This window comes from Geitlerinema sp. PCC 9228 (genome assembly GCF_001870905.1).
Lineage (GTDB): Bacteria > Cyanobacteriota > Cyanobacteriia > Cyanobacteriales > PCC-9228 > PCC-9228.
Genome location: NZ_LNDC01000132.1, coordinates 1 through 57671, shown reverse-complemented (window position 1 = coordinate 57671; position 57671 = coordinate 1). Strand labels below are relative to the sequence as shown.

40 protein-coding genes (1 of these 40 running past the window's edge) are annotated in these 57671 nt (G+C 48.9%); 25 read left to right on the top strand and 15 right to left on the bottom strand.

Features of this window, described 5'->3' with window-relative positions; genetic code table 11:
* From AS151_RS14105 to AS151_RS14095, 3 genes are all read left to right on the top strand, one after another.
* A protein-coding gene (locus AS151_RS14105) for a BCCT family transporter (protein ID WP_275527995.1) crosses the window boundary here: on the top strand, positions 1-352 show its 3' portion. 638 nt of this gene lie to the left of the window's left edge; the window shows 352 of its 990 coding nt (coding positions 639-990); its start codon lies off the left edge, out of view; the stop codon is at positions 350-352.
* 245 nt (positions 353-597) lie between these two features.
* On the top strand, positions 598-1092 hold the full coding sequence (locus tag AS151_RS14100) for a DUF393 domain-containing protein (protein ID WP_071517694.1): 495 nt from the start codon (positions 598-600) through the stop codon (positions 1090-1092).
* A 273-nt stretch (positions 1093-1365) separates the two neighbouring features.
* Positions 1366-1800 (top strand): hypothetical protein, encoded by a 435-nt coding sequence (locus AS151_RS14095; RefSeq protein ID WP_071517701.1) that lies wholly within the window; start codon positions 1366-1368, stop codon positions 1798-1800.
* 1 nt (position 1801) lies between these two features.
* On the opposite strand, the gene AS151_RS14090 is transcribed toward AS151_RS14095, so the two are convergent.
* Both AS151_RS14090 and AS151_RS14085 read right to left on the bottom strand, forming a co-directional pair.
* Positions 1802-2215 carry a nuclear transport factor 2 family protein gene (locus AS151_RS14090; protein WP_071517693.1) on the bottom strand — a complete coding sequence of 138 codons (414 nt, stop codon included), beginning with the start codon at positions 2213-2215 and terminating at the stop codon, positions 1802-1804.
* A gap of 147 nt (positions 2216-2362) precedes the next feature.
* Positions 2363-2866 carry an orange carotenoid protein N-terminal domain-containing protein gene (locus tag AS151_RS14085; RefSeq protein ID WP_071517692.1) on the bottom strand — a complete coding sequence of 168 codons (504 nt, stop codon included), beginning with the start codon at positions 2864-2866 and terminating at the stop codon, positions 2363-2365.
* 145 nt (positions 2867-3011) lie between these two features.
* Here AS151_RS14085 and queG point away from each other — a divergent pair, with 145 nt between their 5' ends.
* Complete coding sequence (gene queG / locus AS151_RS14080; protein ID WP_071517691.1) at positions 3012-3944, top strand: tRNA epoxyqueuosine(34) reductase QueG; 933 nt, start codon at positions 3012-3014, stop codon at positions 3942-3944.
* Here queG and AS151_RS14075 read toward each other — a convergent pair.
* Entirely contained in the window at positions 3941-4459 is a 519-nt protein-coding gene (locus AS151_RS14075) for a GNAT family N-acetyltransferase (protein ID WP_071517690.1), read from the bottom strand. The genes queG and AS151_RS14075 overlap by 4 nt on opposite strands.
* A gap of 24 nt (positions 4460-4483) precedes the next feature.
* On the opposite strand from AS151_RS14075, the gene priA reads away from it, so the two are divergent.
* Positions 4484-7075, top strand: a complete 2592-nt coding sequence (priA, locus tag AS151_RS14070) for a primosomal protein N' (protein WP_071517689.1) — start codon at positions 4484-4486, stop codon at positions 7073-7075.
* A 55-nt stretch (positions 7076-7130) separates the two neighbouring features.
* On the opposite strand, the gene purH is transcribed toward priA, so the two are convergent.
* Positions 7131-8696, bottom strand: a complete 1566-nt coding sequence (gene purH, locus AS151_RS14065) for a bifunctional phosphoribosylaminoimidazolecarboxamide formyltransferase/IMP cyclohydrolase (protein ID WP_071517688.1) — start codon at positions 8694-8696, stop codon at positions 7131-7133.
* A gap of 635 nt (positions 8697-9331) precedes the next feature.
* Here purH and AS151_RS14050 point away from each other — a divergent pair.
* The 3 genes from AS151_RS14050 (at position 9332) to argS (ending at position 11821) form a co-directional block, all read left to right on the top strand.
* Entirely contained in the window at positions 9332-9667 is a 336-nt protein-coding gene (locus AS151_RS14050) for a helix-turn-helix transcriptional regulator (RefSeq protein WP_275527994.1), read from the top strand.
* Between the two features lie 18 nt (positions 9668-9685).
* Complete coding sequence (locus AS151_RS14045) at positions 9686-9979, top strand: hypothetical protein (RefSeq protein ID WP_071517684.1); 294 nt, start codon at positions 9686-9688, stop codon at positions 9977-9979.
* A 69-nt stretch (positions 9980-10048) separates the two neighbouring features.
* Positions 10049-11821: an arginine--tRNA ligase gene (gene argS / locus AS151_RS14040; RefSeq protein WP_071517683.1), complete on the top strand. Its 1773-nt coding sequence runs from the start codon at positions 10049-10051 to the stop codon at positions 11819-11821.
* 78 nt (positions 11822-11899) lie between these two features.
* On the opposite strand, the gene AS151_RS14035 is transcribed toward argS, so the two are convergent.
* Positions 11900-12382: a response regulator gene (locus AS151_RS14035; protein ID WP_071517682.1), complete on the bottom strand. Its 483-nt coding sequence runs from the start codon at positions 12380-12382 to the stop codon at positions 11900-11902.
* 569 nt (positions 12383-12951) lie between these two features.
* Between AS151_RS14035 and AS151_RS14030 the strand changes: the two genes are divergently transcribed.
* From AS151_RS14030 to AS151_RS14020, 3 genes are all read left to right on the top strand, one after another.
* On the top strand, positions 12952-13863 hold the full coding sequence (locus AS151_RS14030) for a choice-of-anchor L domain-containing protein (protein ID WP_071517681.1): 912 nt from the start codon (positions 12952-12954) through the stop codon (positions 13861-13863).
* Positions 13864-14049: 186 nt separating this feature from the next.
* Entirely contained in the window at positions 14050-14388 is a 339-nt protein-coding gene (locus tag AS151_RS14025) for a hypothetical protein (protein WP_071517680.1), read from the top strand.
* Between the two features lie 167 nt (positions 14389-14555).
* A complete protein-coding gene (locus tag AS151_RS14020; protein WP_071517679.1) occupies positions 14556-15293 on the top strand; it encodes a DUF429 domain-containing protein in 738 nt (245 codons plus the stop codon).
* On the opposite strand, the gene AS151_RS23120 is transcribed toward AS151_RS14020, so the two are convergent.
* Entirely contained in the window at positions 15290-16384 is a 1095-nt protein-coding gene (locus tag AS151_RS23120; RefSeq protein ID WP_139240668.1) for an energy transducer TonB, read from the bottom strand. The genes AS151_RS14020 and AS151_RS23120 overlap by 4 nt on opposite strands.
* 272 nt (positions 16385-16656) lie before the next feature.
* Here AS151_RS23120 and AS151_RS14010 point away from each other — a divergent pair, with 272 nt between their 5' ends.
* The 5 genes from AS151_RS14010 to AS151_RS13990 all read left to right on the top strand — a co-directional run bounded on the left by AS151_RS14010 (position 16657) and on the right by AS151_RS13990 (position 20692).
* Positions 16657-17334, top strand: a complete 678-nt coding sequence (locus AS151_RS14010) for a MotA/TolQ/ExbB proton channel family protein (RefSeq protein WP_071517677.1) — start codon at positions 16657-16659, stop codon at positions 17332-17334.
* A complete protein-coding gene (locus tag AS151_RS14005) occupies positions 17321-17731 on the top strand; it encodes a biopolymer transporter ExbD (RefSeq protein WP_071517676.1) in 411 nt (136 codons plus the stop codon). Before AS151_RS14010 ends, AS151_RS14005 begins: the two co-directional genes overlap by 14 nt.
* Positions 17732-17794: 63 nt before the next feature.
* Entirely contained in the window at positions 17795-18763 is a 969-nt protein-coding gene (locus AS151_RS14000) for an iron ABC transporter permease (RefSeq protein WP_071517700.1), read from the top strand.
* 9 nt (positions 18764-18772) lie between these two features.
* Positions 18773-19858 carry an iron ABC transporter permease gene (locus tag AS151_RS13995; protein ID WP_071517699.1) on the top strand — a complete coding sequence of 362 codons (1086 nt, stop codon included), beginning with the start codon at positions 18773-18775 and terminating at the stop codon, positions 19856-19858.
* A 12-nt stretch (positions 19859-19870) separates the two neighbouring features.
* Positions 19871-20692, top strand: coding sequence for an ABC transporter ATP-binding protein (locus AS151_RS13990; RefSeq protein ID WP_071517675.1), 822 nt, complete (start codon positions 19871-19873; stop codon positions 20690-20692).
* A gap of 10 nt (positions 20693-20702) precedes the next feature.
* Here AS151_RS13990 and AS151_RS13985 read toward each other — a convergent pair whose 3' ends face one another.
* Entirely contained in the window at positions 20703-21500 is a 798-nt protein-coding gene (locus AS151_RS13985; RefSeq protein ID WP_071517674.1) for an alpha/beta fold hydrolase, read from the bottom strand.
* A 569-nt stretch (positions 21501-22069) separates the two neighbouring features.
* Between AS151_RS13985 and AS151_RS21625 the strand changes: the two genes are divergently transcribed.
* Positions 22070-24151 carry a hypothetical protein gene (locus tag AS151_RS21625; protein ID WP_071517673.1) on the top strand — a complete coding sequence of 694 codons (2082 nt, stop codon included), beginning with the start codon at positions 22070-22072 and terminating at the stop codon, positions 24149-24151.
* A gap of 191 nt (positions 24152-24342) precedes the next feature.
* On the top strand, positions 24343-25011 hold the full coding sequence (locus AS151_RS13975) for a Fe2+-dependent dioxygenase (RefSeq protein WP_244533016.1): 669 nt from the start codon (positions 24343-24345) through the stop codon (positions 25009-25011).
* 303 nt (positions 25012-25314) lie between these two features.
* Here the strand turns inward: AS151_RS13975 and AS151_RS13970 are convergent, their stop codons facing one another.
* From AS151_RS13970 to AS151_RS13955, 4 genes are all read right to left on the bottom strand, one after another.
* Positions 25315-30408: a type I polyketide synthase gene (locus AS151_RS13970; protein ID WP_071517671.1), complete on the bottom strand. Its 5094-nt coding sequence runs from the start codon at positions 30406-30408 to the stop codon at positions 25315-25317.
* 148 nt (positions 30409-30556) lie between these two features.
* Positions 30557-34174 carry a non-ribosomal peptide synthetase gene (locus AS151_RS13965; protein ID WP_071517670.1) on the bottom strand — a complete coding sequence of 1206 codons (3618 nt, stop codon included), beginning with the start codon at positions 34172-34174 and terminating at the stop codon, positions 30557-30559.
* Positions 34175-34335: 161 nt separating this feature from the next.
* Positions 34336-37563 carry a non-ribosomal peptide synthetase gene (locus AS151_RS13960; protein ID WP_071517669.1) on the bottom strand — a complete coding sequence of 1076 codons (3228 nt, stop codon included), beginning with the start codon at positions 37561-37563 and terminating at the stop codon, positions 34336-34338.
* Between the two features lie 84 nt (positions 37564-37647).
* Entirely contained in the window at positions 37648-42249 is a 4602-nt protein-coding gene (locus AS151_RS13955; RefSeq protein WP_071517668.1) for a TauD/TfdA family dioxygenase, read from the bottom strand.
* 675 nt (positions 42250-42924) lie between these two features.
* Between AS151_RS13955 and AS151_RS13950 the strand changes: the two genes are divergently transcribed.
* The 5 genes from AS151_RS13950 (at position 42925) to AS151_RS13930 (ending at position 49584) form a co-directional block, all read left to right on the top strand.
* On the top strand, positions 42925-45522 hold the full coding sequence (locus AS151_RS13950) for a TonB-dependent receptor (RefSeq protein ID WP_084639598.1): 2598 nt from the start codon (positions 42925-42927) through the stop codon (positions 45520-45522).
* 92 nt (positions 45523-45614) lie between these two features.
* The gene (locus AS151_RS13945; RefSeq protein WP_170861407.1) at positions 45615-46697 is read left to right on the top strand and encodes an iron-siderophore ABC transporter substrate-binding protein; all 1083 of its coding nucleotides are present in this window, start codon (positions 45615-45617) and stop codon (positions 46695-46697) included.
* Positions 46694-48049, top strand: a complete 1356-nt coding sequence (locus tag AS151_RS13940; RefSeq protein WP_071517667.1) for an MFS transporter — start codon at positions 46694-46696, stop codon at positions 48047-48049. Before AS151_RS13945 ends, AS151_RS13940 begins: the two co-directional genes overlap by 4 nt.
* Positions 48046-49047: a sucrase ferredoxin gene (locus tag AS151_RS13935; RefSeq protein WP_071517666.1), complete on the top strand. Its 1002-nt coding sequence runs from the start codon at positions 48046-48048 to the stop codon at positions 49045-49047. Before AS151_RS13940 ends, AS151_RS13935 begins: the two co-directional genes overlap by 4 nt.
* Before the next feature lie 108 nt (positions 49048-49155).
* Positions 49156-49584 carry a hypothetical protein gene (locus tag AS151_RS13930; protein ID WP_139240666.1) on the top strand — a complete coding sequence of 143 codons (429 nt, stop codon included), beginning with the start codon at positions 49156-49158 and terminating at the stop codon, positions 49582-49584.
* A 19-nt stretch (positions 49585-49603) separates the two neighbouring features.
* On the opposite strand, the gene AS151_RS13925 is transcribed toward AS151_RS13930, so the two are convergent.
* The 3 genes from AS151_RS13925 to AS151_RS13915 form a co-directional block, all read right to left on the bottom strand.
* Positions 49604-50131 carry a CAP domain-containing protein gene (locus tag AS151_RS13925; protein WP_071517664.1) on the bottom strand — a complete coding sequence of 176 codons (528 nt, stop codon included), beginning with the start codon at positions 50129-50131 and terminating at the stop codon, positions 49604-49606.
* A 398-nt stretch (positions 50132-50529) separates the two neighbouring features.
* Positions 50530-51405: a LysR family transcriptional regulator gene (locus AS151_RS13920; protein ID WP_211517605.1), complete on the bottom strand. Its 876-nt coding sequence runs from the start codon at positions 51403-51405 to the stop codon at positions 50530-50532.
* Positions 51406-52595: 1190 nt separating this feature from the next.
* On the bottom strand, positions 52596-52976 hold the full coding sequence (locus AS151_RS13915; protein WP_071517663.1) for a nuclear transport factor 2 family protein: 381 nt from the start codon (positions 52974-52976) through the stop codon (positions 52596-52598).
* Between the two features lie 94 nt (positions 52977-53070).
* Here AS151_RS13915 and AS151_RS13910 point away from each other — a divergent pair, with 94 nt between their 5' ends.
* Both AS151_RS13910 and AS151_RS13905 read left to right on the top strand, forming a co-directional pair.
* On the top strand, positions 53071-54237 hold the full coding sequence (locus AS151_RS13910) for a glycosyltransferase family 4 protein (protein WP_071517662.1): 1167 nt from the start codon (positions 53071-53073) through the stop codon (positions 54235-54237).
* Positions 54238-54443: 206 nt separating this feature from the next.
* A complete protein-coding gene (locus AS151_RS13905; RefSeq protein WP_071517661.1) occupies positions 54444-56375 on the top strand; it encodes a hypothetical protein in 1932 nt (643 codons plus the stop codon).
* Here the strand turns inward: AS151_RS13905 and AS151_RS13900 are convergent.
* Positions 56357-57532, bottom strand: a complete 1176-nt coding sequence (locus AS151_RS13900; RefSeq protein ID WP_071517660.1) for a glycosyltransferase family 4 protein — start codon at positions 57530-57532, stop codon at positions 56357-56359. The genes AS151_RS13905 and AS151_RS13900 overlap by 19 nt on opposite strands.
* Positions 57533-57671: the final 139 nt, after the last annotated feature.

The following is a 57671-nucleotide window of genomic DNA, read 5'->3' as shown; positions in this document are numbered from 1 at the left end:
TGTCACCGAGCAAATTCAGCAAAACCAAGCCTTGGCTATGTTTGCTGTCTTGGAAAATCTTCCTTGGCACCTGTTAACTTGGGGATTGTCTACAATTCTGACGATTGTGTTTTTCGTTACTTCCTCTGATTCTGGTTCGCTGGTAGACGATATGGTAACTTCGGGAGGGCATCCCAATCCTCCTAAGGTTCAACGCCTGTTTTGGGCTTTGGCTGAAGGTACGGTAGCCGGGACTTTGTTGTATTTTGGCGGTTTGCAAGCTTTACGTACGGCCTCGCTAACTACACCGATTGCCGATGTCGATTTTCTTGTTGGTGGCAGCCTATGGCTTGTGGCGTTCTTTACGGGTTGATTACGCGACTGAAGGCATTCCGGAAAAAGAGAAATTGCAGGAAACGGTAGACGATTCCAAAAAAGATACCAAGAGCAAACCAAATTGATAAGCGTGCGTTTCTACAATGCTCGTATCTAGCGGCCTTCAACTGTCAAATTAATTACGTTACCATGGATACTGCAGAAAAAATACAAGCAGTTCTGCATTTTTGTTTGCCAACCTAATACTTTTAGGGGCGGATTTGCTGGCTGCTGGAAACGATCGTGACTCACTATCCTCGTCCAAACCAAGACCAAATCAAACAGGTGACAGCATCCCCATCGTGGCGCATTAAGTTGCTGTACGATGGCGAGTGTCCTTTCTGTATGCGAGAAGTCAACTTTTTGCAAAAGAAGGACAGAGGTCGAGGTTTGGTTGCTTTTGTCGATATTTCTCAAGATAGCTACGACCCAAGCGAACACGGTGGCGTTGATTTTGAAGCGGCTATGGGGCGTATCCATGCCATTTTGGCGGATGGCACGGTGGTTCGTGATTTGGAAGTTTTTCGCCAGGTTTACAAAACGTTAGGCATGGGTTGGATTTACGCACCTACCAAATGGCCGCTGGTCGCTCCCATTGCTAATAAGTTGTACCAGATATGGGCAAATTGGCGCTTGCCACTCACGGGAAGACCGGATTTGGAAACGATTTCTTGCCAACGCCAGCAGCGCCTGAGGTGTCAGGAAGGGCGTTGTCGCGGGGAAATCGAACCCAGATGAGGAAGCGATCGCGCCGGTGGTTTATTTATTACTTTTTATTAAGCTATCCTCCAGTTTTTCTAATTTTTATTAAATTGCCTTGTTTCTGCGGGAAATTTGCCTCATATTATCGATCGACCGCTTAATTTTTCCGATGGCAGGAAGGGATGGTAGCGATCCCAAGCCCAATCGAAGTTGGGAAAATCGGTTTTGCGGTTTTCTCATTACGATTTTTGTTTGTGTTCAATTGATATATCTTTTCTAGACTTGGCTGTAGAGTTTGAAAAAACGCTTATGTATCCTCTATTTCCTCTAGCCCCCCGCTATCGCCTCGATGACGAACTTCCCTGGTTGGAAGGAATCGATCCGCTGCGCAACTACTGGATTGCGGTTAACGGCGATCGCGATTGGATGGTAAAACTACCTGGGTTAAACGCTGGTTCCTTTGAGGAGTTCAAGCAGAAAATGCGCCAGTTCCGCGCCCTGAAATCGGGAGAAATCATGGAACTGGGAAACCGCGATCGCCAGGTACAACTACTTTGCATTAGCTCTAACTGTTTTGCGATCGCTACCGAGAACCAGGGTGCTCCAGTTTGGCATTTGTTCGATATGGAAACCCTGGATAGCTTGCTGATGACAGCCCATCCCGATTGGCAGTGTTCCGAAAAAGATATGGACCTGGGTCGCCGGATGTTGGAATCTTCCTGGCAGCAAGACGCCGTAGCGTAGCTTATCGTGGGAGTTTCGCCAGTTCTTCCCAAGAGGCCAACAGTTTCACGCCCACGGCATGGATTTGGCTGGCTTCAGCGTTTAGCAAAAACAACCACCCCACATTGACGCCAAACAGAGGGGTTTTGACGTATCCTTGGACATATACTTGCACTTCGCCGTTGTCTAGGGTTTCCGCAAATCCCCGTTCGGGAACGAGGTTCATCCCCTGGGCTTCTCGATGGAGATAGGCAGCGATCGCTTGGTTTCCCAGCACTGGCTTTTCAAAAGGGGGATGGAGTTCTCCTTGAGCGGCGAACAAATTGGCCGTGGCGTCAAAATGGCCAGCATTGAACGTTTGAAAATACCGTTTGACCAAAGGCTGGTCAACGCCAACAATCTGAATTTCTGTTTGTGCAAGTTGAGAAAAAGACATGTACGATTCCGGTGGTTGTGGCTATTGGGAAAGGGGAAATGCCAGGAAGGTGACTTCCTGACATTCGGCAAATTGCAAGTCGAGGAGAATCCAAACCAAAAAGGTTTTCTTATTCCTTAACAATTTTCTAGTGGCTGCAGTAGCGTTTTAGGCGAGGGGATCGACTCCCATATTCACCACCACTTGACGCAAGATGGTGATTTGTTGGTTGAAATCTAGCTGTTCCAGCTTGGAGACAAGGGCTGAAGCTTCCGGAGACATTTTGTATCCTTGGGGCATGGGGATGACCGTGCCATCTTCCATCCATTCAGCCAAACGATACCAGAAGCCGAGTTTGGTGTTGGCGCTGAGAACTCCGTAGGCGCGGGTGGCTGGCGTATTTACTTGGTTGGCAAGGTCGCGCATAAACTGTAGTTGTTGCTCGTGGGTCATGCTTTTTACCTGGTCGAGCAAGCCAGCGGCCAATTGCAAGCGGGCAGCCCCAGGAGCGGCGGGGGTGATGGAAATGCCGGTTTGCAGGTAAATAAACCAGAGGGCGGCTAGTTGGTCGTCGGTTTTGAGGCGTTGAAACTGTTGGATGGCGTTGCTAACGGTTTCCGGTGTAGTGGAAACAAAGGTTTTGACGAAGTTGGTGTTGGTAGTAGTAGCCATAGCGGTTTACCCCAGCTAGAAAACGACAGTAAAATTGGGAGGAGATTGAGTATCTGCTCCTATTATGTAAACTTTTTTTACGATGTGCAAATAAAATTTAAATATCATAGCAGCAAAGATAGCTTATAGTAGGGCTGCGATTTTTATGGTAACGGCAGAGCAAATCAAAGAGCAGGCCAGGGCTGAAGGCTTTCACCTGGTAGGCATTGCCCGTGTAGAAAGCGATGGCGATGGAAAGGTTCAAAAACATTTACAATCCTGGCTAAACCAGGGATATCAGGCGGATATGGATTGGATGGCCAATCCCAAACGCCAAAATATTCGCCTGGTGATGCCATCGGTAAAATCAATTATTTCGCTGGCTTTAAACTACTACACCAACCACCAGCATTCCGAGAATCCCCAAAAAGCCAAAATCTCCCGCTACGCCTGGGGAAGGGATTACCACAAAGTAGCCAGTAAAAAACTCAAAGCCATGGCACGCTGGCTGCGCGCGCAATCGAAAGACATCGAAGTACGCACCTATGTAGACACCGGTCCTGTCCAAGATAAAGTATGGGCAGAACGTGCTGGATTGGGATGGATTGCCAAAAACGGGAATCTAATTACCAGGCAATACGGTTCTTGGGTGTTTTTAGCGGAAATTTTAACCAATTTGGATTTACCACCCGATACGCCGCATACGGAACATTGCGGTACTTGCACCCGCTGTCTGGAAGCTTGCCCCACCGATGCCATTACCCAACCCTTTGTGGTAGACGCCAACCGCTGCATTGCCTACCACACCATTGAAAATCGCGCCGAAACCCTCCCCGAAGAGATTCACCCCCACATGCAAGGTTGGGTCGCCGGGTGCGATATTTGCCAGGATGTTTGCCCTTGGAACATTCGGTTTGCCACCGAAACGGATATTGAAGACTTTCACCCCTACCCAGATAACCTTTCTCCGGATTTGCAAGATTTAGCCAAAATCTCTGAGGAAGAATGGGATCGGCGCTTTCGGGGGTCTGCCCTGCGTCGGATTAAACCCCACATGTGGCGGCGCAATGCCCAAGCCAATCTGCGCTGGCACCCTTAAGATCGGGAAATATGGGCTAGCTGCTGCAACGTATCTCCAGTCACCCGGCAAGTGCGCCATTCGGCAAAAACATGGGCACCGATACGCTGGTAAAATGCGATCGCGGATTGGTTCCAAGCCAAAACCTGCCAATCCAAACGATGGCAACCCCGTTCTACAGCTATATTCGCCACATATCGCAACAAAGCCGTACCAATGCCCTGGCGGCGGTAGGCTGGCAAAACAAACAAATCTTCTAGATACAACCCGGGCTGTGCCAGGAATGTAGAAAAATTATGAAAAAATAGTGCCTGCCCCACGAGCTTGCCATCTAGGTCTGCTACAATACATTCTGCATATGGACGCTCTCCGAACAGATGTTTTTTCAGCAGCGCCGGACTTCCTTTGACCTCGTGGGAGAGTTCTTCGTAATCGGCTAGCGCTAGAATAAGCTGAAATATGGCTTCCGCATCGTCGGGAGTGGCGGGTCGAATATTGACGGTAGAAGGTAGAGAGCTCGATTCGCTGATTTCCATGACTTGTTGTTGCTTCGATTGACAATGGATTACAGCTTCCAAACTGACAGAATCAATAGGATTCCTGCTGTGGTGGCAACGCCGGCGGGGAATTACGATGCGGCTGGTTGGAGCAGCAACGCACCGAAACCGCAATGGGTGGATGTGTTGGTGGATGTACCGCAAGCGAGTTCACAAACCCAGCAGTCGCTGTATACTTATCAGATTCCCGATGGTTTGGAAGTGCAGCCGGGGGATATTTTATCAGTTCCTTTTGCTTCCCAGCAGATGGGCGCGATCGCGATTCGCCGCCGTCAAGAATTGCCCAGCCATCTCAGTGCCGATACCGTGCGATTGGTGGAGGATGTGGTGGTAGCGGGATTTTTTCGCCCTACCTACTGGCAATTGCTGGAAAAGGTAGCCCATTATTACTACGCCCCGTTGATGTCGGTAATTCGCACGGCACTGCCGCCGGGATTGTTGGGGAAAAGTTCCCGTCGCCTGCGGTTAAGCAACCACTACCGCCCCTGCCAAACCATATTTCTCAGCCAGCCAGCGCAGGAAGTTTTGGCGTTGCTGCAACAGTCGAAAACGGGGGATTATACTTGGAAATATTTGCGCAAACAGGTCCATCGTGCCGATCGCGGCATTCGAGAATTGTTAAAACTGGGATGGGTAGAAAGCTATTTGGAACCTCCTAGGCATTCTACGCCCAAGGTGCAGCAGGCGGTGACGTTGGTATCGGATCTACCGGCGGAAGATTTAACTCCCCGGCAGCAGGAGGTTTTACAGGTTTTGCGCCGCAGCGGTGGCGATATGTGGTTGCAGGAATTGCTGCAAATTTGCCGTACCAGTTCTTCGGTGGTGAAGAAGCTGCAAGAGAAGGGATGCGTGGAAATTACCCAGCGGGAAAGATTGCGTTCTCCCCAGGAAGGCACCCACCAACGGGATCGTGCCAAAGCCTTGACAGAATCGCAAAAATATGCATTGGAGACAATTTGGGAATTGGATGGCTACGGGCAGGTTTTGCTGCACGGAATCACCGGTTCCGGGAAAACCGAGGTTTACCTGCAAGCGATCGCGCCTATCCTAGCAGCCGGGCAATCTGCCATTGTGTTGGTGCCGGAAATTGGGTTAACGCCGCAACTGACAGACCGATTTCGGGCGCGTTTTGGCGATCGCGTTTGCGTGTACCACAGCGCCCTCAGCGACGGGGAACGTTTCGATGCCTGGCGACAGATGCTGGAAGATACGCCACAAGTAGTTATCGGCACCCGTACAGCCATTTTTGCCCCCCTCAAAAATCTCGGTTGTATTGTCTTAGACGAAGAATACGACGCCAGCTACAAACAAGACCGTACTCCCACTTACCACGCCCGAACCGTAGCTCAATGGCGTGCCGAGTTAGAATCCTGTCCCTTACTTTTGGGTTCTGCGACCCCATCGATTGAAACTTGGGCGCAAATTCGCGGTTACTTGCCCCCGGAAACCGCAGCATCTCAAACATCACCTCCAACTTATTACTTATCTTTACCAGAAAGAATTCACGCACGTCCCCTACCAGATATCGAAGTTGTGGATATGCGCAACGAACTGCGTCAGGGGAACCGTTCGATTTTTAGCCGCAACCTGCAATCGGCCTTACAAAAACTAGAAAATAGCAACGCCCAGGGCATGCTGTTCATTCCCCGGCGCGGTCACAGTACCTTTGTTTCCTGCCGCAGTTGCGGTTACGTGGTGGAATGTCCCAACTGCGATGTTTCCCTGGCTTACCACTACACCCACGAAGGGGCCAGCGAGTGGTTGCGCTGCCACTACTGCAATTTCATGCAAGTCCATCCCCAACAGTGCCCGGCATGCGGCTCTCCTTATTTAAAACATTTCGGCACTGGCACCCAGCGCGTTATGCAAGAGTTGCACAAAAAATTCCCCCAGTTGAGTGCGATTCGCTTCGACAGCGATACGACACGCACCAAAGGGGCCCATCGGGCGTTGTTGGACCGATTTGCCCGGGGGGCAGGGAAACTGCTGGTGGGAACGCAAATGCTCACCAAGGGGTTAGACTTACCGCAAGTAACGTTGGTGGGAATTGTGGCGGCAGATGGTTTGTTGAATATTTCTGACTACCGCGCCAGCGAACGGGCATTTCAAACGTTAACGCAGGTAGCCGGTCGTGCTGGCAGGGGAGAAGATCCGGGTCGGGCGATTTTGCAAACCTATACCCCCAACCATCCGGCCATTGAGGCGGTGGCGCGCTACGATTACGAGGCTTTTGTGGCGTCGGAGTTGGAACAGCGGCAAGCTTTGGGCTATCCTCCCTACGGGCAGTTGGTGTTGCTATCTGTGAGTGGCTACCATGCAGAGGAAGTGGAAGCGGTGTCGGAACGGCTGGCGGCTTATTTGCGGGAGGTTTTGCAGATTCCCGAACAAGAAGAAGAAGAAGGGGAATTGGGAATCGATTTGTTGGGACCGGCACCGGCACCGATTGTTCGCGTGGCGAAACGTTATCGCTGGCAAATTTTGTTGAAATGCGATCGCCATCGGAGATTACAATTGCCGGATATTGAAGATTTGCACCGTCAGTGTCCCGCGGCTGTAAGCGTAACAGTGGATGTAGATCCCATGAATCTGGGATAATTTTTCAACCAGTAGGGTGGGCACCGCCCACCCCTTACAAAGGATTCTAGCAATATCAATGCAAAAAGTGACGTACGTTAGTGAGAATCATAGGGATACCCAGTTCGTTGGCAGCGGCAATAGAATCGTTATCGCGCAAACTTCCCCCTGGTTGAACGATTGCTTGAATGCCCTGAGTTGCCGCATTACGTACGGTATCGTCAAAGGGGAAAAAGCCGTCGCTTGCCAGGACCGCACCATTGGCGCGATCGCCTGCTTGTTCCAAAGCAATTTTGGCAGCACCAACGCGGTTCATTTGACCGGCACCAATCCCGATGGTAGCGCGATCGCGGGTAATGACAATGGCGTTGGATTTGACGTGCTTGCAGGCTTTCCAGGCAAACAGGAGTTCTTCCCATTGTTCGGGGGAAGGTTCTTTCTGGGTCACCACTTTCCACTGGCTGGTGCCTTCAATGTCTTGGTCGGTGGATTGCACCAAAAACCCACCCGCGATCGCTTTGACGCTGTTAGTGGGACCGTCGAGTAAGTTTTCTAAAGTAAGGACGCGGACTTTAGATTTTTTCTTGAGGATATCGGCGGCTTCCGCTTCGCAACCAGGGGCCACCACACATTCTAGAAAAGTTTTGGTTAAGGCCGTGGCGGTAGAGGTATCGATGGCGCGGTTGAGGGCAACAATCCCACCAAAGGCGGATACGGAGTCGGCGGCGAAGGCGTTTTCGTAGGCTTCTACCAAACGGGAAGCTTGGGCAACGCCACAAGGGTTGGTATGTTTGAGAACCGCAGCACAGGGAGGCGTATCTGGCTGCATGAACTCGGCAATGATGGCTCTGGCGGCTTCCAGATCCACGAGATTGTTGTAGCTGAGTTCCTTCCCTTGCAGTTTTTCGGCGGCTGCCCAGCCAGTGCTTTGGCTACCGATTTGATACCAAGCGGCGGTTTGGTGGGGATTTTCGCCGTAACGGAGGGCTTGGATTTGATGCCCCGCGATCGCGTATTGTTGCGGCATGGTGGGGGCGCTGGTAACCTCGGCGCTAGACTGCTGGCTGAGATAGGCAGCGATCGCTTGGTCGTAGACAGTGGTGTGCCAAAATGCTTGGGCAGCGCAATCCTGGCGGAAGCCGTCGCTGGGAGTGCCCTGATTTTGCCGCATGTCTTCCAGGCAGTTTTGGTATTGCTGGGGAGAACACAAAACCGTTACGTGTTGGAAATTTTTGGCTGCCGAACGCAACAAAGTTGGTCCACCAATATCAATTTGTTCGATCGCATCCGCCAAGCTAACTCCCGGTTGGGCAATGGTTTGCTCGAAGGGATACAGATTCACCACCACCAAATCGATGGCCCGAATTTGACTGTCTTCCAAATCTTGCTGGTCTTGGGAAATATCTCGCCGTGCTAAAATCCCGCCATGAATTTTTGGATGTAGCGTTTTGACCCGTCCGCCCAACATTTCTGGAGAACCAGTGTACTCGGATACCTGTGTCACTGGCAAGCCTGCTTCGGTTAGAGTACGCGCGGTTCCACCGCTACTGAGCAGTTCAAAGCCAAATTCTTCCACCAGAGAACGAGCAAATTCTACCAAATTGGTCTTGTCATAGGTACTGAGCAGTGCTACACGCGCCATAATTTTCCATAATCGATTGACTGCTGGTAAACTTTGCTATTGTACCTTGAGCGGGGTTGTTCTCCAAGCGATTCAAAAAAGAGTTTGGTTGGGGGGAATTGGGCTGTTTGCCAGATAGGCAAACGCAACAATGGAATCGAGAAAAAAGTTGGCAGTGCTGGTTTTCTTGGTTTCTAGATACGAGAGCAGCTTTTTCCCTATCTCCAAGGAGCGATCGCATCGGAATTCAGAAAATTCCCCCTAAAGCAGCTTTTGAATTGTTCGTGACTTCTAGTCAATGCAGCAATTTGCCATTTGCTTGCGGTCGGAAAAGAGGCTTAATTTTTTTTAAGAAACTTCAAAAAACACCAGCAATAAAAGATAATTTAGACTCGAGTCGCCTGCGGTAGCAGTTGGATGGTGCGAAAAATGGGGAACTGCTCTCGAGCTGCGCCATCTGGAAATGTCATAGGGGATAGCACTTTTCCCAACGACGGGAACCCCTCTCCCCGAGCCTATCGATGCTCGATCGCACTGCAGCCATTGGAAACTCTCCTGCAGGCCTGGCAACAGACCATTGCGGGGATCGGGAAATTTTTCTCGCTCGACTTGGGAACGATCGCCGCATTTGTGATTACAATAGATAAGGTAAGTAAATGTACAGATATAGGGAGCAATTATTTATGACTGGTGGCGATCCCAACGGTCGGATTTTTCTCTCCGAGCGTGAAATGCAGGTTATCGAACTGGTAACTGCTGGCTTAACCAACCAGGAAATCTCCCAGCGCTTGGAGATCAGCAAACGGACGGTTGACAATCATATCAGCAATATTTTGAATAAAACGGCCACGGAAAATCGGGTAGCTTTGGTGCGATGGGCTTTGCAATGGGGGAAAGTCTGTCTGGATGATGTAAACTGTTGTACGATACCGCAGCCCAATCCTTCGGCGGCGGCGATCGAAGATGCCCCCAAAGACGCACCTGTATCGTAGCCTATTCAAAGATTGTAGATGAGCCATCCGTCCGTTCAAACTGCTAGCGAAAGCCAAATAGATTACCAGTTTCGTTGTGCTGGCTTGCCTCTCGGTGTCTATCGAGAGGTGGCCAGCCATTTGCGACAAGTGGTGGGCGTGGAAACGGGATTGGCATCGCCAACGAATGCCCAATTCGACTACTACCAGAGTCAAGTGGGTCATTTGTGGCTGCGCTATACCGAAAATGCTTCTGTTGCCTCCCGCCAACAGGTCGATCGGATTTTAAGCTACTATAGCGATCGCTTTGGAGGCTGGCAAACGGTCTGCTAGGGGACAAAATATGATACGCTCGAAATTTCTGGTTTTTTGTTTGTTTCCCATCGATCGCGATCGGTCCCTATGCCTTCTACTTTAGAAACTTTACAAATGCGTTTTCAGCAAGCTTTGGTAGCTGCATTTGGCGAGGAATATGCCGAATGCGATCCGTTGCTTGCCCCGACCAACAACCCCAAATTTGGCGATTACCAATCCAATGCGGCCATGTCTCTTGCCAAACCCCTGCAGCAGAAACCAAGAGACATTGCCACAGCCATTGTCAATGCATTGGAAATTAGCGATATCAGCCATCCCCCGGAAATTGCCGGTCCTGGATTTATTAACATTCGCCTAACCCCAGCATATCTCATCGCCCAACTGCAAGAAATTCAGGCAAGCGATCGCTTGGGGATAGAACCCGCCGATCCGCAGCAGCGAGTGGTGGTGGATTTTTCCAGCCCCAACATTGCCAAAGAAATGCACGTAGGGCATCTACGCTCTACCATTATCGGCGATTGCATTGCCCGCATTTTAGAATTTCGCGGTCACGACGTTCTCCGCCTCAACCACGTAGGGGATTGGGGAACCCAATTTGGCATGCTCATTGCTTACCTGCGTGAGGTTTGCCCGGAAGCACTGACTGGCGCTTCTGCCCTAGACTTGGGCGATTTGGTTTCTTTTTACAAACAAGCCAAAAAACGATTTGATGAAGATGAAGGTTTCCAAACCAAAGCCCGGCAGGAAGTGGTCAAATTGCAGTCGGGAGATGAGGAAAGCGTGCGTGGCTGGAAGTTTCTCTGCGAACAGTCGCGGCAAGAATTTCAAGTTATCTACGATTTGTTAGACGTACGCCTAACGGAACGGGGAGAATCCTTTTATAACCCCTTACTACCCCAAGTAGTAGCGGATTTAGATAAAATCGGCCTTTTGGAAACCGACCAAGGGGCGAAATGTGTATTTTTGGAAGGATTTACCAACCGCTCTGGCGACCCGCAACCGCTCATCGTACAGAAAAGCGACGGCGGCTACAACTATGCGACCACAGATTTAGCTGCCTTGCGCTATCGGGTAGAACAAGACGGTGCCGATCGCATTATTTACGTCACCGATGCCGGACAAGCTACGCACTTTGCTCAGGTATTTCAAGTAGCCAGACGTGCCGGTTGGCTGCCAGATAATGTAGAAGCGGTTCACGTTCCGTTTGGTTTGGTACAAGGGGAAGGTGGGAAAAAGCTGAAAACTCGGGCTGGGGAAACCGTTCGCCTACGGGATTTGCTGGATGAAGCTATTTCCCGGGCCAAAAAGGATCTACAAACACGCTTGGCGGCAGAACAGCGGGAAGAAACCCCCGAATTCATCGATGGCGTGGCGCAGGTAGTTGGCATTAGCGCCGTCAAATATGCGGACTTGAGTCAGAACCGCACCAGCAACTACGTTTTTAGTTACGACAAAATGCTGGCACTGCAAGGGAACACCGCGCCTTACATGCTGTATGCCTACGTACGCATTCAAGGCATCTCTCGCAAAGGCGGTATTGATTGGGAAACCAGTCAGAAACTATCCCAGGCATCGGACTTTCAATTGCAACTTGACGACGAGTTGGAACTGGGGCTTGCCAAACACATTCTGCAGTTGGGGGAGGTGTTGCGATCGGTGGAAGCGGAACTGATGCCCAACCGTTTGTGTCAGTATTTATTTGAGTTAAGCCAGAAATTCAATCAATTTTACGACCGCTGTCCGGTGTTGCAAGCGGAAGAACCCCAGCGAACGTCCCGTCTAATGCTTTGCTATCTAACAGCACGTACTCTTAAGTTAGGACTTTCGTTGTTGGGAATTCCGGCTTTGGAACGCATGTAGGTCTTGGTTCCTTGCCAGGGATTGAGAAGTTATACTCAACCCCCCGGTTGTTCCAACTTCCGGGGGATGTGCCGATTTTTATGCCGAGGCGATGCGAAGGAGTTTGATTGCGGAAAACGTTGGCTGCTCGGCAATTTCCGGTTGGATGGTTAAGTTGGGTAAGCGATGCCATTGGAACTCGGATGGGGGATGAGGGGAATGACTGCAGCTGCCAAGTCTGGCAATGGTCTCTAGCAAAATGGGAATATTTAAAGGCCTAACCCAATAGGTGGTTTTGCTGGAAATCAAAGTATAGATTGGCTCGATGGCGCTGGATGTGGCTAAGACTATAATGGGGATATTAGCGGTTGTGGGATGTTCGTGCAAGCGATCGAGAAAATTTCCAAGTTGAATGGGAAACATGGCATCGCAGACAATGACATCGGGAACCCATTGGATGGCTAACCGCAATCCTTCTTCTCTGCTGTTGGTGTCTAGAACGTCAAAATTCTCGGATTGCAGTACTTCTGTTAAAATTTGCCGCAACAGGCGATCGCTTTCCACAAGAAGAATTCTAGCCATAATACGTACTCCCTGCCAATGAGTGTTTTTTTTCAATTTCAGTAAATTCCCTTCCAGGAACTTACGTGTTTTTTGGCAATACTCCTCTATTATTTCCTGTGGCAATCCCTGTTACATCGGCTAAATTGCCGATTAGTATATAGATGTCTCAGCCAAAAAGCGTAAATTGTCACGTACGTAATTGTAGCGGCAAACAGCTTTAAACATTGTTCGCCGAACTTCCCCATACGTAGATAGAAAAGTTTCCCGTAGCAAGAATATTTTCCTGCAAGCTCGATCTCCCTGCAAGCAGTTTTTTTTTGAAAACTGTACTTCATGAATACCAATTACCGCATGCTTTTACTGTTTTTCGTAAAGAAAATAAGAAAATCTTTAATTTTCTTTATTTCAGCTTTAAATTTTGCTATTTTTTCTTAATTTTCCAGTAAATCCCCCCATTAAATTTATACAAAAGCTGATTTTTTCGTTAGGTTATCCCTCAGTACTCGCTCAGTACTAGTCAAAACGACTTCTCAAAACTTGCGAAAGTTACTTTTTTCAGGCGAACATTTTTTTAGGAGTTTTCCTTTATGCAACGCAAGCATACTTTCTCATTAGGGACAGTAGCTGTTGTTTCTAGTCTGGCAATGGCTGGTGGTTCTGCCACAGCGGTTACCATCACACCGAATAACAGTGGTACAGACTTAACTAATAATATCCTAGGTCCTGGTATTAATGTCAATTCGGTTACCTATAAGGGAGCTGATGGTGCATCAGGAACTTTCACGAATGGAAAATCTTCAATTGGAATCGATTCGGGTATTCTCTTAACTTCGGGTCAAGCCAAGGATGCTGAAGGTCCTAACGGTAATGGAGACGTAGACGAAGTTTCCGGAGGATTTGATGAAAATGATGAGCTAAAGCGAGGAGCCTCCACAGAGAATTTCTTTAGCGGTGATTCCGATCTAGATACTCTCATTCCGCAAAACAGTGCAACACAGGATGCTACATCCTTAGAAATTGAATTTGAAAGTGCCGGTGGAGATGTATTTTTTAACTACGCCTTCGCTTCTGAGGAGTATATTGATTTTGAAGGTACTCAGTTTAACGATGTTTTTGGCTTTTTCTTAGACGGTACCAACATTGCCAAGATTCCCGGTCCTTCAACGCCTGTTTCTATTAACACGGTGAACAGCGTCAACAATAGTAGCCAGTTCAATCAAAATATCGACCCCGCTAACTTCAATCTCGAATACGATGGATTTACTGATGTTTTCCAAGCGCAAGCATTGGATCTAGAACCTGGCTCTCATACTATCAAGCTGGCGATCGCAGATACTAGCGATCGGATATTAGATTCTGGCGTTTTTCTACAAGCAAATACGTTTTCCGACCAACCCACAGAGCCTCCAGAAGACGTTCCAGAATCTTCCTCACTTGTTGGTCTGTTGGCGGTTAGCCTTTTAGGAGCAGGAATCGGACTAACGCGCAAAAAAGCGTAACTCCCCAATCCCATAGCTCTAATTAGTTAAACGATTGTGATTCTAGATGGCGGGGATACAATGGTGTCTCCGCCATTTACCGCATGAATCGGGAGCTTGAAAACCCTGACTTTTTAAAGCAGGGATGAAAAGCGACCCGTGCGGCTTTAGCCGCCGTTAAAATCAAGCAAACTCGTAGGGTAGGCATTGCCCCCCCTTTCAGAGGCTTTTGATGTTGAACGAACTGACCAACTCGGAAACACGACTCAGATTTTTGATGAAATCGACGCAAATCAAGGTGGTAATGTTTTCAATAGCGATGGTGCTTATCAGAAATTTATCTCACTAGGTACCAAAGCCGCAGGTCCGATCTCCTTTGATGTCTTTGCAGATGGTTTTAATGATATCAACAACTTTTCTCCTGAGGGAAACATGACATTGTCGGTAAGCGGACAACAAGAAGTCCCCGAATCTTTTTCCCTGTTAGGTTTGCTTGCAGTTAGCCTTATCGGTGCTGGTACTGTATTAGCACGTAAGAAAGCCTAGTTAGATTGTGTAGCTTTGGCTTAACTTCATAGCTATCTATAGCGGAGGTATAGAGCGTACCTCCGCTTTCAGTATGTTTGTACCCCTCATAGAACGATCGCATGGGTCAAAATTAGCAAAAAAGAGGACAATAGAAGGGTTGCTAGCAAAACAACAAACGCAGCCGTATGCGATTTTTGGGAATTGACTTTGGTTGGCGTTCCGGGGATAGTGGCTTGTGCGGTTTGGAATTGAATACCGATGGTACTCTGGAGATGGTAGCCTCGGAGTGTTTGACATCGGTAAGCGATATTCTGCAGTGGGTGGATGAGCTGGCACCAGCAGAAACCGCAGCTATGGTAGCGGTGGATGCACCCACGATTATTCCCAATACCACGGGGATGCGAGTTCCCGATCGCTTGACCCATAAATACTTTGGACGCTACCATGCTGGATGCTATCCTGCAAACTTGCAGCGTCCTTTTGCCGAACGTACGGTGGGATTGGGAACAAGTCTGCTAGAGCGGGGATTTCGCCACGCACCGGAAATTACAGCACAACAGCCGGGACGTTTTCAGATCGAAGTGTTTCCCCATACAGCAATTGTGCGTTGGTTTCGCCTGCCTCGCATTCTCAAATACAAAAAAGGACGGTTTCGCGATCGCATTTCCGAACTAAGCAAATTATACGATTTTATCAATACAGAACTCACCAGCCGCCAACCCGCTTTACCGCTTCTAGAAACACACATTCCCCACCCGCAAACCGCTACCCGCATGAAAGACCTCAAAGCGATCGAAGATCGTCTGGATGCGCTCATTTGTGCTTATTTGGGCGTATCTTGGTGGTATTGGGGAGAAAGTAACCATCAAGTTTTGGGAAATAAAGAGCAGGGATATATTATTGTCCCTGCAGAATGCAACTAATTTTGCCAGACAACCGTAATTTCACCTTCTCTGCCGCTGGGAGAGCTGGTAAAGCGACAAGTTCGCACCCATTGAAGGGCCAATCGATCCAACTCGGAATCGCCACTAGAGGCAGCGACGCTTGCGGAGGTAACGCTACCGCCTGGACTCACGCGAATCTGAACTAACGTCGAGGTACTGGTATCGAAGTCAGTCTCTGGTTTGGAACCGCACCCTCTGAGGTTGCCTCGATGCGCTGGTAAAGGACCGGTTGGGGTTTGCCTGGCAGCTGGCTGCGGGGTTGGTTGCGGGGTGGGTTGTGGTTGCTGTCTGGCAGCGTTGGTATTGGCATTTTGTTGGGAGGTTTCCGAGGGAGTCGAAGCACCTCTTTGCGTGGTTTCGGCGGGTTGGCTGGCTTGCCGATTTCCTTGCGGTGAGGTGTTGTTGGTATTGCTAGGAGAATTGGTCTCAGTAGAAGTACTGGATGGTGATGTTTCTGTTTCCTGGTTCGATGCTGTTTCGGAAGGAGAAGGCGTAGATTCGAGAATATTCTCTAATTGAGTTGGGGTTGGCGTGGGTTTTGGTGTTGGTGTTGGCGTGGGTTTTGGTTCTGGTTTGGCTTCTGGCGTTGGCGTGGGTTCTGGTTTTGGAGAAGGTGTGGGAACAGGAGTAGGTTCAGGAGTCGCTCTGGGAGCGGGTTCGGGCGTTTGGGGCGTGCGATCGCGTTGCGGTCTTCTTTCTGGTTCTCGGCGGCGCGGTTCTGGTGTAGGCTGGGAATAGCGATCGCGTTGCGGTTCTCTAGTTCTCGGTTGGGGTTGGGGTTGTGGTGGTGGCGATACGGCTGTCTGCGTGCTTTCTGATGGCGTTGCAGTTTCTGCTTGCGATTTTTCTTCCGGTTGGGGTGGCGATTGCGGTGGTGGCGATTTCAGAACGATAGGCGCGGGAGATTTTTCCGGTTTGGGTTTTTCCGGTTTGGGGTCGGCAAGTTGAAATTCCCCAAATAAGACAAAACCATGCAGCAAGACAGAACTGAGGCATCCGTAAAACGCCACAGTTCTTGAGGAACGGAAGGTCTGTTCTCTGTGTTGGATGATGTGATGGGAGCGTTGCATTTGTGAATTCTATTGAGAATGAATTTAAATTGTAAGTGGTTTATTGTAGTAGGGTAGCCGAATCGCGTCAAGACAAAACTCCCTAAATTTGCGATTTATAGAAAAAACTCCCGACATCTCCTTGCCAAACTTCCCCCCACAATCTTCCAAATTAATTGAGAATATATTTCAAATGTCTGCTAGTATTATCGTGACATGCTCTCGAAGCCTTCGAGAACGTTCGTGCCTTGCGCCTTGTATTGGTCAATTAGAATTGTTCGTAAGCTGTTTTTATGTCGTTTAGCAACTTTTTTACTTCTGGAGGAATCATTGCCTGGCCGTTGCTGGGATTTTCCATTGTCTCGGTAACGCTGATTATCGAACGCTTAATCTTTTGGAGTCGCATCCAAAGGCGTCAAAAGCGCCTGATTCGGGATGTTTTGCGCGTTTACCCAGAAGAACCCCATTTGGCGATTCAGCGTCTCAAACAAAACCTCAATCTGCCTCTAGCGCGGATTTTTCTAGAAGCTTTGGAACTCGACCACCCCAATCCCGAGGAATTTCGTTTGGCGCTCGAAAGTGCTTCCCAAGCAGAAATTCCCCTCCTCAAACGCTTCAACACGGTTTTTGATACCATTATCAGCGTTTCGCCATTGCTGGGTCTGTTGGGAACGATTTTGGGTTTGATTCAAGCCTTTAGTTCCTTACAAATTGGTGAAGTGGGAGGCGAAAACACCACTGCTGTCACTGGCGGTATCAGCGAAGCCTTGGTATCCACGGTGATGGGATTGGTGGTGGCGATTGTTACGCTGCTGTTTGCCAACTTGTTCCGTGGTTTTTATACACGTCAGTTGGCTATGATTCAAGAGTACGGCGGACAGCTAGAACTGCTCTATCGCCGTCAAAGCAATCAGAACGGTCACAGCGAACCAAACTATCAGAAGGAGAACACCGAATATGCGTCTCAATGAGGAACCCGATCGCCCTGCTGGAATTAATATTGTGCCAGCTATTGATATTATTTTCTCGATTTTGGCGTTTTTCGTGATTTCTACCTTGTTCTTAACTCGGTCGGAAGGATTGCCGGTGAACTTACCGGAGGCTTCTACTGGCGAGTCGCAAAGTTCCAGCGAAATTTACATTACCATTGCTGCCGATGGTACCCTTTCTGTAAACAAAACGTCTGTGGAGATGGAGCAACTTTTGCCCACCGTGCGTAAGGAAATTGAATCTGGTACAAAAAAGTTGGCCATTGTGAATGCTGACGAACAAGTGGCTCACGGTCGGGTGGTGCGGGTGATGGATCGTTTGCGGCGCGTGGATGGCTTGCAACTCGCGATCGCGACAGAATCGGAATCGGAAGAATAAGTAGAATCCGGACAAATCGTGGCAAAAACCTCTTTGATTTCCCAAAAAGTGCGATCGCCGGCCATGGTTTTGCCAGTGGAATTGCTGGTTCTGTTGGGGATATTCCTCATCAGTTTGCTGTTGGGAGCGAAGGAAATCCCCATTTCAACCGTTTACGAGGCTTTTTTTGCCTATGACGGTTCCGAAGCCCATTTAATTGTAACTACGGTGCGGTTGCCGCGATCGCTGGTGGCGATGCTGGTGGGCAGTTCCCTGGCTGTAGCCGGTGCCATCATGCAAAGCATCACCCGCAACCCCCTAGCTTCTCCCGTCATTTTGGGGGTGAATGCCGGTGCGGCTTTGGCAGTGGTTTTATCAGCGTCGGTATGGGGATTTTCTTCCCTAAGTACGTATATTTGGCTGGCGTTGTTAGGTGCTGCCGTTACAGCGATCGCGGTTTATACCTTCAGTTCTTTTGGGCAGGGGGGAGCTACTTATTTTAATATAACCATTGCCGGGGCTGCCATGGCGGCACTTATGAGTTCTCTAACCACCGCTGTCCTGGTTCTCAACCAACGCACCTTGGATGAAATTCGTTTTTGGTTGGTGGGGTCCACCGCTGGTAGGGATTTTGACTTAATCGTGCAAGTGCTTCCCTATCTGAGTGTGGGACTGGTGTTGGCTTTGGCTTTGCGGCGGCAGTTAACTACCCTGAGTTTGGGTACAGAAATTGCCCAAGGACTGGGACAAAAAACAGTTTGGATCCAAATGGCAGCGGCAACGAGCGTGGTTTTGTTGGCTGGCGGTAGCGTTGCGATCGCTGGTCCCATTGGTTTTATTGGTCTCATCGTACCGCACCTCACTCGTTTTCTGGTGGGATGGGATTACCGTAAGATTGTGCCCCACGCTGCTTTGCTGGGGGCGATTTTGCTGTTGCTTTCCGATATTGTGGCCCGCGTGGCTGTTCGACCGCAAGAATTGCCCGTCGGGTTGGTCACGCCTCTGGTGGGAGCGCCTTTTTTCATTTATTTGGTACGCGCCAAATTAAGGTAAATGAGTCAAATGTCCAAAATCGATGGGTTGCCATTGAAAATTGACAAACAATCGAAATCCGGTGAGTTGGTGATTCGCTGCCCGCCCTTGCCGTTTTCTTTTCGCTGGGACCGGCGGGTACCGGTGGTTTTGTTGGTACTGGCGGTCATTACCTTGGTGGCGATAGCGATCGCTATTGGCTATGGAGAATATGCCATTTCGCCGATTAATGTCATCAAAATTCTTTTGGGAATCTCCACCGGCGATCGCGACGCTGCCTTTGTGGTGACAACCTTACGTTTGCCGCGTACCTTGGTAGCTTTTTTCGTGGGTGCCTCCCTAGGCATTGCTGGTACCATCGTGCAAGGCATAGCGCGCAACCCGCTAGCTGCCCCCGGTATTATTGGTATCAACGGCGGTGCTTCCCTCGCTGCTGTTATCTGTTTGGTATGGTGGCCGCAAGCGCCGGTTTCTGCCTTACCGATAGCTGCCTTTTTGGGAGGCATCGCGATCGCTTTTCTGATTTATATCTTGGCATGGCGTGGCGGCACCTCCAGCGCCCGGTTTATCCTGGTGGGTATTGGCTTCAGTTTTATTGCCACCGCCGCCACCGACCTCACCATTGTCTTCGGCGAAATAGACAATGTTTCCCAAGCCCTGATTTGGCTGGCCGGTAGCGTGTACGGACGCAGTTGGGACCAAGTTTGGGCATTGCTGCCTTGGTTGGTGGGATGCGGGGCAGTGGGGTTTGCTATGGCCCGGGAGTTGAACATTTTGGCTTTGGGAGAGGATGTGGCCCGAGGATTGGGAAGTCCGGTAGAATGGCGGCGGGGAACCTTGTTGTTTTGCGGCGTAGCCTTGGCAGCAGCATCCGTAGCCACAGCCGGTTCGATTCAGTTTGTGGGGTTAATGGCACCGCATTTATCGCGCAAGCTGGTGGGTTCTGCCCACGAGGGATTGATGCCTACTGCTGCCATGGTAGGTGGTACCATTGTGGTTCTTGCCGATGTCACGGGTCGGCTGCTGTTTTCTCCCATTGAACTGCCTTGTGGTATTGTGACTGCCATTATCGGTGCCCCTTACTTGCTGTTTCTCTTACTTCGCAAGAACTTCTAATCGAGCAAAACTATGGATCGGAACGCTCCTACTTACCGACTGACTGCCCAAAATCTGAGTCTGGGTTACGAAAAAAATCCTATTGTGGTAGATTTAAGCCTGGCGGTGCCAGCCCAAGCCATTTCCGTGTTGGTTGGTCCTAATGGTTGCGGCAAATCTACTTTGTTGCGGGGATTGGCTCGCTTGCTCAAACCAACGCACGGGGTGGTTTATTTGGATGGCAACGATATTCGCCAACTGCCCACCAAAGGCGTTGCCAAACGGCTGGGCATTCTCCCGCAAAATCCCAGTACGCCGGCAGGGCTGACGGTCAAAGAGTTGGTGGCCCAAGGACGCTATCCCTATCAAAATTGGCTGCAGCAGTGGTCCCGCGAAGACGAAACCATGGTGGAACAAGCCATGCAAACCGCTCGCATTCAAGAGTTTGCTCACCGCCCCATCGAAACCCTGTCGGGAGGGCAGCAACAACGAGCTTGGGTGGCTACGGTTTTGGCGCAGGATACGGATATTTTGTTGTTGGACGAACCAACGACGTACTTGGATATTGCCCGCCAAATTGAATTGTTGGATTTGTTGCGCCAGCTCAATCAAGAGCAAAAACGCACGATTGTCATGGTTTTGCACGACCTCAATCAGGCTTGTCGCTATGCAGATTTTTTGATGGCGGTGAAAGACGGTCAATTGCGTGCCTGTGGCAGCCCGCAGGAGGTGATGACCGAGTCCATTGTACGGGAAGTGTTTGACTTGGAATGCCGCATTGTTCCCGATCCGGTGACAGATACACCCATGTGCGTGCCTGTCAGCCCTTGCCCGACCGGCGATCGCACGAAGTGATAAAAGATGCTCACCGAAGATCGAACCATCTTTTTTTGTTGTTTGGTTTTGAATTATCCTTGCTTTTTAATTGTTGGGCGATCGCCGGTAATAAGCGATCGCGGGCAGAATGCAAGAAAAAGTGATTGCCACCAAATACTTTTTTGGAAAACTCGGCACTGGTGTGATGCCGCCATTGGCGAAGTTCGCCTTGGCGCGTGGCTGGATCCCGCCGACCGCCAAATGCCGTGATGGGGCAGGGTAGGGGGTCTCGCCAGGTAGGTTCGTAGGTTTCGCAAACGGCAAAATCAGCTCGAAGAACGGGAAACAGCAGCTCTCGTAGCTCGTCATTTTCTAAAATTTCTGGAGGCGTTCCTCGCAGCCAGCGCAGTTTCTCGATTAATTCTGCATCCGAGAGATTGGCGGTTGGGGGGTCGTCGTCGGGAAATTGAGGAGGGCGACGCCCGGAAAGAAACAGATGGTCGGGTAGTGTCATTTCTTGCTCGCGCAAATGTCGCGTTAGTTCAAATGCCAGTAAAGCCCCCATACTGTGACCAAAGAAGGCATAAGCACGATCGAGAAAGGGAGCGATTTCACTTGCGATCGCTTCTACCAAAGGAAACAGCCGCGTATAGGGAGATTCTGCCAAACGCCGACCGTGACCGGGCAGTTCCACCGGGCAGAGTTCGATATCGGTATCTAGTTTCTCCAACCAGGAATAAAAGACCCGCGCCGAACCACCAGCATAGGGGAAACAGAACAAACGCCAGCGAGCGGTGGGATTGGGTCTAGGAATTTGAATCCAGTTGCTTGTGGAAGTAGAAGTCATAATCAGGTTACAAAAAAAGGACCAATTGCTTGATGAAATTAGGTTTTTTAGATATGTCTGGTTTTACAGAGCTTCCCATTGAGTTAAATTTTGGATCGTCTTTCTAGAATCAACTTGTTTTTTGGGGATTTTTATTTTTTCGAGTAACTTTTGAAGCCATCAAGGTACCCGTTTGCCAACCCCTATCAATAATAATCAAAATTCATTTTTTTGAAAACAATTTTCATCAATCTTCTGGGCAAGTCTATTGTATGCTTGGTAGCAGCAAGTGATGGCGGGAGATATAGTTTGGCGTATCGATTTGACAACTGTGTGAAGTTTTACGAACCCCTAATTTTTGCATGTTCCCATAGTACAGGGCTAGTAGCAAGCTGACAGGTTGATGATAACAGTCCAAAGACGCAGTCCGCTCGTCCATTTTTGGGCAGCTTAGAGCTACGACCAGCATGCAGCGATACGAAAAAATTCTGCAACTACTTGCAAAGAATATGCAATAAATGCATATAATGGTTGCGAGCTATTAGCAACAATGTCTTCTAGCTCCCCGTACATCAAGCAGATATATTTTTATGGCGGATCTTTCCAAGCACGAAAAAGACCTGACAGTTACTTCTTCAGCAGATACAGTAGCTTCCAATTCCAGCACTGGGAATCAACTCATGAACGGAAACAGGCAGGATAACATTCTTTTTGGCACTGAAGGGAGCGATCGCATTCACGCTCAAGGAGGGAACGACCTCTTGAATGGCGGTAATGGCAACGATACCCTTTCAGGAGATGAGGGCTTCGATATCCTCACTGGTGGTGCTGGCAAAGACACGTTTCAGTACATCTCTGGTGGCAATCGCGATTTTATAACCGATTTTAATTTAGCAGCTGCTGCTGGTGATGAGGATGTATTGAGTTTCGATCCAGAATTGCTGTCTGCTTCTTCAGCAACGGCTGACTTTTCTAGTTTTATAAATGGCGAAGCCGGTGAAGGTGGCGAAGCCGGTGAAGGCGGTGAAGCTGGTGAAGCTGGTGAAGCTGGTGAAGCTGGTGAAGCTGGCGAATCTGGTGAAGCTGGCGAATCTGGTGAAGCTGGCGAATCCGGTGAAGCTGGTGAAGCTGGTGAAGCTGGCGAATCTGGTGAAGCTGGCGAATCTGGTGAAGCTGGCGAATCTGGTGAAGCTGGTGAATCTGGTGAAGCTGGCGAATCTGGTGAAGGCGGTGAAGGCGGTGAAGGCGGTGAAGCTGGTGAAGCTGGCACCACCGATATGGCTGCAAGTTTCGATAACATTGCTCGTTTCTTTGATTCCGGTCACTCCGTCCAGATTCGCTTAGGTTCTCGAGTCGAGAGCGAAACGTTTGGTGTGGAAGTCTTTGAAAACTCCAATATAAACTTCCTTATGAAAGATGGGGGTTCGGTTAGCTTTCAGGCAAGCCTAGATCCGAATGCCTTTGCTTTTTCGCGATTGCCTAGTGGTAATAGCGTAGATGCCGAAGCTGGCGATCTCATCGTTGTTCGCGATGCTGCCATGGGCAATGATGTGCTAGAACCTCAAGCACAGGTAATAGGCAGCGGCCAAATTAGTAGTGCTGATGCTTTACCGGCTATGGCTAACTTGGTTAGCGACTTTGCTTCCAACATCAATTTCGCTGCCGGTCAATTCCTTCAAGGTGATGCCCAAAACAACTTTATCTCTGGAAGTTCTGGAAACGATTTTCTTGAGGGAGGTCTAGGAAGCGATACCTTAAACGGTAGTGATGGAAACGATGTTCTCTCACCAGACGAAGGAAACGATCTCTTGAATGGTGGTGCTGGTCGAGATGAATTCCGATATAGTTCTGGCGATGGTCATGACATAGTTACGGAATTCTCTCTGGCAGCTGCTACTGGTAGTGAGGATTTGTTGAGTTTTCATTCAGAACTAATATCTCAGTCTTCAGCAACTAGTGATGCTTTCTTTACTAGCGAAGCTGGTGAAGGCGGTGAAGCCGGTGAAGCTGGTGAAGCTGGCGAATCTGGTGAAGCTGGCGAAGCTGGTGAAGCTGGCGAATCTGGTGAAGCTGGCGAATCTGGTGAAGCTGGCGAATCTGGTGAAGCTGGTGAATCTGGCGAATCTGGTGAAGGCGGTGAAGGCGGTGAAGCTGGCGAATCTGGTGAATCTGGTGAATCTGGTGAATCTGGCGAATCCGGTGAAGCTGGCGAATCCGGTGAAGCTGGCGAATCCGGTGAAGCTGGTGAAGCTGGTGAAGCTGGTGAAGGTAGCACCACCGATGCTGCTGCAACGTCCGACCAAATTGCTCGTTTCTTTGATTCCGGTCACTCCGTCCAGATTCAGCTAGGTTCTCGAGTTGAAAGCGAAACATTTGGTGTGGAAGTATTTGAAGATTCCAACGTAGATTTCCTTCTGAACAATGGGGGATCGGTCAGCTTTCAGGCAAGCGTGGATCCCAATGCTTTTGCCTTCTCGCAATTGCCTAGTGGGAACAGCGTGGACGCCGAAGCTGGCGATATCGTGATTCTCAGCGATGCCACCATGGGCAATAATGTTCTCGAACCTCAAGCACAAGTTGTAGGCAGCGGCCAAATTGATAGTGCTGATTCCTTAACGGCTATGGTTAATTTGGTTGAGGATTTTGCCCCCAATCTTGGATTTTTCTCCTAGCTTCAACACCAGCTGTAGGCAATTAGAAATAAAAAAGCGGTCTTTGATAAGAGCCATTTTCTTTATTGACCGCTTTTTTCTTCCCAAATCCCAAATATGGGCAATTCGTAACCAAAAAAACGGCAACGATCGGTTCTTCTTAAACGAACTGCCAACTCTAGATCGAGAAGACAACCACTGGTTAATATATTATGCTTGTCATTGACGATGTTTTGACACCGGATGAAGTGAAAACAATTGTTGCTCGTTTAGAAGCAGCAAAGTTTATAGATGGAAAATTAACCGCCGGATGGCATGCCAAACAGGTTAAAAATAACCAGCAGCTTTCCGAAAAAGAAACTTCTGTCACAGAGATTCGAGATATTGTATTGCAAGCATTGCAACGGAACAATTTATTTCAAAGTGCCGTTCGACCTCGAAAAATTCATCCTATTCTATTTAGCCGCTACGAAACTGGTATGTCTTACGGCATGCATACCGACAATGCTTTAATCGGAAAAGAGAATAAAACCCGTTCGGATTTATCAATAACCTTATTTTTAAGCGATCCATCTAGCTACGAGGGAGGTGAGTTGATTATCGATACGGAGTGGGGAGAAAAGTATGTTAAGTTAAATGCTGGCTCTATGGTTGTTTATCCTTCTTCTAGATTTCACCGCGTAGGTACAGTAACCTCGGGAATCCGTTTTGCTGGCGTAACGTGGATACAAAGTTGGATTCGCGATGCAGAAGAACGACAAATTCTCTTTGAATTAGAAACCGTACGACAGGCCCTTTATAAAAAATACGGCAACACAAAAGAATTTGATATCTTGTGTAAGACCCATTCAAACTTATTACGTAAGTGGATCGAGTCCTGACAAAACAAACACCTGGGAGTTTCATAACACATCCGATGTGTGTAGACCTACAAAAACGTCGGGGTAGTGCCCTCCTATTCCACAAAAAAGGGGCAACCACGGGGGGTTGCCCCTACAGAATAATTGTGGTTTGCTCATGTCGGATTTGGTATTCTCTGGTATAGTACCATTTCCTTAATAATCTGCAAGAGATAATAGAGGCATTTTTGTAGGGGCGCAACGCGTGAGTAGGGGCGCTTCGCGAAGCCCCCCTACCAGGGCAATTGGCAAATACCATACAATCATTATTTTTCAGAAATGGTATCAGTTGTTTTGCAGATACATATCTATCTCCTCCTGAGATAAGTTTTCTTGAGATAGGCAACGCTGTAAGAGAGCATCCACATCGCGTTCGGAAAGTTCGTCCAGTTTGGTAAGCTTCTTATGGGCTTCGGTACGGAGGGTGGGTAAAATGGTGACTTGAGCGTCGCTTGTGCTGAGCTTTGTTGAAGCACTTGTGCTGAGCCCTGCCGAAGCATCGGTAGAAATTGATTCCGGAGTAGAATCTGGTTCTGGTGATTTTGTACGAACCTTTGTCGAAGCAGCAGTGTTGTCCTGAATAACAGCAGCTATCCCGGCAATCGTTGGCGTTTTGAACAAGGTATCGATGGGAATTTCTTGTTGAAAGCGATCGCGCAGTTGAGAAATAATACGCGCCGCCAACAGGGAATGACCGCCCAACTCAAAAAAGTCATCATGTATGCCCACATCGTCAATACCCAGAAAATCTTGCCAGGTGGCAGCAATGGTGCGTTCGATGCTATTGCGCGGGGCTACGTAGGTGGTTTCTAAATTAGGACGGGGATAGGTGGTTGCAGGGGTACTTGGTTCTTCTGTTTGCGATTCCAACTGCGCCAGTTTATCTTCCAAACCAATATCCGAACGGCGGTTTTCGATAACATCATCTAAATTTTTGGTAGAAACCAAAACGTGAGGCAAATCGCTATCGAGAATGTGACGGAAAGCTGCAATTCCTTCCGCCGGCGATAGCCCCGAATCGATGCTTTCTTGACGCTGTTTTTGCAGCAATTCTGGCACTTCCGTACCTACCGCCATGCCAACCTCTTGCCACACATCCCAATTAATCGAAACAGTGTATTGGTTGGTTCTGGCTGTGCGATCGCGGGCAAAAGCATCTAAAAAGGCATTGGCAGCGCAATAGTCCACTTGACCCACACCACCGATAACGGAACTTAGGGAAGAACAAAGCACCATAAAATCCAACTCCCGATCGCGCAATAATTCATCCAACACCACCGAACCGCGAACTTTCGCAGATAGAACCGCATCGGCTTGTGTTGGGTCTTTCAATTGAATAATACCGCCGCCAGCAACCCCAGCAGCATGAACCACCCCATTGATGGGACCAAAACGAGATTCTCCAGTTGCGATCGCAGATTCCATGCCATCGCGATCGCTTGCGTCGGCAGCAAGCACCAAAACTTCGGCACCGCGCTGTTTCAAATCTTGAACTGCCCTAATTTTTTGGCTGGTTTTGTCTTCTTCCCCCCAGCTGCCGCCGTCCCCCTTACTAAGGGGGACTACAGGGGGTTCTTCTGGCTGCGATGTCAGGAAACTTGTGCTCACCCCTGCCGAAGCATCGGACCCTTTCTCTAGCGCTGGCAAACCGGAACGGGTTACCAAAATTAATTTGGCTTGTACCGTATCGGCAAGATATCGAGCCACCGACAAACCAATGCCACCCAGACCGCCAGTAATCAAGTAAACGCCGCCTTGCTTCAGGCGATGGGGCATCCCTTCACTGGTTGCTGGTAAAGAAATTGCATCAAACGAACGAATCCAGCGATAGCCGCCGCGATATGCCACAGGCGACTTGTACTGAGCTTCGTCGAAGCCTTCGTTTGCCGATACTTGGATTTCACCAAGAATTTGTTGGGCAAGTAGGGGCGCTTCGCGTTGCGCCTGCGAATCTGCTGAGCTATGTTGAATCCTTGGCAGGAGCACATCTACCAAGCGACAGGAAATATTGGAATATTCTTGGGAAATGACTTGACAAATACCCTGCAATGTGGCTTGTTCGGGACGAATAGATTCCATTCCGACCACTTCGTAAGCGCGATCGCTCACTGTGGTGAAAGTTATCGGTTCGGTAACATCGCTCTCGCCTATTGCTTGTGCCAGATAGAGCAAGCTGTAGAATCCCAAATCCAAACTATCGCTATAGTCAAGATTCCAGCAATGGACGATTTGTTGGGGCAGTGCATCGCGTCGAACCAGCTCTTGCCACAGCATGCGGTAATCTTGCCGCTGGCGCGGATTTATGGCATAGGTGTTGGCATCGATTTGAGCAAATTCTTCGCCCATGACAACGGCTATGCAGATATAGTCCAATTCTCCTTCATCTGCAAGCTGTTGCTGGACTTGTTGCAGTAGCGAATTACCCACATCTTGTCTATCTGTAAATACCAGCCAGTGGGTTCCGGCATTGCTGGTTGCAGTTGTCGGAGAGGCAGCCAATACAGTTTGTGCTGTACTACGTCGAGGCAAACGCTTCCACGTGGGTGTATAGAACCATTCGTCAAAAGGATTTCTCTGTTGCAACTCCTCGCTGGTTGTAGATTCTGGCTGCCGGTCTTGGGAAGATTTGCTAGGCGGATCGATCCAGTAACGCTGCCGTTCAAAAGGATAGGTGGGTAGCGGAATGCGGCGACGCTTTTCTTGCTGGTAAAAGCCTTGCCAATCAATGGTAACCCCATAACGCCACAGTTGCCCTAGGGTTGCAAGCAGGTGGTGGGTATCATTGGTTGGTTGTTGGGGATGGCGCATGGAAGTAAGAACCACAGGTTCGGCATCATCCTGAAGCTGCTGCGGTTCGGTTTCGCTCGCTGCAAGTCGGACTAGCGTTTGCAGGGTTCTCCCCGGTCCCACTTCCAACAGAATTGCTTGCTTGTGCTGAGCTTGGTCGAAGCAGCGCATCAGTTCGGCAGCACCATCGGCAAAACGTACGGGTTGGCGGATGTGTTGCGCCCAATAGTGGGGGTCGGTGGCTTGCGCTTCGGTAATCCAAGTGCCGGTGACATTGGAAATAAAAGGTAAATGCGGGGGATGGAGGGAAGTCCGTTCTACAATAGCAGCGAATTGTTCGGCAGCGGCGTTCATGCTAGGAGAATGAAAGGCATGACGAACGTGGAGGGGGCGACAAACCACTCCGCGTGCCTCTAGGGTCGATTGCAAACGCGCGATCGCATTTTCTTCTCCAGAAACAACACACAAAGAGGGAGCATTGATGGCTGCCACCGTATACTGTAGGGGCGCTTCGCGAAGCGCCCCCGTGCCTGCCCCACCAAGCATGGGTTCTAGCTCTGCTGCCGGTAGCCCTACGCTCAACATGCTGCCGGTGGGTGCTTGTTCCATCAGCTTGCCCCGTTGGGCAACTAACGCATGAGCATCTTCTAGGTCAAACACCCCTGCCAGACAAGCCGCCACGTATTCGCCAATGCTATGTCCAATGGCTGCTTTCGGTTGAATACCCATCGAAAGCCACAGTTGTGCCAAAGCATACTCGACAGCAAACAAAACACATTGCGCGATCGCGGTATGGGTAAGTTGTTCTTGATGGTCCTCTGTAGAAGCATCGGCATACAAAATATCGCGAATATCCAGATCGAGATAGGGAGCGAACAACTCGGCACTGCGATCGATCGACTGGCGATAGACGGGTTCGCGTTCGTACAACTGCCTTCCCATGTTGGCATATTGGGAACCTTGACCGGGAAACATAAAACATACCGGGCGATCGCTGGTTTCGCAGTATCCTGTAGTTACGAATGTTCCCGACGATAGAACTTCTACAGCGGCAGCCGTATTGTTTTCGCAGACGATGGCACGGCGATAGGAAAAATGCTGGCGTCCGATTTGTAGTGTATAGGCAACGTCAGCTAAGTTGTCTGGTTTCTGTTGTTCCAGATAGGTTTTTAAATTCGTCGTCGCCGTTTCCAGAGCCGTTTTGGTTTTGGTGGAAAGCAGCAATAGTTGTTGGGGTCTGGAAGTAGCAGCAGGGGAAGTTTTGGGTGCTTCTTCCACAATGACGTGGGCGTTGGTACCGCCGATGCCAAAGGAACTAACCCCTGCACGTCGCGGCGTTTCCCCCTGCTGGCTGCCATTGGAGTCGAACCGCTGCCAATCTTGTAGCTTCGTATTGACAAAGAAAGGGGTACTGTCAAAATCAATTTGGGGATTGGGTTGTTCCCAATGCAACGAAGGAGGAATTTGTTGGTTTTCCAATGCCAACACAGTTTTGATTAGACCTGCCACACCAGCTGCCGTATCCAAATGTCCCACATTGCTTTTTACCGAACCAATGGCACACCAACCTGTTTTCTGGGTACTGGAACGAAATGCCGAAGTGAGAGCTTGGATTTCAATGGGGTCGCCTAACGGTGTTGCCGTACCGTGGGTTTCCACGTATTGAATGGTTTCCGGATGGATATCCGCCACGCACAGCGCCTCTTCAATGACATCCGCTTGCCCCGTCACGCTGGGAGCCGTGTATCCCACTTTTACAGCACCATCGTTGTTGGTGGCAGACCCTTTAATAACCCCGCGAATGGTATCTCCATCCGCGATCGCATCTTCCAAACGTTTTAACACCACAATGCCCATACCGCTGCCACCCACCGTTCCTTGGGCATGGGCATCGAAACTGCGACAGTGCCCATCCGGTGAATAAATCCCACCTTCTTGGTAAACGTACCCAGCCGTATGTGGCACCTTCAGGGAAACACCCCCCGCCAACACCAAATCGTTTTCGCCGCTCAACAGGCTCTGGCAAGCCAAATGCGTTGCTACCAAAGACGTAGAACAAGCGGTTTGTACGGTGATACTTGCCCCTTTGAAATTAAGAAAATAGGCAACGCGGGTGGCAAGGAAATCTTTATCGTTGCTAATGAGGGTAGCAAACGCCCCCGCCGTATCGATGGTATCGCGGTTGGGATAGACGTTGAACAACAGGTACGTATTCCGCCCTACACCAGCATAAATGCCCGCTCGCAACCCGCAGTCTTGTGGATTGTACCCGGCATTTTCCATCGCTTCCCAAGCGCCTTCTAAAAAGAATCGCTGTTGGGGGTCGAGCAGTTCCGCTTCCCGAGGACTCAACCCAAAAAACGAGGCATCAAATTCGGCAATATCGTTTTTGAGAATGGGAGCTGCTTTAACGTAGTTCGGCTGGTTGTAGGTTTCGCGCGCGATGCCAGCCGCTTGCAGTTGTTCTTCGCTCAAAGACTCGATGGATTCCACACCATCGCGCAAATTTTGCCAGAATTCCTCTACCGAACGGGCACCAGGAAATCTGCCCGTCATGCCTACGATCGCGATATCGTTGTTTGTGTTTTCCATAATTTTTTACCAAGTACGATCGATTGTTTTCTTTGAAGCCCCATGCGCCGATGCGCCGACTTGCCCTGAGTAGGGGCGTTTCGCGAAACCCCCTACTGCCGAAGGGTGCCCCCTCTCCCACTCCTCCCCCTCTCCCTCCCAATTAAAATCACCGCCGCTGTCGCCGTTTTCGTTGCTGCTGCAGGTTGGCAGTTCGGTTTTGGGCTCTTTGGCGTCTGGTAGAGCGATGGGATTGCTGGTTGGTTGGGCTGTTGTTTGCAGAATTTAGATATTCCACAAAGCTGGCGATGGTGGGATACTGAAATAGCTTGACGAGCGGAATTTCCTGTTGTAGATACTCGGACAAGCGATCGCCCAATTGCACGATGAGCAAGGAATGACCGCCGAGGTCGAAAAAGTTGTCGTTGATGCCTACGCGATCGCATTGCAAAATTTCCTGCCACATCTGGGCAATGTCCGATTCCAGGTCGTTTCTAGGAGCAACGTAGCTGCTGCTTGTGCTGAGCTTTGTCGAAGCAGAGGTGTTGGTGTGTTGGGGTTGGGGTTCGGGTAAGGAACGCCGGTCGATTTTGCCACTGGGGGTGGTGGGTAAAGCTTCTAATTCCACAAATTGGGAAGGAATGGCATACTCGGGCAGTAGCGATCGCAAAAAAGCTTGTACTGAGCTTGGTTGAAGCACTTGTGCTGAGTCCTGCCGAAGCATCTGCCAGTTATTGTCTGAATTTGAACTATGCGGCTTGTGCTGAGCTTTGTCGAAGCAAACGATATAGGCGACCAAACGCTTGCCCGTACCATCATCCCGTACGGGTGCTTCGCGAAGCACCCCTACCGCTGCTTCGCGAATTTGAGGATGTTGGGTCAAAGCCGCTTCTACTTCTGCTAGTTCCAAGCGAAATCCCCGGAGTTTGACTTGACGGTCGTTGCGTCCCAAAAACTCGATGTTGCCGTCGCTGAGAAAGCGAGCGCGATCGCCGGTTCTGTACAAACGTGGCTTGTGCTGTTCGGCTACAAAGGGATTGGTAATGAAACGTTCGTCCGTTTGCTGTTGGTTGCGGAAATATCCCCGCGCCAGGGAAACACCGCCGACGCACAGTTCTCCGGGAACGCCAATGGGAACCGGTTGCAAGTTCTCGTCGAGAACGTACAGTTTGGCGTTGGCAATGGGACGACCGATAGGCGGTAGCTTGGGCCAGGAATTGGGTTTTCCTGACAATGTGTAGGTGGCGACCACGTGGGTTTCGGAAGGACCGTATTGATTTTGCAATCGGCAATTGGGCAAGGCTTCCAAAAAACGCGCGATCGCAGGGGTAATTTGTAGTTGTTCCCCGGCTGTAACGATCTCTTGTAAGGATTGGGGAATTTTTCCGCGACGTTGGGCGGCTTGAGCCAGTTGCGATAGGGCGACGAATGGCAAAAAGACCCGTTCGACTCGTTCTTGCACCATTAGCTCCAACCAGCGATTGGGGTCGCGACGGGCTTCATCTGGCATCAGAACCAACGTTCCGCCGGCACTCCAAGTGGCAAAAAGCTCTTGGAAAAATACGTCAAAACTGAACGCTGCAAACTGCAAGGTACGTGCCCCTTGCTGCTGGAGGCGAGAGATTTGCCTCTGGAAGCGAATCAAGTTGTTGAGGGGACGGTGGGTCATAGCCACGCCCTTGGGTTGTCCGGTGGAACCGGATGTATAAATGATGTATGCCAGGTTATCGACGTTTCGGCTGCTTCGACGCGGCTCAGCACCAGTTCGGTCAACACCAGGGGTTGCCAGCGGTTCTAAAGGAGCATCGCTATACTTGGCAATCTCATCCGAGTCGGTATCCAAACATAAAGTCGTACAACCATCGGGCAGCCTGGCTTGCAAATGCTCGTGGGTGAGGACAATTTTGACCTGTGCGTTCTCGCTCATATAAGCCAAACGTGCTTGAGGCAGGTTGGGATCTAGGGGAACGTAGGCACCGCCAGCCAAAAGGACGCCCAAAACAGCCACTGGCAACCAAGCTTCCGACCTTTGGGCATAAATTTCTGGAGAAACGCTCAGACAAATGCCGACTTGGGTCTCCGGTCCTACGCCTAGCGATCGCAGTTTGCGGGCTAGTTGGTTGGCTTTTTGGTAGAGGGTTTGATAGGTGAGGGTTTGTTCTCCCAAAGATACCGCTTCGCGCGTGGGGGTTTGGGCAACCTGTTCGACAAACAACTGGTGAACGGGCGTTTCTGGATAGTCAACTTCGGTGGCTTGGAAGGTTTGCAAAACTTGCTGTCGCTCGGCTGGTGGCAGCAAAGACAGTTGCGAAATGGGTTGCGACGGTTGCTTGGCAATATCGGTTAAGAGCGTTTGCCAGTGGGTGGCCAAGCGTTCGATGGTTTCTGAGTCGAATAAATCGGTATTGTATTCTAAAGTAATAATGCCCCGGTTTTGTTCGTCCACACGCAAAAGCAAGCTGAGGTCGAATTTGGCTGTGGCCGTATCCAAATCCCACAGTTTGAAGCTCAATCCTGGAATTTCCGGCAAAACCGGCATATCGTGAAAGGCAAATAGAACTTGAAATAAGGGAGAATGGCTGGTATCTCGCTGCGGTTGTAGAACTTCTACCAGTTTCTCGAAGGGCAAATCCTGGTTGGAATAAGCATCGAGGGCGGTCTCGCGTACCCGGTCGAGCAGTTCTGAAAATGTCGGATCGCCGGATAAATCGGAACGCAGCACCAACGTGTTGGCAAAAAAGCCGATTAACTGCTCGTAAGCAGCATGGTTGCGGTTGGCAATGGGTGACCCGACGGCAATATCTGTTTCCCCAGTATAGCGGTACAGCAGCGTTTGGAATGCTGCTAGCAACACCACGTAGGGCGTGGCATTGTGCTGCCGGGCAAGCGATCGCAGAGAGGCCATCAATTCCGGTTCTACGACTAACTGATGCTGTGCCCCGCGATAGCTTTGCTGTTGGGGACGGGGATGGGCGAAGGGCAACTCCAAAACTGGTGGTAAAGGATGCAATTTTTGCTGCCAGTAATCCAGTTGTTTTTGCATGGTTTCCCCTTGCAGCCACTGGTTTTGCCGTACAGCAAAATCCACGTATTGCACGGAAAGTTCCGGCAACGGCGTTCGCGAAGCGTCTCCGCAGGAGAAAGGCTGCTGCTGGGAAAAGGCTTGGTACAAAGTCGTCAGCTCTCGCAGCATCACCGTACGGGACCACGCATCGGAGATAATATGATGGGAGATAAACACCAACAGGTAGCGATCGCGTTCCAAATGCAGTAGCTTGGTCCGCAAAAGAGGCGATTTTGTCAGATCGAAAGGCTTTTCCGCTTCTTCTCGCGCCAATTGTTGGGCTTTTTCCTCTTTACAAGCAGAATCCGTCTGCTGCAAATCCACCACTGGCATTTCCAGTTGAAAAGGGGGATCGACAATCTGGACCGGTTCGCCATTTTGCTTGGCAAATCGGGTACGCAATACCTGGTGGCGGCGGATCGTTTCGCTAAAACAGCGCTGCAAGATATTTGCGTCTAGTTGTCCTTGAATTTCCACAGCCCCAGGAACGTTGTAGAAAGGACTTTCTCCCACCAGTTGTTCCAAAAACCACAGGCGCTGTTGGGCAGCAGATAGGGGAAATACCGTTTCTCCCGTTTGCGAAACTGGTGCATCTTGACTGCCCTCAACGCTAGGCGATTGAGTTGTATCGGACGATTTTGATTGGGATTGGGAAAGTTTTTGCAGCAGTTTTTCCCGCTGTTCGGGGGATAAAGCTGCAATTCGTTTGGCAAGGTCGCTCATAATATCATCGAGGTTGCTGATGTGAGGGTTGGCAAAATAGGAACGTTTCGGAGAATCTCATACCAAATCTGATATTGCTAAATCACAAACGTAACCTGAACCGTCCCCCTTACTAAGGGGGACTACAGGGGGTTCTTCAGTCTAAGCAGGATTTGGTATCACTACGAATCCGCTTCAATTTCCGCCAGCCATTGCGATAGTTCTGTTTCGTCCACTTGTTCGGCAAGCGCTTGTTCCACCAAAACCGCTAAATCGGCAATCGTTGGCGATTCAAACAGCGATCGCAGGGGAACATCCACCCCAAAAGCATTTCGTACCCGCGATATTACTTGAGTGGCAAGCAAGGAATGCCCCCCCAAATCGAAAAAGTTCGCTTGAATGCCGATATTGTCGGTTTGCAAAATCTCTTGCCAAATCTCTACCAATTGGGTTTCCACCTGGGTACGCGGTGCCATCGAACTGGTTTCTTCCGTTTCTGGTGTTGGTTCGGGTAGGGATTGACGGTCAATTTTGCCGCTGGGCGTTCGCGGTAGGGCGTTCAGGGTAGAAAAGGTGGTGGGAACCATGTACCCCGGCAATCGCTCCCGGACAAATTTCCGTACCTGCCGTACGGTATCTGCTTGTTGCTCTTTGAGGGCAATGTAGGCAGCCAGTTCCGTCTCGCCGCCATGGTCCGAAGAACCGGTGCCAGAGGCACCATCGCTTTGATGGGTCGTAACGGCAACTTCCCGCACCTGGGGATGTTGGGACACAACGGCTTCCACTTCTGCCAGTTCGATCCGAAAACCGCGAATTTTTACTTGATGGTCGTTGCGTCCCAAAAATTCTAGGTTGCCGCCTTCCAGATAGCGAGCCATATCGCCGGTTTTGTACAGTCTTCCCTCAGAACGGAAAGGATGATTCGCAAATCGCTGTTGGGTTAGTTCTGGTTGGTGGAGATACCCCCGGGCAACACTAGCGCCGCCGATGTAGAGTTCTCCGGGAATCCCCAGAGGTACTGGCTGCATGTATTTATCCAGCAAGTAAGTTTCCACGTTGGGCAGGGGACGACCCAAGGGCACGGTGGGTGTTGTGAGTTCTGCTTCTACTTTATAAGTGAGAACACCAATGGTGGTTTCTGTGGGACCGTAGTGATTCCAAATTTGACAATCGGGGGCTAGATGTCGAATCTTTCGGATAAGTTCCCAACCTAGGGATTCGCCACCAAGAATGAGATGGCGGCAGCGGGGAAATTGGGCACTATCTTCATCGGCAACCAACGCCGCCAGGTGGGAAGGGGTCATTTTCAGGCAGTCAATCCTGTGGGAGGTGCAATACTCGGCAAAAGCTTGCGGATCGGCTAAGCGATCGCCCGACAAAACGTGCAAGCAGCCACCGCCACACAGGGCAGGGAAAACAGCTGTATTGCCCAAATCGGCAGCTAGGGTGGAAACCGTGGCGTAGGTCGCCCTATCGGGCAGCGACAGGCGATCGCTGATGCCATATACATAATTGAGAACTTGCCGGTGTTCCACAGCTACGCCTTTAGGTTGACCGCTGGACCCCGAAGTGAAGATAACGTAGGCAAGGGAATCGCTGGTTGTGCGGTGGGTGGGATTGGGGAGAGACTCCTCCGTGCTATTGGTGTATTTGGTGTCGATACAAATGATGGGACTTTCTTGTTCTTCCCATAGGTTTTGCAAGGATTGCTGGGTTACGATCGCAACTGGGTTGGCTTCCGCCAGCATTCGTTGTCGGCGTTGTTGGGGCATGCCCGGGTCCACGGGTACGTAGGCACCGCCAGCTTTGAGAATGCCCAGTAGGGCCACAATGCTGTGGGCGGAACGTTCCAAACCAATGGCAACCAGGGTGTCCGGTCCCACCCCAAATTCTTGCTGCAGGTGGTGGGCTAGTTGGTTGGCGCGTTGGTTCAGTTCTGCATAGGTAAGTTGTTCTTGCTCGAATTGCAGGGCTATGCGATCGCGACAGCGTTCTACTTGCTCTTCAAAAAGCTCGTGCAAGCATTTATTTGTGGGAAAGTCTCGTTGAGTTTGGTTGAATTCGACAAGCAGTTGTTCGCGATCGCGATCGTCGAGCAGGGATAGTCGGTCGATGTTTCGATCTGGCGCTTCTACCGTGCTTTCTAGCAGGGTTCGCCAATGACGGCTCAGACGGGCAATGGTGGCTTCGGCGTAGGTAGTCGCATTGTAATGGAAAACGAAATCCAGACCCTCGGCATGGCGATGGCAGGATAGACAAAGCTGGAAGCGATCGCTGGTGGTTTCGATGCGTTGGATGTCAAATGTGAGGTTGCAAGCAGAAAAAGAAGGCTGTTCTAGAAACTCAAAACCAACTGGCAAAGAATTGGGGCTGGCTAGAGGCGTAGCACCAGCAACGATATAATCTTGCCAACCCAGTACCTGTTCTTGGGCATCTCCAACATATTCCAGCACTTGGGAAAACGGCCAGCTACCATCGAGGGTAATGGGAACCGGTAGCCATTTGGCTAGCAATCCCGCTGTGTTATCTAAGTCCTCGTAAGGTCGGCCGTCGCTGCCGTAAACAGTAAGCAGGGAGCGCTCTCCGGAACCGCCGACGCGCCACAAAAGTGTTTGCCAAGCAGCAAACAGCCAATCCTCTAGGGAATTGTCATAGTTTTGGGCTGCCTGTTCTAACTTTTCTAGCAATTCCGGTTCTAAGTGAAGGGAGTAGCGATCGCAGCTTTCCTGACTTTTTTGACGCACGCTTCGACTCAGCTCAGCGCCAGGCTCAGTACAAGTGGGAATCTCCGGTGTACTATACCGTTCCAGATTGCTGGGCTGCCAGAATTCCTCGCCTGTTTCTGCTTTAAACTCGGAAAGGACTTCGTATTGCCATTGAGAAACTTGACTGTATTGAACGATTTCTGATTCTGGCAGAATATTTTCGCCGCCAGTAGCATACAAATCGCTCAGTTCGGCAAGCAAAATATTGAAGGTTGTGCGATCGGCACAGAGTGCTGGTAAGCTGAGCAAAAGGAAAGATTTCTCTGGTGCGGTGGGCAACAACCATACCTGTAAGGGATTTTCCCTGGGGCTAGCTGGGGCGTTGGCAATTTGCTCGATTTGAGCCTGTTGCTGCTCGGGATTCAATTCCTGTAAATCCCGTACTTCCCAGTCAAACGTGGCGTGTTCGGAAACCACCTGTAAGGGATATTGCATCCCGACATGGCGCTGAAATGTGCTACGGAGGATTTCGTGGCGATCGCAAAGAGATTGGATACTGGCATAAAGGCGATCGCGATCGAGATTTCCGCTGATGGAAACCAGGCATTTGGCCCGGAAATTTGTATTTTGTTGCTGTTGCCAATCCCAAAGACGTTTTTGTTGTGGCGACAGGGCATATCCTTGAATGGTTTCTTCGGCTAGCATAGTTACGTCTCTCTTGTAGGAATCATCAATTTTGTCCAAAAGTCGTTATTTCCCAAACCCCTTGGGAAAAAGAATATCCGTTCGTTATTTTTGAACAACGCCATTGGCAGCAGCCGGGCAAACATCTTGCTTGTAGGTCATATCGCCCATAGCAACGACAATTTTGCGTTCTCCAGCATAGGGATCGCGTCCGTGGGCAGCTAGCATATTATCTAGCATTAAAATATCGCCAGCTTGCCACTGGAAACGGCAGGCTTCTTGTTCGTACAAATCCCGAATGGCAGCCACATCTTCGTCGGCTATTGCCGTTCCATCGCCGTAAAAAACATGGCGCGGCAAATTGGGAAGATCGAACAGGGAAAGTAAAGAATCCCGCGTTTCCGATTCCAAACAGGCAATATGGTGCAACTGCACTTGATTGAAGAAACTTTTCTCGCCAGTTTCTGGATGTTGGATGACCCCCGGTCCTTGTTGCTGCGTAAACAAACAATTGTCTTCTTTCCACTTAAATTCAATGCCAGCGCGGTGACAATATTCTTCTACTTGGGAAGGGTCGTCGGTGTGGAAAAATTCTTGCCAGCTAACATCCATATCCTGACGGTAATTGCGCGCGTACATTAAGCCTTTTTGTTCGAATTTTTCCCGGATTTGCGGGTCTATTTTTTGATAAATTCGGCGGCAATCAACAATGGGCGTAGCGCCTCCTTGGGAAGCGGGTTGCAAGCAGCAGAAAAAGATTTTGCGCGGCCAGCAATGCATGTGCGAACTTTCGTTGTGAAACAGAATCGAACGATCGGCGGGATAGGGGGTAGAACCGTAAACGCGATCGCTAATATCCTGTCTGGGCAAATCGCCATAATCGCCAAATAAATGGGGGCAAATGGCACTGGCTACCTTTTCAAATTTTTCTACGGATTGAGTATGAAAGTTACGAAAGAGAATGGCACCGTGTTGGAACAGTTCTTGTTCTAAATAAGAGCGATTTTGCTGCGCCCATTCTGCTAAATCGACTTCGGCAAAATTGGGTTGCAAAACCAAGGGAAAAGCCCTTTCCTGCAAGTGGGGAAGGTAACTGGCTTGGACCAAATCTTCGCCGCGAGACGCGATCGCTTGGGGTTGGATTTTTTGGAATTTGCCTCGGGACAAACGTGGTTTTTTCTGTTTGGTTTTTGATTTTTTGGATGGAAAAGAAGAAGCAGACATTTGATTGGGTTGAATTGACCTAGCGAACTGATGCAATCGTGTGTCGGGATGGGTAACAATTTTCTCTAGCAAAGCCACAAAATTTTGGGACAATTGCTCTATTCGATTTTGGGAAAATAAATCGGTGCGATATCGCCAATTGCCCACCAAGTTCCCTTGTTTTTTCCCCACAAAAAGACTGAGGTCGAATTTAGAGGTTTGGTCGTTGACTTCCACCGAACTCATGGTTAAACCTTGCCCGGCGTTGCCCGAAGATTGTGAGGTTTGAAACTCTGGCATTGGCGTGTTTTGTAGGACAAACAGCGATCGCACTAGGGGCGTTTCCCCGGCTTGGCGTTCCGGCTGCAATTCCTCCACCAGTTTTTCAAAGGGCAATTCCTGGTGTGCGTAAGCCCCCAATGCCACTTGGCGTATTCTTTGCAGCAAGGTCCGAAAGCTGGGTTGCCCGGACATATCGGTTCGCAAAGGCACCAAGTTAACGAAAAATCCAATTAAGTCCTCAGTTTCAGCGCGCTGGCGATTGGCTACATCGGTGCCTACCAAGATATCTTCCTGCCCCGAGTAACAATAAAGCAGGGTTTTGAAAGCAGCTAGCAAGGACATAAATAAGGTGACACCTTCACTAGCAGCCACTTTTTCCAATTGAGACAAGAGGTCCGCGCTTACGGACATGGGCAGGGTCGCCCCTTGCTGTTGTTCTGAGGATACTTGTTGGGGATTGCGATCGCTGGGTAGCTGCAAGGTCGGCGGATTGCCCCCGAGATGCTGCCGCCAGTAGGCAAGCAACGATTCCAAAGCTTCCCCTTGCAGGTGTTGTCGCTGCCAAACGGCGTAATCGACATACTGAATGGGAAGTTCTGGCAAAGAAGGTGTGGTTTGCTGGGAAAATGATTCGTACAGGGCAGCCATTTCCCGTACCAAGATGCCCATGGACCAGCCATCGGCGACAATATGATGTAAGGTAAGCAAAACCACATGTTCGGTATCGCTCACTCGTAACAACTTGGCACGCACCAAGGGCGCTTGCTGCAAGTCAAAAGGTTGCTGCGCCTCTTTGGTGGTGTATTCCTCGATAAGACTTTCTGGTGCTTGCTGTTGGCGCAGGTCAATAACGGGAAGCGACAGGGAGGCTTCTGGTTCGATAATTTGTACCGGTTCTCCCCGTTCGTTGGTGTCAAATCGGGTACGCAGAACTTCGTGCCTTCGCAGGATTTCCTGGAGGGCTTTTTCTAAGGCAACGGCATCGAGATTCCCATGCAAGCGAGCCGCAACCGGAATATTATAAGCGTGGTTGTCCGGTTCCAGTTGGTGGAGAAACCACAATCGCTGTTGCGGAAAAGAAAGGGGAAAGGTTCGGTTTTCATCGATCTGTTTTTGGAGCAATCTTTTGAGCAGCGATCGCTTTTCGCTACTGGAAAGATTGGCAATGGCTTCTGGCAGTTGTGTCATAGAGGTATTGGCAGGCGTTTCGACCTCGCTCGACGCAGAGCGTTGCGATGGGCTGTCCTTTTCGATTTGCTGTTTGAGGTAAGCAATTAAATCGTCAATGGTGGGATATTCCAGGGTTAGAGTAGCGGGTAGTGTTACTTGAAAGCTGGTTTGCAGGCTGTTGCGCAACTCTACCGAACTGACCGAGTCAAGCCCCAGTTCCAAAAGCCCTTGCTGTCCGTTTTGCAATTCTGACAGTGGCACGCCCAAAACTTCGCTTATGTGACGGCGTATGTACAAATCGGCTTGCGTATCTTCCGAGTTGGCATCGCCGAACCCTTGGGAACGATACCAACGCGCTACTTCCGATAAGCTTTGCGCGAGAAATCCTTCCCGGGCAGCACGGCGCTGGATTTTGCCGCTGGAGGTTTTGGGCAGGCTGGCTGTTTTGAGTAACGCGATCGCATAGACTTGCAGCTCGTGTTCCGCAGCCACCGCACGACAAATCGCCCGTACAATCTCCGTTACGGGTAAGTTCCGCAGAAACCGCCTTTCCACTTCCTGTACGATAACCAGTTGGGATTCGCCTTCTATATCCACACAAACAGCTGCCCCACAACCATCTCGCAGCGCCGGATGGCTTGGTTCCACGGTCAGCTCAATATCTTGGGGATAGTAATTGAGACCGCGAATGACGATGGTATCTTTCAAGCGACCGACTACGAAGAGTTCGCCGTCTTGTATAAATCCCAAGTCTCCAGTGCGCAGAAAAGGTCCTTCTCCCGTATCCGCTAGAAAGGCACGGAACGTTTCTTCGGTTTCGGTGGGTCGCTGCCAATATCCTTGCGCCACGCTGCTGCCAGCTACCCAAATTTCGCCAACGCCATCGGCAGCACATTGCGTGTGAGAAACAGGATCGACAATCGCTACTTGGCCATCCAAGCGGGGTTTTCCAGAGCTGACCACCTCTTTGGCACTTTCGGAACTTTCGGGAGGTCGAACGCAGTTGGCTTGCAGGGAACGCTGGTCTACCTGCCGAACAACGGGTAAACTTTCTTTCTCTGCTCCAGATACCAGCAGCGTTGTTTCCGCCATGCCGTAGCAACAGTAAAAAGCGGACTTGCGAAAATGGCATTTGGCAAAGGTCTCGGCAAACTTTTGTAAGGTTTGGGCGCGGATGGGTTCGGCTCCGTTGAAAGCTAGTTCCCAACAGCTCAGATCTAACGCTCTCGTTTGCTGGGGAGAAATTTGGCGCACGCACAAGTCGTAGGCAAAGTTGGGTGCCCCACTGGCAGTAGCGCGGTAGCGATGGATGGCTTGCAACCAGCGTACCGGCTTTTGCAGAAAAGCGACTGGCGAAAACAAAATGCACTGTCCGCCTATGTATAGGCTTTGTAAGGCACTTCCCACCAACCCCATATCGTGGAACAGAGGCAACCAACTCACAACACGAGTACTTTCGGAGCTTTGGAAGGCTTGTTGGATAATACGTTCGTTATCCAGTAGGTTTTCGTGGGTGACCATGACACCTTTCGGGGTTCCTGTAGAACCCGAAGTATATTGCAGAAACGCCGGCGTATCTTTACGGATGGGGGGTTCGGCTTCGCTCAATGTCAGTGGTGCCTGCCATTGACTGGCTTGGGTTGTGGCGATGGTATCGGTAGCCAGCCAATGCAAGGAGGGAAATTCTGGTTCTTGTGCGCATCTGGCTTGCAAGTCTGCTTGTTGGGTCGCTACAGTCAGGGCAAGACTGGCATTGGAATTGTTGGCGATCGCTTTTAATCGCGATAGATGTTGGTTGCGTCGCGGCGGATAAGCGCCAACAGCAATAATACCGGCATACAAACATCCCAAAAAGGCAGCAATGTATTCAATCCCTTGCGGGTGCAACAGCAAAGCCCTCGCTCCCATGGGAGCAACCTTTTGTAAATGGGCTGCGATCGCTTGGGCGCGTTGGTTTAGCTCTGCGTAAGTCCACCGTTCGGTTTCGGTTTCTCCATCCTCAAGAAAGATATACGCCAGGCGGTGGGGATGCTTTTGTGCCCTATATTGCATTAGATCGACCCAAGTAGTAAGACTCCGAGCTGGCATTGCCCTGAGATTCCCCGTGGGGCGCGGTGTCGATAGCGAAAAATGGCATGGATTGTTGCTGTACTTACCGTTCATGGGTTCGATGGTTTCCTAGGGGGCTGATGCTTGAGATCGAGACAAAAAACTGAAAAAGGCGATCGCACTTGTGTTTTGACGTTCCTGTTTCGCACGACCAAGCCAACAGGCCCAAATTGGATCCAAATCCTCATTTAGGATCCAACTTAGGTAGCTTTGATGGTAACTGCAGGTATTGTATATCTATCGAAATATATTTGCAAGAGTATTGGTAAAAATTTTCAATTGACAGACAGAAAAATCGTTAGCGATCGCAGCCAAACTGAAGTCGAGCGTGCGTTCGGGCAGCAAACGAACCGCCTTAATCCTTGTCATATAGGACTTTTCGTCAAAACCTCGTAAAAAACTTTACAAAATGGGTTGACTTCCGTTTTTTGATAATGGTACTAATTAGCAACAATTGTAAAGCCATCATCCGTCCAGCTAATTGAAAATCGTTGCATTTTTGCTGGTCGTTATTGAAACCAATTTTCCATAGAATTTTCGGACCAACCCCTGTTTTTCTTCATCCAAATATTGTTGGTCCTCAGTCGCATACTGTCGATAAGGAGAGTTTACTAAGAAGTGAACAAATACAACGGTTCCATCGCTTGGTTTTGCGCCGGCATGACAATTTTTCTCGCAGCGCCGAATGCGGTTGCGGAAACCATATCCGTCACTGGCGTGCGTTTAAACGAAACCGAACAGGGCGTGGAAATTGTTCTAGAAACTTCCCCCCTAGGTGAAGTACGCGCCTTTCAAACCAAATTTGGCAATACCATCGCCATCGACATTCTCAACACCCGCCTGCAAAGCGACTCCTCAGAAGGCTTTCGCCGCCAAAACCCCACAGCCAACATTGCGGCGATTGAAGTCATCCAACAAAATCAAAACAGCATTCGCATTCTGGTGAAGGGCACCCAGCAAGTTCCCAACGTGCAACTGACAGAACAACAAGAACGTCTCACCCTCGCCGTTGATAGCGGTACGCCGGTTGCTCAAGAAGGCAGGGAAAGCGAACCCCAACCGGAAACACCTACCCAACCAGAAGAACTCCCCACCCAACCGGAAACCCAACCAGAACCCGGAGAACCGATCCGGCTGATCGTCACACCCACGCGAACGGAAGAAAGAGAGGAAGACGTAGCTCGTTCCACCACAGTCATTACCCGAGAAGAAATTGAAGAGCAATCCGGACTTTCCACAAACTTACCGGACTTGCTGGGGAGAACAGTACCTGGTTTGGGACCACCCACCCAAAGTGCTTCTACACGTACCCAATCCCTACGGGGTCGCCAGCCTTTTATTTCCGTCGATGGTGTTCCCCTCAACAGCAACCGCCGCGACTTCCAAGGATTGCGAAGCATCGATCCGTCGGCTATCGAACGCATTGAAGTGGTTCGCGGACCAACAGCCGTTTTTGGTTCCGATGCCACCGGTGGTGTGATTAACATTATCACCCGCGAAGCTGCTCGAGAACGCATAACAGGTAGCACCAGCATTTCCCTAGGACCTCGCCTATCTCTATCCGACCTATCCGAAAGTTTTGGTGGCGGGATTAGCCAAAGCCTTTCTGGCGATCTAGGTTCTGTAGACTATGCATTCACAGCCTCTTTTGAAGGGACGGGGAATGCCTTTGATGCCGGCAACGACTTAATTCCCATTGGTCGTTCCCAAGGATTGGACAATCTAGAAACCCTCAACCTATTCGGCAAAGTAGGTGTGGATATTACCGAAGACCAGCGGCTGCAAATTTCAGCCAATTACTTCGACGACAAGCAAGACGTACCCACCCTACCCGACCCCAGCGTCAACGAAACCCCAGAACGGGAAACCGCTAGGGCTTTGGATACGGGAGATTTGGACATTGACGAACTTCCCGGTCGTGAAGAGACGGTCATCAATCTCAAGTACAGCCACGACGATTTGCTGGGCAGTCAATTTAGCTTGCAAGGTTTCTTCCAAGAATCGCTCACCCGTACTATCCCCGAAGACAAGCGCGATACGATTTTTCAGTCAGTTTCCCGTACGGAAATTGATTCCGAGAAGCTAGGCATCCGTTTGGAAGTGGAAACTCCTATATTTGAAGACGCCAACTTATTTTGGGGGGCAGATTACGTAGAAGAATCTGTAGACAATCCCATCGAAATTTTCAATGCCGCTACCTTTGACGAGAGCGGTGGTACCGAATTTGATAAGGTAGACGAAGAATTTTTTGCGCCATCTTACGATTTGAATACCTTGGGCTTGTTTGGACAGTTGCAGTGGGATGCCACGCAAAAGCTCTCGTTAAGCGGTGGCGTACGTTTCGAGCGATTTGAGGTATTTGCCGACAGCTACAACGTTCTCGGCGATATTGCTTTAACCAGAGCGGGCAATGCTGTGGAAAATGTGGAAGGTGGCGACATTGCTTTCGACGATGTGGTGTTTAACGTGGGGGCTGTCTACGACCTGACCGAAGAACTAAGTTTGTTTGCGAACTTTGCTCAAGGGTTTTCGGCACCGGATTTTGGTCGTGTTTTGCGCTTCCCGCCGCGAGGTGCCGGTAGCGTGAGCGAGTTTGTGGATGTTACTGAACCTGTGGTGGTGGATAACTACGAATTGGGCTTACGAGGCAATTGGGACCAAGTACAGTTTTCGTTGGCTGGGTTCTTTACGTATTCCGATTTGGGAGAAAACGTTCGCGAAAGCGATGAAGGACCATTTTTGGAATTGGAACGTTCTCCCACTCGTACCTATGGTTTGGAAGTTAGTCTGGATTACCAGCCTTCCCAAGATTGGCAGTTAGGAACCAGCGTCACCTGGGTGGAAGGAGAGAGCAATCCCGAAAACACCGATGAAGGATTTGTGGCGTTGAGTACGCGGGAAATTCAACCGTGGAAAATCACGGCTTACGTGGATAATCAAACGTTGCCTAGCTGGCGCAATCGCTTGCAACTGTTGGTGGTTGGCGGTCGCGATAGAGCGTTTGACGATGGTGTAGACGATCGCGATATTGATGGTTACATTACGTTAGATTACATTAGCGAGGTGGATGTGGGACCGGGAACCCTCCAACTTGGCATTCAGAATCTATTGGACAATCAATATTTCCCGGTGGATTCGCAGTTGCAGTCGGAAAACAGTCGCAATTCGGCGGCGTTGGGTCGCACGTTGAGTTTGGAATACAGCGTCCAATGGTGAGATATGAAGCAAGAAACGAAGAAAGGACATGGCTGATGCATAATAGGTCATCCGAGGTATATAGACCACGAAACTGTAGGGGCAGTGCCCCTGTGCCTGCCCCTACCATAGGCAGTGCCCCTGTGCCTGCCCCTACCATAGCAACGGTAAACCGGGCAACCACGGGGGGTTGCCCCTACAAGAAAATTGCGGTTTGGATTTGGTATAAATTCCCAAGTTGGCTAGTTAGTGGGTTGCTAATCGCTATTTCTCTTTACCTCAGCGGTTGCGGTTCGACTTCACTCACCACAAATGGTGGCAGTTCTCAAAATGCCCAGCAATCCTCCCAAACGGAAACCACCCAACCCACGCGCACGATCCAACATGTCGCTGGTAAAACCCAAGTTCCTCAGTCACCAGAGCGAGTAGTGGCTTTGGACAATATTGCTCTCGATAGCGTTTTGGCGTTGGGAGTGACGCCGGTGGCTGCTTTGTACAATGAAAATACGGGCGAGTTTCCGGTTCATTTGCGCGATCGCTTGCAAGGTAAAGACGTAACCAAGCTTTCTCCCACCCAGCAAAGCATCGAACAGATTACCGCTGTCAAACCCGATTTGATTGTAGGGGGCAAAAATGTAGAACCGGTCTACGATTTGCTATCTCAGGTCGCACCAACGGTTTTGTTGGGCAAAAGTGGTTCTTCCAATTGGAAAGATAAACTACAACTGGTGGGCAAAACCTTAGGCAAGCCAGAAGCCGCCGACCAACTGTTGCAAGACTACCGCGATCGCTTGGCGAATTTGCGGGAACAATTGGGCGGAAAAGCAGATAAATTAGAAATTTCTGTAGTGCGGATTTTTCCCGATCGCGTGCGTCTGTATCAAAAAGACTCCTTTATCGGTCGCATTCTCGAAGATGCTGGGTTATCTCGCCCTACCGCTCAAAACAAAGACCGCCTTTGGTCGGAAGTATCCCGAGAAAACCTCGATGCTGCTGATGGGGACGTTATTTTTGTGTGGACGCTGGGCGACGAAGCCGAAAGTGCTTTGCAAAAATTGCAATCCGATCGCTTGTGGTCGCAATTGGATGCCGTGCAAGCAGGCAAAGTCTACGAAGTCCCCGGTTACTGGATTGGCAGAGGACCGATTGCTGCCAACGCTGTTATCGATGACCTGTTTCAATATTTGGTAGAATGAGCCAACGTCAGCCCAAGACAAGTCCCAACCATACCCGTTCTTTTTATATTGTCTGGAGCGGTCAGCTGGTTTCTGCCATTGGCAGCCACATGAGTCATTTTGCCATTTCCATTTGGGTGTGGGAACAAACGCAACAAGCAACGGCATTGGCGCTGGTGGCTTTATTTACCCAAATGCCGCGCGTCCTCGTATCTCCCTTAGCCGGGGGATTGGTCGATCGCTGGCATCGCAAAACCCTCATTTTATTGGGGGATACGATCGCTGCTTTGTCTGTGGTTACCCTGTTGCTACTTTATCTGATGGGCAGCTTGCAAGTTTGGCATTTCTTTTTTGCGGGAGCTGTCAACGGTACATTTTCGCAGTTGCAACAGCTAGCCTATACCGCCTCTATTTCCCAGTTGGTTCCCGAAGGGCAGTATACGCGCGCTGGCGGCATGAGTTCGGTATTGCACTACGGTTCTGTGATTTTAGCACCGGCACTGGCAGGCAGTCTTTACGAACCGGTGGGGTTGGCTGGTATTTTTGCCGCCGATTTGGGAACGTTTGCTTTTGCCGTGGCGACGGTGGTGGCTGCGACCATTCCCTCTCCCAGGGGAACCCCTCAAGAATCCAAGCATAAAGCTTCTAAAACCAATTTCTGGCATCACATTATTCTGGGTTTCCGTTACGTATTTGCCAATCCGAGTTTGTTGGCTTTGCTAGGGGCAATGGCTTTGTTCCAACTTATCCACGATATTGGTAAGGGTCTGTACTCACCCATGATTTTAGCCCGTTCTGGCGGCGATGCCCAGGTTTTGGGAACGGTGGCAGCAGCCGCTGGTATCGGTGGCATTTTGGGGTCGGTGTTGGTTGGGGTTTGGGGCGGTCCCAAACGGAAAATTCATGGCTTCCTATTGGGTATGGTTGGGGCAGGTTTGAGTAAGATTGTGTTTGGTTTGGGGCGATCGCCTATGGTTTGGGTGCCCGCACAATTTTTATCTTCTGTGCATTTTCCTACGATTCACAGTACCCGACAAAGCATTTTATTTGCTCAAGTAGACCCCAATTTCCAAGGCAGGGTTTTTTCCATTGGGTTTTTGCTTGTAGGCGCAATTCCGCCATTTGGAAAATTGCTGGCAGGATTTATTGCCGATCGCTTTTTGGAACCGGCGATGATGCCGGGAGGTTGGCTAGCTGGCGTGTTTGGCGGTATTTTTGGCGTGGGGTCCGGTGCTGGCATGGCGCTGCTTTATACCATTTCCTCCATAGGTTTGGTCTTAATTGGGTTGGCAGGATATACTTGGAAACCCTTACGGAATGTCGAGTTTTGGCAACCAAAAACGGTAGAAAAAGTAACAGGAAACGAACCATGAATCCATTGACCCAGTCTGGTGAAGCTCATTTTTGTTCGGTGGTCTCGAAAGCCAACGGCGAAGACCCCATTGGTTCGGCGGGGAATTACGACCAATGGTTTGTTTTGGAAACGCCACCACCTTGGATTGAGGAGTTTTGGCGGGAAATTCCGGCCTTGCAACCCATGCTGGCGGTTGCCAAACAGCGCATGGAACGGGATGGTTTGAAAATGCGACCGTTTGCCATTGCCAGCGATCGCGAATACTCCCAAAATATTCCTCAAGGCTGGATGCGTTTGATACACTATCGCCGTCCGGGTCTATTGTTTGCTCGCTTTGAAAAACAAGAATATATTTTACCGAAAGAACAAGTTAGCGATTTAGCGATCGCTTTATTAAACAACAACCAACAACAGCTAGCTGCCTTCCAAAAATTTCGTCAGGAGACCAACCACATTCGCGATTTGCTAGTTTGTACTCACGGCAATGTAGATGTGGCTTGTTCTCGCTTTGGCTATCCCATTTACAAACAATTGCGTTCCGAATACGCACCCGCCTCCCCAGGCAACCTCCGCGTTTGGCAATGCTCTCACTTTGGCGGCCATCGCTTTGCCCCTACCCTCATCGACCTACCAGAAGGGCGCTATTGGGGACATTTGGAACCAGGCATGTTGGATACTCTGGTCTGGCAGCAGGGGGATGTAGAGACCTTGCGATCGTTTTATCGCGGTTGGGCTGGACTAACGCAAATCGAACAAATTGCCGAACGTGAAATATGGATGCAAGAAGATTGGGCGTGGTTGAATTATCAAAAAAAGGGAAAAATCCTAGATATAGACCGAGAAAATCGCGAGTGGGCAGATATTCAACTAGATTTTACTGACTCCCAACAAAATATTTCCGGACAATATACAGCCAGAGTAGAAGTTAGCCATACAGTGGATACCATGGGAGAGTCTGGCGACGAACAAACCACCCATCTCAAACAGTATCGCGTTTGCCATCTAGTAAAAAAATAAAGCCATTTGGGGAAACCTAACTATAGGAATTTTGGAGATATTTTGCTGGATGCGCTAAACTTGCAGAGGATCGAACTTCTCATGGTGTCTGGTAGATATTTTTTCGCTATGCTACATCCTAAAGTTTTACGTTGGAGCCGTTATAGCTTCCTCTTTTTGCTTTCCCTATCGCTGACCGTTTTGCCAGCCAAAAGCGGCGTTGGCGAACAACCTAGCAGCAACGAGGCAGCCAACTCCGAAACCGCAGATTTGTCTGGTGGCAATTCTCCCATCGCTCAATATCCGCCACCGCAGCCGCAAACCTCACCCCAACCTTCTCCATCCCAACCTTCCCAGGCGGCAAATCCAGAAATATCAAAAAGACCCTCAGCCAATGCTATTATAGGATTTATCATTGTTCTGGCATACGGAGGAGCTTGGATTTTCCACAATATCGATGAAAAACGCGCCCGCCTGCGTCGCCGCAAAAACAATACTGGTACATGGAGCAAACGTAGTTACGGTGGTGGGAATAACTTAGGCGGCAGCGGTTTTTAATGGTTTTTTAACGATCTTTTCAGTAAGGTTGTTCCCCTTGAAAATTGCCGGGGGGATTGTACTGGCAAACCAAAAATTCCCGTTGGTCGTTACTCGCCAAACCGCAACCTACTTCTTGAGTATCCTGCCAAATCAACTGCGTGTAATGACCGCATTTTTGCCAGCTACCTTCGCAAGCGTTGGGAATGGCACGATTGGGGATAAAATATTGTTTTTCTTCTCCCCAAGCATCGACCATATCTTCCCAGGAAAAATAGCCTTTGGTTCCCGACCAAATATTTTCTCCATATTCGCCGTTGCTTTCGCTGTGTTCCATGGTATCAATTTCGGCGAGATGTTCTGCCCATTTTTTGGCGCTGGCTGCCAGTTCTTGCGACCATTCCAGAGGAGATACGCCAACTTCTTCTCGGTATTGATTGTGGGTTTGCAGGATTGTATTTTGGGCTTGCGTATCGATTTGCCTGGGGGCGGATAGCAATGGTAGAGTGGGTAGGGTAATGGCAACGAAACCAGCCGTTGCTAGAACGAGTTTGGAAATTGGTAGCATTAGGAATAACTTGACTCGACGGTGTTGGTTCTATTTTATATTTTATACAAAATCCGCACTGCAAAAACCCGAGAAATCCCCTCGTCTCTTCCCCGTCTTCTATGTCAAGGGTGATGGAACCTATTATTTTTTGGCATAGGTTTTGCAACAGACAACACCAGCCACTTATATCTAGAACCTCAATGTCGAGTCTTCGGGGGAATTTTTATAGAATGGCAAGATGGTAGCACTCCGATTTTCAAGTGTCAAGAATTTGGCAAACCATTCAAGTTCCCTGCACGGCATACAGAAAAATTTTCACGCTTAGTACAAAAATTGGGGATAGTGAAAAGAGAAGCCAGTTCAAGCAACTCTCCCAGTGTCCTTGATTTTCTGCACTTCCCTACGATTCGTTCATTTTACCACGAGCGATCGCGAAATTTGGCTTGCAAAAATTCGGTAAATACCCGTACTTTCGTAGATAAGTGCCGGCTGATAGGATGCAATATCCAAATCGAAATGTCCGGTACTTGATAGTTTGGTAAAATCCTTTGCAAACTCCCTTGCTGCAACGCTTTGCCAACAATAAATTCCGGCAACATAACAATTCCCAATCCGGCAATCGCCGCATCCCGCAACACTTCACCGTTGTTGGAATATAAATTTCCCTGGATGCAAATTGTATGTTCTCCGTCTTCGCCAGTGAGTTTCCATGGGTTACCTGTTGCCAAATAACCGTAATGAAAACAAGTATGGTGGCGTAAGTCTTGGGGATGGGTGGGAATTCCATATTTTTCTAAATAAGCACCAGAGGCACACAGATACCGGGGAACCGTGGTCAGGGGATTGGCAACCATATCTGGCGATTCTGGAGGCTGCGAAATGCGTATAGTTACATCGAAACCTTCTTCGATAGGATCCACAAACCGATCGTTGAGGGTTAGTTCTACGTGTAATTGTGGATGTTGTTCGATAAACTCCGCGATCGCTTGGGATAAGTGTAGCGTACCAAAGGAAACAGGTGCATTCACCCGCAAATTGCCTCGAAGTTCCGTTTGTCGTTGCGAGGTAGCAGCTTCTGCAGCCTCCAAATCGGCAAGAATAGCTGTGCAGCGTTCGTAAAAAGCCATGCCGATTTCTGTGGGAGAAACCTGCCGCGTTGTCCGATACAATAGCTGTACTCCCAGTTCCTTCTCTAGATGGTTGACCAATTTGTTTACTGCCGACCGCGAACATCCCATTTCTCTCGCTGCAGCAGCAAAACCACCAAAGTTTACGACCTGTGTAAAAGCCAAAATACCAGCGAATTTGTCCATCTTAATTTCACGTTTGTACGATTGTTGATTTTTGAGAAACAAACTGTAAAAAAAATCGAGTATTGTTATTTTTTTCTCTTCAGTTCGTCATCAAAGAAAAATCCAACTTGCTAATCTTATCTTTTAGAGGGTATTATGTTAACTATCCGTCGAGAATGCGATCGCAGTGCTATCAAATTGGATGGGTGGGATAGCCGCTACACGTCTTCCTTTGGAAATGACTACGACCCCAAGCACATGGGGTTGGTTCGTTAGCGTGTTATCAACGAAGATAAACTTTTACCAGGTAAAGGATTTGCCACCCACGGACATCGAAACATGGAGATTATTTCTTATGTACTCGATGGAGTTTAGAATATGAAGATAGTAGGGAAAATGGATCGGTTCTCGTTCCATCGGACTAAAGCGAATGTCCGCTGGTCGTAGAATGACTGACAGTGAATTCAACCATTCTCAAAGCCAACCCGTACATTTTTTGCCAATTGGGATTTTTCCGGAAAAGCTAGGAGGAACTCCCGGCTACGAACAAAAAATTTCAACGAATCCGAAAAGCAAAATCACTGGTGTTTGATTGGTTCTCCCGACGATTGTTATGGTTCGGTGACCTATGCAAGCTGTATGCCAGTCAATTGAACGGTGACCTACAAAGGAACCCAGCAAGGGTGGTTGGGATACAGGTTGCTTGCGGTGGCGTACAATGAAATGGAGAATCCCTAGTAGGCGGTGATGGTGCGGCTGTTTTCGATATAGAAACGCAGGAAGCGTTAGCCTGGCGAGGGAAAATGGATACTTGCGAAGTGTTGTGCTTCGATTTGGCAGCATAAAAAACAACGGCTAGTTCTATTTTACTAAAATTTAGAAGGGGCAGGCAGCAATTGCAATATAACTTGAACAAAACCGGAATTTTTTTTTCCTGGAACGAAGCCAAGAACGAAGCCAATCTTTCTGCCAGACCCCTAGACGTTCTCAAATGAGAAGCCAGCCGCCAATCCAACGACCAACTATCAAGATGCTGGTTCTACTGTTCGAGTTTCCCATCAAGCAATAACAAACTGTGGCTTTGTATCAGGAAAAGCCAACAAAAAATCTGCCTTTCAGCGATCGCCAAGGCGATGTTTGAGGAACAGGTTGGTGTCTGCGAACCATTGTATTTTTACGAAAAAAAGAAATTACTCGTTTGATGGCTCTGTTTCCAAAGGAGGCGCTGTATATTCCCGCCAGCGAGCAATTTTTCCATCTACAAAAGTGAGAGAAATGGCATTGGCGGCACAATTTTCTTTGCCACTATCCCCCTTGCGATCGCGCCAAATCCACTCGACAACCGCACGGTTTTCTTCTACAATTATATTTTTGATGTCAATTTGAATATTTTCGCAGTTAGCCAAATAGTTGGCAGTAATGGCGGCAATTTGCTCTTTGCCGACAATACGTTGGTTGGAAATAATCAGTTCCGCATTGCTGGCAAATAGAGAAGCAAAGGTCGTAGCATCTTTTTGCTGGCAAGCTTGTGCGGCTTGTTGGATGCAATTGCGAATTTCAGTTGCAGTCATAAAAAAAATAGCAAAATCTCTCGGAAAATACCCATAGGTATGACAATAGTTATTATAATGTTTTTATATCACCAACTGTGTCTGTTTAATTGCCATGTCTCGCTTGCTTTTCATCAGCGATCGCTTTCCCCCCGATATCGGCGGGGTTTCCCGCAGTTCCCAACGCCTGGTTGGCGAATTGGCAGAGATGGGAATCACCGTTGATGTGTTAACCTGGACGCAATCGCTGGAAGCGGGAGAAGTGGCTAGCGATCGCTACAGTGACAACCACGACATTCAGGTCTACCGGGTGGGTCGCCATCGCCACTGGGATACCACCATGCCGCATACCCTCAACGCGATCGCTTGGTTGCAAGAGCAAAAACCTTACGATGCCGTTTGGGGACATTATTTATTTCCCGGTGGATTTTTAGCCGTGTGGTTGGGACAAAACCAGCAAATTCCCTGTACGGTCAGCGTTCGAGGCAACGATTTAGAACGGACGTTATTTCCTCCCGGTGATTTTTCCAGGTTGCAGTGGACCCTGAAAAACGCCGATGTTATTACGGCAGTTAGCGAGGATTTACGCAAAAAAATTGAAAAGATTGTTAGCGACCAAGAGATTTTCCTGTTAAAAAACGCCGTTGACGAGAAAATTTTTACCCCAGCCAGCGATCGCACAGGGATAAACTCCCTGCGAACCCAACTCAATATCGCCGAAAATGAAGTAGTTTTGGGATTTTCCGGGGAACTGCGGGAGAAAAAAGGGTCCAAATTCTTACTCAATGCCTTGCACTACCTGCGTCAATACCGACCCGCTTGCTTGTTCATTATAGGAGACATACGACCGGACGAAGAAACCAACATCCAAAAATTTGCTTCCCAATATCCAGATGCGGGAAATCGCATTATTATCACCGGTCATTTAGAAGACCCAGCTACAATTGCAAAATATTTGCAAATATGCGATGTGTACCTACAGCCGTCTTTGTGGGAAGGGATGCCAAATGCCTTGTTGGAAGCTATGGCTTGCGGTTGCTGTTGCATTGCCAGCGATGCCGGTGGCATTCCTGAAATTATCGAACACGGCAAGGATGGATTTTTGCTTCCCCGCTGGCAGCTACATCATTTGGCAACGGCTATATGGGAATTTTTGGAATTAGACGCAACCACCCGGCAGGCTATTTCTCAGGCAGCTTGCGATCGCATTCGCCAAGAATTTTCTATAGCAGCGGAAAAACAGCGTTTGCAGGAAGTTTTGCAGCGATTGGGGATTGCTTGAAATCGAAAATCAAATTTTTCCAGACTTTCTCTCCACACGCATCTTTACAAATTGTCATAGTTTGGTCAAAACTCTGGGAACGTTGACTTTCAGAAATTGGAAAAGTTCAATTTAGGGGGGATACCTTACCAAATTTGGTAGCATGGATGCCAACTTAGGTCCGATGGTAACACATCGAACCAAATACTATCAACGCTGGTAAAGATATGAAAATGCCATTTCAACGCGATCGCATCCAGCAACAATTTTTAAATATCGTTCGTGATGAAATAGAAACACGACTGCAACAGTGTTTGCACAATCAAATTGCCAACATCAATCCTGCCAATCGTTATCTTTTTGGCAGCAAACGTAATCCCTCCGAAATTCAGCTTCACTGGAACTTGAAACTGAGATTTGGCAACCAGCCAGTCGAGTTGCAGCCAGAAACAACTCTTCTCGATATCTTCAACCGCAATGACATTTGTGGCAGATTTGCCATTGTTGGCAGATTGGGTTCGGGGAAAACCACGGAACTCCTCAAACTTGCTAAAAAACTTATAGAACGAGCACAAATTAATCCTAAAACTGCTATTCCCGTTTTGCTCAGTGTATCAGTAGAGATATACAAACAAAAACCCCTACAAGATTGTATTGTTGAACAAATTAAGCAGAAATACGGTCTGCGTCGAGATATATGCAAATTGTGGTTAAATTCTGGTGCTATTATTCCGCTACTGGAGAAACTACAACTACCAATCCTAAGGAGAGAACAACAACAAGATTTTCGCAAACCAAATGTTTTTCAGGAAACTTCGCAACCCTCTGTATGGCAATCTCCTTTTGTGGTCTGCCTCACAAATCATGAATACGATTATTATCAACCATTTTTGAATTTAAATGGTTGTGTGAAAATACAACCTCTTTCCGAACAGCAGATCCAAAACTACCTACAGCAAAATGAATGCCAACCTTTGTGGAATACTATTCAAAACGATGGAAGTTTTATGCGTGAAACCCCAAATGAATTGGGATTGGCAAGAATTCCTCTATTTTTAAATGTCGCGATCGCAACTAGCTCTAAAATCAATTTTCAATACTGGCAGCAACTTTCTTCAACAACAGAACGAATTGATTATTTGTTTTCCATCTACATAGATAAGTTTGTCATGATTGATTTTACAGGAAACGAACGACCATCAAAAGCGAAAATAATTTATTGGCTGGGATGGTTAGCTGATAAGTTAGAAAAAGAAAACGAAATGGAAATTTCAATTGATAAATTGCAACCTTATTGGCTGGAAAACAATAAACAAAAATTTCTATATTTATACAGTGTTTATTTTATAGGGTTTGTTTTTATTATTTCACCTTTTGTTTTGCCTTTCTTTATATCATTTTTCCTGTTTAATAACACCGATATTCTTATTTTGTTTGTTCTTGTAAATACCATTTTATGTATATTAGTTCTCGGAGTTTTATTTGCAGTTGGATTAGCTTTAGCTTTCAAGCAAGGACTAGAATATTATAGAGAAATGTTGAAAATCACAATATCCGATCGACTATGGTTTTTACCAAGACAAAATAAAAGGTTTTGGCAATTTTTGATAGGAGGAGTTGCTCTGGTTTTCCTGGTTGGAATATTTTTGGGAATGGGGGTGGGAATTCTTTTAGGAAGTTTTGCTTTATTTTGGGGAATTGCTATTTCTACCAATACTGATTCCAAAAGTCGTAAAGTTCTGGATCCCAAAAAACTTAAAAATCCAGTTTTGCAAAGGTTTATTGATAATTTTTCAATACTGATTTCTCTTGCGTTTCCTCTTGCTATTTTGTTTTACACAGGTTTATATTTGATACAACTACAAGACTATTCAAGACAAGTACAATATTTAAGTCTTCTGTCTATAGGAATAACTAGTATCGTTATAATGGCAACGATTGGTATCGTTCACAGTGGTGGTCCTACTTTTCAGCATTTTGTTCTACGCTTGATTTTGTGGTGGAATGGATATATTCCCTGGAACTATGCTAAATTTTTGGAATATGTTAGCGATCGCCTATTGTTGCAAAGAGTTGGCGGTGGCTATCGTTTCCTTCACGAGTATTTGCGAAACTATTTCGCGAAAATGTATCGCCAAAATTATACAGACAATACCTGACGGTAAACTTCAACGAGTTTCTCTCCTGCCTGTTGCCAGGTATATGTATCTTCTACCCGCTTTCTGGCATTGCTTGCCAAACGTTCCCGCAAACCCGTTTCCCCATACAGCCGCAACATCGCCTCTTTGATATCTTTTGCCGAACCCGGTTTGACCAACAGAAATTCTTCCTCGTGGCTTCCCAACTCCCGAACCACTGCCAAATTGCTGGCAATCACTGGCGTTCCCGCTGCCATTGCTTCTAAAATTTTTAAAGGACAGCATCCTTGGGTAATATTGCGATCGCAAGCTGTTAAAGGAACCATCGTCGCATCCACTTCATGCAGCCATGCCACCAATTCCGATTGCGATACCGAAGGCAAGATACTGACCGATTCTTGGATTTTACGTTTGCGGATGCGTTTTTGCAAGTCTCGCAACTGTCGGGAACGATATTTGCCAATAATTTGCAACGAAACCGGAATTTCTGCTTTTGCTAAAGCGATCGCATCTACAGCCACTTTCACCCCTTGCCAACCTGCTAGGGTTCCAAAATACAACAGCCGCAAGGTATGGGTTGCTGGCGGTGGAGAAGTGTAGGAAAAAGTTTCCAAATCTACGCCATTGGGAATAACGCGGATTTTTTCTGGAGGAATATGGCGGCTTTGCAAGTAATTTTTGGTAACTTGGCTGGGAGTGACAATCCCATCGGCGGCTTCTAGGCAAATTTGTTCCTGGCGGTGAAGTTTGTACAAAAGTTCGCGATCGCTTGCCACTTTCGGATAGCGATATTTTAACTCAATCGATGGCAAACCGTTTACTTCAAAAATTAGATAGCGACATAGGTTTTCTTTGTGGCAAGCAATGGGAAATCCTTCATAGATAGAACGAAATTGTACGATATCGAAATATTTTCCCTGCCACCATTTCCCCAACATACTCCGAAAATATTGAACTCGCTGGATGAGATGTTCGCCAACTGCAGGGAGTTGCGTTTGGATAATATTGTTGCCAATTTCTTGGGGAGGAATGGTTTTTTCGGTTGGCGATACTGTAACCAATTGTAAAGTACCCAAGGTATTTCCCAAGGTTTCGGCAAAGGCTTGAATGTGGGTAGCAGACCCTTTGCGATCGGGAACAATATCGAAAGAAATATAGGCAAGTTGCAAAGGTGACATTCTTATAGGCGATCGCTATTTTCTCAACAACGATTTTTTATTGCTATCAATCGTGAAATTTTTTGCTGGGAATGTATTGACTTTCCCTGGCAGCCTTGCTAGTATATTCTACATAATGGGAATATTGGCTTAAATTTGA

What these genes read in the sequence shown, in the direction of transcription:
- AS151_RS14095 (WP_071517701.1), top strand. Translation starts at nt 1,366, where the DNA reads ATGTATCCTCTATTTCCTCTAGCCCCCCGCTATCGCCTCGATGACGAA.
- AS151_RS14090 (WP_071517693.1), bottom strand. Translation starts at nt 2,215, where the DNA reads ATGTCTTTTTCTCAACTTGCACAAACAGAAATTCAGATTGTTGGCGTT.
- AS151_RS14085 (WP_071517692.1), bottom strand. Translation starts at nt 2,866, where the DNA reads ATGGCTACTACTACCAACACCAACTTCGTCAAAACCTTTGTTTCCACT.
- queG (WP_071517691.1), top strand. Translation starts at nt 3,012, where the DNA reads ATGGTAACGGCAGAGCAAATCAAAGAGCAGGCCAGGGCTGAAGGCTTT.
- AS151_RS14075 (WP_071517690.1), bottom strand. Translation starts at nt 4,459, where the DNA reads ATGGAAATCAGCGAATCGAGCTCTCTACCTTCTACCGTCAATATTCGA.
- priA (WP_071517689.1), top strand. Translation starts at nt 4,484, where the DNA reads ATGGATTACAGCTTCCAAACTGACAGAATCAATAGGATTCCTGCTGTG.
- purH (WP_071517688.1), bottom strand. Translation starts at nt 8,696, where the DNA reads ATGGCGCGTGTAGCACTGCTCAGTACCTATGACAAGACCAATTTGGTA.
- AS151_RS14050 (WP_275527994.1), top strand. Translation starts at nt 9,332, where the DNA reads ATGTACAGATATAGGGAGCAATTATTTATGACTGGTGGCGATCCCAAC.
- AS151_RS14045 (WP_071517684.1), top strand. Translation starts at nt 9,686, where the DNA reads ATGAGCCATCCGTCCGTTCAAACTGCTAGCGAAAGCCAAATAGATTAC.
- argS (WP_071517683.1), top strand. Translation starts at nt 10,049, where the DNA reads ATGCCTTCTACTTTAGAAACTTTACAAATGCGTTTTCAGCAAGCTTTG.
- AS151_RS14035 (WP_071517682.1), bottom strand. Translation starts at nt 12,382, where the DNA reads ATGGCTAGAATTCTTCTTGTGGAAAGCGATCGCCTGTTGCGGCAAATT.
- AS151_RS14030 (WP_071517681.1), top strand. Translation starts at nt 12,952, where the DNA reads ATGCAACGCAAGCATACTTTCTCATTAGGGACAGTAGCTGTTGTTTCT.
- AS151_RS14020 (WP_071517679.1), top strand. Translation starts at nt 14,556, where the DNA reads ATGCGATTTTTGGGAATTGACTTTGGTTGGCGTTCCGGGGATAGTGGC.
- AS151_RS23120 (WP_139240668.1), bottom strand. Translation starts at nt 16,384, where the DNA reads ATGCAACGCTCCCATCACATCATCCAACACAGAGAACAGACCTTCCGT.
- AS151_RS14010 (WP_071517677.1), top strand. Translation starts at nt 16,657, where the DNA reads ATGTCGTTTAGCAACTTTTTTACTTCTGGAGGAATCATTGCCTGGCCG.
- AS151_RS14005 (WP_071517676.1), top strand. Translation starts at nt 17,321, where the DNA reads ATGCGTCTCAATGAGGAACCCGATCGCCCTGCTGGAATTAATATTGTG.
- AS151_RS14000 (WP_071517700.1), top strand. Translation starts at nt 17,795, where the DNA reads ATGGTTTTGCCAGTGGAATTGCTGGTTCTGTTGGGGATATTCCTCATC.
- AS151_RS13995 (WP_071517699.1), top strand. Translation starts at nt 18,773, where the DNA reads ATGTCCAAAATCGATGGGTTGCCATTGAAAATTGACAAACAATCGAAA.
- AS151_RS13990 (WP_071517675.1), top strand. Translation starts at nt 19,871, where the DNA reads ATGGATCGGAACGCTCCTACTTACCGACTGACTGCCCAAAATCTGAGT.
- AS151_RS13985 (WP_071517674.1), bottom strand. Translation starts at nt 21,500, where the DNA reads ATGACTTCTACTTCCACAAGCAACTGGATTCAAATTCCTAGACCCAAT.
- AS151_RS21625 (WP_071517673.1), top strand. Translation starts at nt 22,070, where the DNA reads ATGGCGGATCTTTCCAAGCACGAAAAAGACCTGACAGTTACTTCTTCA.
- AS151_RS13975 (WP_244533016.1), top strand. Translation starts at nt 24,343, where the DNA reads ATGCTTGTCATTGACGATGTTTTGACACCGGATGAAGTGAAAACAATT.
- AS151_RS13970 (WP_071517671.1), bottom strand. Translation starts at nt 30,408, where the DNA reads ATGGAAAACACAAACAACGATATCGCGATCGTAGGCATGACGGGCAGA.
- AS151_RS13965 (WP_071517670.1), bottom strand. Translation starts at nt 34,174, where the DNA reads ATGAGCGACCTTGCCAAACGAATTGCAGCTTTATCCCCCGAACAGCGG.
- AS151_RS13960 (WP_071517669.1), bottom strand. Translation starts at nt 37,563, where the DNA reads ATGCTAGCCGAAGAAACCATTCAAGGATATGCCCTGTCGCCACAACAA.
- AS151_RS13955 (WP_071517668.1), bottom strand. Translation starts at nt 42,249, where the DNA reads ATGCAATATAGGGCACAAAAGCATCCCCACCGCCTGGCGTATATCTTT.
- AS151_RS13940 (WP_071517667.1), top strand. Translation starts at nt 46,694, where the DNA reads ATGAGCCAACGTCAGCCCAAGACAAGTCCCAACCATACCCGTTCTTTT.
- AS151_RS13935 (WP_071517666.1), top strand. Translation starts at nt 48,046, where the DNA reads ATGAATCCATTGACCCAGTCTGGTGAAGCTCATTTTTGTTCGGTGGTC.
- AS151_RS13930 (WP_139240666.1), top strand. Translation starts at nt 49,156, where the DNA reads ATGCTACATCCTAAAGTTTTACGTTGGAGCCGTTATAGCTTCCTCTTT.
- AS151_RS13925 (WP_071517664.1), bottom strand. Translation starts at nt 50,131, where the DNA reads ATGCTACCAATTTCCAAACTCGTTCTAGCAACGGCTGGTTTCGTTGCC.
- AS151_RS13915 (WP_071517663.1), bottom strand. Translation starts at nt 52,976, where the DNA reads ATGACTGCAACTGAAATTCGCAATTGCATCCAACAAGCCGCACAAGCT.
- AS151_RS13910 (WP_071517662.1), top strand. Translation starts at nt 53,071, where the DNA reads ATGTCTCGCTTGCTTTTCATCAGCGATCGCTTTCCCCCCGATATCGGC.
- AS151_RS13905 (WP_071517661.1), top strand. Translation starts at nt 54,444, where the DNA reads ATGAAAATGCCATTTCAACGCGATCGCATCCAGCAACAATTTTTAAAT.
- AS151_RS13900 (WP_071517660.1), bottom strand. Translation starts at nt 57,532, where the DNA reads ATGTCACCTTTGCAACTTGCCTATATTTCTTTCGATATTGTTCCCGAT.